Raw genomic sequence first — 57,671 nt, 5'->3', positions numbered from 1 at the left:
TAGTATAATTTTTGAAGAGCAAGTATTGATATGATTACAAACATTGCTATGATATTTGTTTTTACAATAATAGGCCAGTTTAGAAGAAAGCTACTACACAAGTCGCATATAACTCCAAGCCATGCAAATATTATAAACAAATCACCATATCCTACAAATATCTGCTGTTTATAATTTTTATATATTTGAGGTAACCAATATAAAAAGTGGACTATTAGACTTATAGTTCCAGCAGCCTCAAAAATAAAATATGATTTTGAGCTTATAGCTAATATAGTAATAAAGAAAAGCATTACAAAGATAATATTAAGGTTCTTTGATTGGTGTTTATTGTTAAAAGAAATCTGTATCTGTTGGATAGTTATACCTATAAGATAAACGACAACTATAGTTAAATATTGCCAATTTAAATTAAAACCAATAGCTTGGATTAAATTGCATAGAACTACTATTAACATTCCAAACTGAGTAAGTAGACTAATATTGTTTAAAGCATGTTTTTCTCTAAAATTATGTATTATCTGAGGTACGAACTGTATCAAATAAATAAGGAATGAGATATTTAAAGTTATTTTACCTAGTGTTTGCATGTTAGTGACTAGGACTCCTATTTGAAAAATTAGCTGTCATAACAACATGATTTGTATCTTCAGCAACACTATAGAATGATTCTTTTATAAATTTTATTACCTCGATAAAATCACCTCTAAGATAAGAGCAGAAATGTTTATGTTTGTAGTTTAGGTTACTAGATTTTAGTTTATTGATTATCTTATATATTTTATCCATATATTCTGTGTTTTTTAGTGGCATAATAGCAAATTGAGCAGCTGTATCAAACTTAGTCTTTATATTGATTTCTTGGCATTCTTGGCTTGGGTGGCAAAGTTTATCATCTTCCTCGCCTGGGCAACCAATTGAAAATATAGTGCTCATAGCAATATGCCCATCAAATACTTCTAAGCATTTAGTGTATACATTTGAAATATAATTAAAAACATTATCAATGTTACCTATCACGGTTGTGCTAACATCATCAGTAGATGTTTTAACTTGATATGGTTTAATTTCTTTTAAAGCATTGATAATTACATCTGTATAATTATCCGTCATTGGATATATTGAAAATTGACAACCAATAAACATATGTATGAGAAGTTTATTATGATAGGCATAGTTTAAATAAAGTTAGTAACAAATGAAATGTTAGAATTTAATTTCTTTGTACTGAAACTTCTGTAGCAGTAATAATGATATGATAGGGAACATAATTATAGCATTTAATATAAATACTAGATCCCAAGAGAGTAGTATTGCACTTAGTAAATATAAAATAGTTCCTATAAAAGCAATTAATATAAATATTAAGCTAAATCCATCAGCACGTTTTTGTTTGTAGTTTTTATAAATTTGAGGGAACCAATATAAAATATTTGTAGCAAAACCTATATGACTAATGATGTTATATAATTTGGTATTGTTTGATCCCATTGCAAGCATAGCTAGGGCAAATAAAGCAATAAAACTCAAATTTATAACTTCAGGCATCTTCTTGTGATAAAAAGATATTTGAAGCTGTTGTGTACATACCCCGATTAGATAGATCATAGCAACTGCAGCATATTGCCAATCATATCCAAAGCCAATAGTTTCGACAATATCGCATAGTAATGTAATAAATATACCAAATTGTGTTAAAAGACTAATGTTCGAGAGGTTTTGCTTATTTCTGAAGTTATGTATTATCTGTGGCACAAATTGAATACAATATATCAAGAAAGAAGCATTAAGAACAATCTGTCCTAAGAATTCCTTACTGATAATCAACTCCACATGATAAAACTTAAGTAGATCATATCATTTATTAAAATTAGGACAATAGTTTTAAGTATTACTTCGAATCTTTATTAGAGAAAAGGTGCAAATATACTCCGTAGCCTTGTTTTTTCATATCTTCTTTAGGAATAAATTTAAGTGCTGCTGAGTTCATACAATATCTTTTACCCGTAGGTGCTGGACCATCGTTAAACACATGTCCTAGATGAGAGTTTCCATATTTTGATAGAACTTCTGTACGACTCATAAACCAGCTATTATCTTTTTTTATTTTGATAAATTTTTTATCAATGGGCTTTGTAAAACTTGGCCAACCTGTACCAGATTTATATTTGTCAGTAGAGCTAAAGAGTGGTTCTCCAGAGACAATATCTACATATATTCCTTGCTTATGATTATCCCAGTATTTGTTGTGAAAAGCTCTTTCTGTACCACCTTTTTGAGTTACGTAGTATTCTTGCTTAGTTAGCTTTGTTAAAGCTTCTTGTTTATTGAAATCCTGCCAAGAAGCAGTAGCACAGTATGCTAACGTAGGAATTATTAAAAATATACATAGAAATAGTCTTTTCATAAATATTCCTTAAGAGTTTAGTTCAGCTAAAGCTTTTTTAACTCCTTCTGCATAACTAGAATCTATCTTAGCAAAGTGCTCCAACTGTCTTTCTATGATAAAATCAGGCACACCATCCATGGCTTCAGCAATATTGCTATAAAGACGCTGTTTTTGACCTTCATCAAATAACTTATAAAGCTCTCTTGGCTGAGCATAGTCATCATTACCAACCCTGTGATCGTAGTAATCTGCATCACCATTAATTTTTAATGGTGGCTCTTTATAACTTGCATCCTCAGCAGGGCCGTTGAAACTATTTGGCTCATAATATGCATCTGGATTTTTAGCAAAATTATCAAAAAATCTCATAGATCCATCTTTATGATAATGATGTACTGGACATTTAGGTGCATTTACAGGTAATGCTTCATAATGAGTGCCCAAACGATAACGATGAGCATCAGCATAAGAAAATATACGTGCTTGCAAGACTTTGTCTGGAGAAAACCCAATGCCAGGTACGATATTTGATGGGCTAAATGCAGCTTGCTCAATCTCAGCAAAATAATTATCTGGGTTACAGTTTAACTCTAAAACTCCCACATCCATTATAGGGTAATCGCCATGTGGCCAAACTTTTGTTAAATCAAATGGGTTGAACTTAGCTTTTTCAGCTTCTTCTTCAGCCATTATTTGAACCTGCACATTCCATTTAGGGAACTCGCCTCTTTCAATAGCGCCAAATAATGATTCTTGATGTCCTTCACGTGTTTTACCAATAACTTCCGCAGCTTCTGCATTAGTGTAGTGCTCATGACCTTGTTGAGTTTTAAAATGCCACTTCACCCAATAACGCTTATCGTCTGAGCTTATCAAACTTAGAGTGTGGGATGAGTAGCCATTCATATGCATAGGAGTTTTTGGACAGCCTCTATCAGAAAATAGTATCGTAACTTGATGTAAACTCTCAGGAGATTGCGACCAAAAATCCCACATTGCAGTAGCACTGCGTAGATTTGTTTTGGGATGGCGTTTTTGTGTATGGATAAAATCTGGGAATTTACGCGGATCTCTTATAAAGAAAACAGGTGTGTTATTACCAACTAAATCCCAATTGCCTTCTTCAGTATAGAATTTTAGTGCAAAGCCACGAACATCACGCTCATTATCAGCAGCCCCAAGTTCTCCAGCAACTGTAGAAAAGCGCAGTAAAACTTGTGTTTCTTTACCATTCTCAAGAAACTTTGCTCTACTATATTTAGCTATTTCTGGATTGGTAACTTTAAATGTTCCATAAGCTCCCCAACCTTTAGCATGTACCACACGTTCGGGGATACGTTCACGATTTTGATGCGCTAACTTCTCAATAAGTTGATAGTCTTGTAATAAAACTGGACCACGCTCACCAGCAGTTAGTGAGTTTTGATTATTTGCTACGGGACAACCTGCAGTAGTTGTCATAGTTGATTTTTTGCTCATATTAATCACCTTTACTTATATATGATTTAATAAATTATCCTTCATGAATTTCATTGTATAGAGATGTTTTTAGAAAATAAATATAAGCATGATATATCTTATTTATGTAAACAATATATTTTTATTATGAGATGGTTTATAAAACCAGTTCAAAGGTGGCTATAAAAATTAATTGCTCTTGAAAACATGGATTATACATATAAATATTTGTATGATGGTAGTGTGTCAGACACATATTAACTAGAGGTATAGGAATGAATAGTTTTTGTAAAGTGTTAGGTATTAGTACATTCATGGTGCTTATGTCAGGGTGTTCTTTATTTGAGAAAAAACCGTATGATCGTGGTCATGATGGTGAGTTAATTGTACATCTAAAGGACGTTAAAACTCATAAAGAAGTCGGAACGATTACAATATCACCATATATCCATGATGGTAAAGAGGATGGTATGTTAATAACACCGCATCTATACAACTTGCCTGGGCCAAACACTCATGGCATGCATATCCATATTAATCCAAGTTGTGATAACAATGGTCAAGCAGCAGGGGGACATTGGGATCCTCAACATAATGACAAACATCTTGGACCATACAATGACAATGGCCATAAAGGAGATTTACCTGTATTAGTTATTGATGCTGATGGAACATCTACAAAACCCGTTGTTGCGCCGAAGTTAGATTCTCTAGAGGAGTTGGTTGGACATAGTTTGATGATTCACGAAGGTTCTGACAACTATTCTGATAATCCTAAGCCTCTAGGAGGGGGCGGTGATAGAATGTGGTGTGGAACTATAGGCGATTAGCTACTCTTATGACAAGTAATCTAAAATGCCTTTTTTAAGAAAGTAGTAGGTCTTATTAATTTAGTAGTTTTCTTTTTTGATAGATAAAAGTATACGCAGCAAGGAATGAGCATTGCAGGTACGCCAAAGTAAAATGCACCTCTTAATTCATCATTAAATAATGTTAAGATTAAGCATAAAACTTGTATCCATATCCCAAATAATGAAATATATGGAAATAGAGGAGCTTTAAATAGCATTTTATCAGTAGCTTTTTTTCTTATAAGCTGTTTTCTAAAGTTATATTGCGACCAGCAGATACAGATCCAGCAAATTGTAGCTGTAAATCCAGACATTGCTAACAAGTTAGTAAAAGCAGCTGATGCTGATAATTTAAAAGAGAGTATTAAAAATACCCATATTGCTGCAATACTTACATAAACAGAATAATGAGGAATAGAAGCTGAGTTTAGCTTTCTAAATATGCTTGGAGCCATTCTTGATTTAGATAAACCATATAATGAACGAACAGCCGCATAGAAGCCACTATTTGCACAAGAAAAAGCAGCTATTAAAACTACAAAGGCAAATACAGCAGCAAATTTATCTAAGTGATAGTGTTGCAGAGCAGCAGCAAAGACTGAGTCTGTTAAATCCATTTTCTGCCAAGGAAAAATTAGTGCTAATAGAAAAACAGGTATTACATATAAGCCAACTATTCTTATAGCAACATGTTTTGCTATTCTTGGCATCTGTTTTTCAGCATTATTTGATTCACCCGCCGCTAGACCTATAATTTCTGAGCCTTGGAAGTTCACTAATAGCATTACCATAGTTGTTATTAAGATAAGTTTTCCTTTAGGGAAAAAACCTTCTTCTCCAACTATATAAGTAGTGCCTATAGCAGTATTAGTATCATTTTGTATAACATTAAAAAATATCAATATTGCCACGACACTAAATAGAGCAAGAGCAATGATTTTTATTAATGACAGCCAAAACTCAATCTCACCAAAAATTTTAACCTTTGTTAGGTTGATAACTGTTATAAATAAACCAAACAATGTTGCCCACATAAAAGTAGGAACTGATGGTAGAAATGTATGCATAATTATCCCACCAGCAATACATTCCGATGGGATATAGATTATCCAGTTAAGCCAGTATGACCATCCCATGCCACAAGCTATAGATGGGGATACATATTTAGCAGTATAGTAAATAAAAGATCCAGAGTTTGGGGAGTTAGCTGTTAGCTCTGCTAAGCACAAAGTAACTGCATAAACTATAATACCTGCTAATATATAAGCTAAAATAGCTGCTGGACCAACCTCTGAGAGAACATATCCTGTACCTAAAAAGAAACAAGAACCAATGATACCGCCAAGAGCAATTAGCTCTATATGGCGAGGTTTTAGAGTTTTAGCTAACGCCATACTACTACCTCCAAAATTGTTACACAAAGTACCTGAAAATACAGATTATTATTTTTTTAGTTTATTAAGTTTTTAGTACTTTGAATTTTGCTGATAGCTAGTTACTATCGGTAGTTCATAGCACTAAACTCATACAAAAATACTTAGATATGATTTCTGTATTCTCATGTACTTCATGTATGAGGTGAGCGAATTATATGCCTGTTTTTTACTTTGTCAATTAAAATTTACACTTGGAGAAAACTTGAATTAATAGTGCTTTTATTTAATAATGTTACCTAGCTTAAAATACTATAAACATCGGAGTTAAAATGTCTAATTTAAATGAGGTTGGTAAAGTTTATGAGCGTCCTTGGGGAACTTATCAAACAATTAATTTTACAGATAAAAGTCAAACTAAAATAATCACTGTAAAACCTAAAGGTCAGCTTTCGCTACAAAAGCATTTTAAAAGAGCTGAGCATTGGGTAGTTGTAACGGGTAAACCTACTATAACAGTTGATGAAAATGTAAAAGAATATAATGTTGGTGAACATATTTTTATTCCTAAAGAATCTGTGCATAGATTAGAGAATTTTACAGATAGTGATATTCAAATTATCGAAGTACAGGTCGGTGATTATCTTGGTGAAGATGACATTGTTCGTTTAGAAGATATTTATAAACGTGATTAATTTTTAAATATTATCCTAAAAAGTCTACCTATTATTTCTCTATCATCTAAAATACTAGTTATAAAGATTTTTGAATAATCCGGAGAAATAATGTCTATAAAGTCAAAAGCTGCTGTTGCTTATAAAGCGGGAGCACCACTTTCAGTAGAAATGGTAAACGTTGCATTACCTAAAGATAATGAAGTTTTAGTTGAGATTAAAGCTACGGGGATTTGTCATACAGATGCCTTTACATTATCTGGCAGAGATCCAGAAGGACTTTTTCCTGCTATATTAGGACATGAGGGAGCAGGTGTGGTTGTAGAAGTTGGTAAAAATGTAAAGTCAGTTAAAAAGGGTGATCATGTTATAGCTCTCTATACACCAGAATGTAGAGAATGTAATTTTTGTCTAAATCCAAAAACCAACCTATGTCAATCAATAAGAGAAACTCAAGGTAAGGGTTTAATGCCAGATGGTAGTTCTAGGTTTACAACACAAGATGGTAGAGATATTTTCCATTATATGGGTTGCTCAACTTTCTCAAACTATACTGTTTTACCGGAGATAGCGGTTGCTAAAATTCGTAAAGATGCACCTTTGGATAAGGTTTGTTATATTGGTTGTGGTGTGACAACTGGAGTCGGTGCAGTTGTTAAGACAGCAAATGTTGAGGCAGGCTCAAGTGTAGTCGTATTTGGTCTTGGTGGGATTGGTCTAAATGTGATCCAAGGAGCTAAGCTGGTTGGGGCAGGACAGATTGTTGGAGTTGACCTTAATAATGATAAAAAAGAGTTAGCTGAAAAGTATGGCATGACAGATTTCGTTAACCCTAATGAAATTGACGAGGATATAGTTCAGCATCTTATTAGATTAACAGGTGGTGGAGCGGACTATAGTTTTGAGTGTATTGGTAATACTGAGGTTATGCGTCAAGCTTTAGAATGTGTGCATAAAGGTTGGGGTGAAAGTGTGATAATAGGTGTTGCTGGAGCTGGTGAAGAGATTTCTACTCGACCGTTTCAGTTAGTTACAGGACGTACCTGGAAAGGTTCAGCTTTTGGTGGTATGAGAGGTAGAACAGATGTACCTATGATAGTTGACTGGTATATGGATGGTCGTATTGACATTGATAATCTTATTACATCAAATATTAAGATAGAAGATATTAATAAAGGTTTTGAAGAAATGCACAATAATATTAGAACAGTTGTTACTTTCTAAAATCAAAAAATCTTTATTTTTCTAAAATATAATCGCCACTAATATTATATTTATTCAGATATTTTGTGCTTCCTGTTACATAGAGAGCATATTTATCTGACTTATCAGGACTAGTTATTTTGATTGTGTAATTGGTATCTTTAGGGGCTAAAAACTGTATAAAGTTAATATACTTACGACTATTTGACTCAGCGATTAAATTCCCATTAGAACTATATAATTGTATATCAAAATAATTAAACAATTGTTCTGGAATGACCAGAATAGTAACAACTTGCTTTTCATCATTATTAATAACATAGTCATCACTATAATTCTCTTTTAGATTACCTAAAGTTACAAAAGAAGTGTCAAGATCTTTTTTACTAGCAGCATACTCTGCTTTATAAAGTTCATATAGATCAAATGATCTTTTTGAATCACTATCAAAAGGTACATCTATCTTTGTTACAATATGTCCATCTTTGTCAGTATAGTTGCCTTGTTCATCTCTAGAGTAGCCATGAGCTCCAATTGGACCTAGAGGCCCAAGAGCACCTACCGGTCCAAAAGGTCCAACAGTTCCTAATACTCCCCATAATCCTAGTGCGCGGACATGAACAGCAAAATTATTTAGTTCAAAAAGATCACCGTAATAGTAGCTATTTTCAGTGTATGGGCCTAAGAATCCAAGCGGGCCATCTTCGGAGAGAGGACCGTAAAATGATTTAAAATAATCTGTGAAATAAGGATATGTGCTAGGATCAAAAGATTTTAGCTTTTGCACGGGTCCATCTTTACCAAGAGGTCCTGCTGACCCAATAGGACCATATTTCCCTAAAGGACCATTTTCATATAAATAAATGATATTTGTAATATCAACCGTAGGTTGTATAGAAGAGGTGTTATCATTAAGGTTCTCAATGCTTGATGCAGTTACATATTTAATATTTGAATAATCATCTTGCCAATTGCTATTTACATCAGATGCGTTAGCTAATGTATAGCAAAGCGTTAAAGCTATGGTAGGTAACAAAAATCTTAGTTTTTTCATAATATAAAGTAAAATTTTTACAAACTATATTAGAGATTAACCTGTATGAAAAATTAAGGCAATAAGTATTATTTAGAATTGTAAACTTTAATAGCTTTATCAAGAAGCTCTAAAGCTCTTCTTAGTGAGTTTTCTTCAAGGATATATGCTATCCTGATTTCATCTTTACCAAGGCCTTTAGTAGCATAAAAATCAGCTGCTGGAGATACCATAACTGTCTCTTTATTATCCTCAAAATCAGTAAGTAACCAAAGAGCAAACTTCTCAGCATCATCAATCGGAAGTTTAGCTACTACATAAAAAGCACCAGTAGGCTTCTCACAAACAACACCATCAATATTTGATAGAATTTCAAAAGTTACATCTCTTCTTTTTTGGTATTCTTTATTTACTTCTTGTAAGTATTCTTGTGATACTTCATATAGTGCAGCAGAACCAATTTGCTCAAGAGTTGGTACACATAGTCTAGCTTGGCATAGCTTTGTAACTTCTCTGATAAAATCTTTATTTTTTGAACAAAGAGAACCGATTCTAGCTCCACATGCACTATATCTTTTTGATACAGAGTCAACGATTATTACTCTATCTTCTACGCCTTTGATATTGCCAAATGAAGTACAAGTAAGACCATCATAAGTAAACTCACGGTATACTTCGTCACTAATGATAAATAGATCTTTCTCTTTAGCAACTTCTGCTAGAGTTTCTAGTTCTTCTTTTGTATATACAACACCAGTAGGATTACCTGGGTTTGAAATCATAATTGCACGAGTTTTATCGGTTACACATGCTATGATTTCTTCTTTTGATGGTAGATGAAAACCTTCTTCAGCTTTTGTGGTAATTGGTTTTATAGCAACATCAACAGCTGTGGTGAAACCATTATAGTTTGTGTAGAAAGGCTCTGGAACTAATATCTCCTCACCAGCATTACAAGTAGCAATTGCTGCAAATATAAGTGCCTCTGAGCCGCCATTTGTAATTAGAATTTCATCTTCTGCAAAATCCATATCAAATCTTTTGTAGTATTTTGAAATAGCTTTGATTAGGCTTGGTTCACCATTAGCTACAGAGTATGCAATAGTTTCTTCATCAAAAGCTCTGATTGCATCCATAAATTCGCTAGGAGTTTTGATATCAGGTTGTCCAATATTCAAGTGAAATACTTTTTTACCTTCTTTTTGAGCTTGGATTGAATATGGTACTAATTTACGTACAGGAGAAGCTTGCATCGCCTGTACTCTTTTTGATAATTGCATTTTAAAATCCTTTTAGGTTTGAAATTAATCTAAGAATTGCATAGCGATTATAATATATTTTCTAGGTTGATAAAATATGTTTTGTTACTATTAACGGAGTTAGTATGATAAATAATAATAGTTGTATAACTACTAAAGAATAGATATATTAATCTAGGTGTAATATCAATTATTTACAAGATCTATGCTACTACATTTATCAATAAAAAACTTTGCAATTATAAAATCTACAGAGATTGATTTTAAAGAAGGAATGACTGTACTTACAGGTGAAACTGGAGCGGGTAAATCTATATTACTTGATGCTCTTAGTTTTGTATTAGGTGCGAGACTTGAAAAGACTTTCTTACAGGATGACAAGGTTACAGAGGTATCGGCCACTTTTTGCATTAAGGATAATGCAAGAGCTAAGAGATTGTTAGATGAGCTTTTTATTGATTGTGAAAATAATGAGTGTACCTTTAGAAGAGTTGTAAATAAATCTAAACAAAGCCGACTTTTTATAAATGGCAGTGTTGTCAAAGCGTCAGATGTCAAAAAGGTATCTGATAAACTGATAAATATTTATAGTCAAAACTCACATCAAGATTTATTAGATCCAAAATCGCAATTAAGTCTCCTTGATAGTTTTGCAAATAATGATGAGCTTCTAAAAAAAGTATCTAACTCTTTTTATCAGTTACAAAAAATAAATACTGAAATTGTGCAATTACAAGAGCATATTGATAGTCAAAACAGTCAGAAAGAGCTTTTAGAATATAAGCTAGATGAATTAGTAACTCTAGAACTTGCAGAGAATGAATTTGAAGAGCTTTCTCAAAGACAAAAGAGTTTATCTAGTGTTGATGAGATTAGCTATAGTTTGAATTATATTTCTAATCTTATGTACGATGATGAAACTAATATCACGGCTATGCTTACAGAGCTAGAAAAGGAAGCCTCAAAACTAGATGATATAGTTTTTAAGAACTTACAAGAATTGATATCTCAAACCAAAGTTTATGCTCAAGAGGGTTACGATGAAGCTCAAATCCAGCTTGAATCATTAGAGCAAGATCCAGAGGAGCTTGCAAAAGTAGATCATAGAATGAGTGAAATATATGATCTTGCGCGTAAGCACAAAGTCGAACCAAGCTATTTGTATCAGTACATAGATGAGTTACAAGTGGAGCTGGAAGGTTTTAGTCAAGATAGTACAAAATTAGCAAAACTTACAGAGCAAAGGCAGGTTTTAGATAGTGAATATAATGAACTTGCAACAAAGCTTAGTAAGGCTCGTAAGCTAGCAGCTAAAGAATTTTCGAAACAGGTTGAGAAAAATATCCGATCTTTGAATATTCCAAAGGGTAGTTTTGTCGCGCAAGTTTTAGATAGTGAAACAAAAGCATCTAAAGGAACCGATGAGTGTCAATTTATGATTAATTTTAACCTAGGTGAGCAATTAGCACCTGTCAAAAGAGTTGCTTCTGGTGGCGAACTTAGTAGGATAGGACTATCAATCCAGGCTGTATCAGCTGAGAAGAGATCTTATCCAACCTTGGTTTTTGATGAAGTCGATGTTGGAATATCTGGCGCCACAGCAGAGATAGTTGGTAAGCTTCTCAGAAAATTATCAGAAAAATTACAAGTGCTATGTATCACACATCAACCACAAGTAGCAGCACAAGGACAAATACATTTACATGTATCTAAGAAATATCTTAAAGATTCTACAGAGTCAAAAATTATAGAGCTTAATCAAGAGCAGCGAGTTCAAGAGATAGCTAAGATAGTTGGTGGTGTTGATATTTCAGAGAAAGCTCTTTCTCATGCTAGGGAATTGTTAGGTTTGTATTAAATACTTTATGAACTACTTTTTTAAAAGAACTTGAGTAAGGATTTAAGAGTTGTTGAAGAATGTTTTGTTTGAAAGGTGTAGCCTTGTGAATATGATGAGAGGAAAGTTGAGAAAATTAACTAGTAAAGGTATTTTCACAAGCTTTTGGTGTATTTCTAGTAGCAATATCTGAAGCATTTGCATTATGTAGGCAAGTCCACTTAAAAATTGCACCATTAATTACACCAACTAATCGAAGTGTATCATTGGAATTTGTAAATATATTAGAGTTTCTCTCATGCATGTTTATTTCAATGGTTGCTCCAGATATGCTGCTATTTATCACAGAAATTCCTGGAGGGGTATTATATGTCATAGTAGAAGGGTCTTGAGAATTGCTAATATAATCTTCTATCTGCGCTTTAACACCACCAGTTACATTTATAGCCTCTGTCATAATAGTTCTTTCTTTATAGTTTGAATAAATGGGCGTTGCTATAGCAGCGAGTATTGCAATTACTCCTATAACAACTATTAATTCAACTAAAGTAAAGCCTTTGGTGTTTCTCATATATGGTATATAAAGCTTTTAATATGCTATTATAATCATTATATATGAAAAACACTAGAAGATAAATTACTGAATATTAGATATAAAAAAAGTCACTTAAGTGACTTTTTTAGTTTTAATAAGGTATATATATGGATTTATTAGCCAGTACAGTTTGAAGGTTTAACTGATGAACTAACGCTAGATCCAGATACGTCACATGTCCAAGTTATTGCTCCTGATACTACAGAAGGAGACATTATGATATCAGCATCTGATCCAACTACACTGTCAACAGGTAACTTAATTGTACCATCAGCATCAACGCTAGCACCTGATGGTATGGAGCTTGGAGCTGTAATACCACTAGGAGTACTACCTACAGATGTGTTAGAGTTAGATATTTGCTCAGCAACTTCCATTTTAACACCACCTAGTTTAGCTAACTCACTGCCTAATTTAGCACGAGTAGTATAATTAGAATACATAGGGATAGCTACAGCTGCTAAGATAGCGATAATAGCAATCACAACCATTAACTCAACTAGTGAGAAACCTTTTTGCATTTGTTTTTTCATTGTTATTTCCTTTTTCTTTTGGTTTTATATTTTATAACACTTTAAAGCTTTAAAACTTATGCTTCCAGCTTTTAAGTACTTCCATTATATTTGGAAAAAACTGCTATTCAAGTATTTTTTTAAAAAAAAGATAAATTATTTTTTTGGAAAATGATACAAAAATGGTAACAGTTTTGGTGCGGTAATGTATATATTAGTATGGTTAAATAATGGTATTTTGATATACTTTCCGAATATTAAGATACTAAGTAAATGAGGTCTCTGATTATGCCTAACAGTGTAGTGAAAAAGAATTGGTATGCTTTTAAAAAATCATTTAAAAGTCCTAGAATAACAGAAGTTAATATACCAAGACTTATACAGTTAAAGTATACATTTGTACCTATATTGTTAATAATTGTATTTTTGTACTTTAATATTGATGCTTATGTTGAGAAGTATGTACAAAATGGATTTTTTTCAGGCTACTGGTATTATCTTGATAAGATCACTCATTTTGGATTAGCTTTATATTTATTAATTCCTTTGGGATTGTTTGCTATAGTTAGGTTATTTATTGATACAGACTCTTTATTAGAATCAACGAGAGATAGAATTAATGCCTTAACAGCTGCAACACTTTTTCTTATAGCAACTGTTGCAATTAGTGGTATTATTGGTCAAATACTGAAGTTTATGATTGGTAGGGCTAGACCAAAATTTTTCTTAGAATATGGGTCGCAATACTTTGAGCATTTTCATAAACCTGGTTATGATTTTGCTAGTATGCCATCTGGTCACTCTATTACCGTTGCAGCATTCTATGTTGGCTTGATATATTTATTGCCAAGGTTCAGAGTATTGTGGGTGTTTTTAGCGCTGTTAATTGCTTTTAGTCGGGTTGCTTTAGGGTCGCATTATCCTAGTGATGTGATTTTCGGTTTGGCTGTTGGAGCATATACTACAATTTTTATCTATTATTGGATGAGGAATAGAAATTTTCTAAAACCAACAAATACAAAGAAATTATCCTAAAAAATTCCCAAACATAATTGAAGTTTGATATCATATAACTATCTTTACATTTGTAAATTTTAAGCAATCAAATCATGACTTTAATCGATGGTAAAAAACTTTCAAAAGATTTGAAAGATAGGCTGGCCGAGCAACTTCAAGAATACAAAGAGCAAACGGGTATAGTTCCCAAGCTAGTAGCTATAATTGTAGGTGATGACCCAGCTAGCAAGACTTATGTTGGTTCCAAGGAAAAGGCTTGTGCAAAAGTTGGTATAAATTCTGATGTAATTACACTACCGGAAACTACTACTGAACAAGAACTACTTGATCTAATAAACACTTTAAATAATGACTCTAGTGTACATGCTATCTTAGTGCAACTTCCATTGCCAACACATATAAATAAGCAAAAAGTTATTTATGCTATTAGACCTGAAAAAGATGTTGATGGCTTTCATCCTGTAAATATAGGTAGATTACAGCTTCGTGACAAAAAAGCTCTTGAGTCATGTACTCCTAAAGGTATATTGACTATGTTAAAAGAGTACGATGTACAAACAGAGGGTGCTCATGCAGTAGTTGTAGGGGCTAGTAATATAGTAGGTAAACCAGTATCTCAGTTACTTTTAAATGCAAAAGCGACTGTTACAACTTGCCATAGGTTTACAAAAGATCTTAAATCTCACACCATTAAAGCAGATATACTTGTAGTAGCTGTAGGTAAACCAAACTTTATTACAGCTGATATGGTTAAAGAAGGTGCTGTGATAATCGATGTAGGTATCAACCATGTAGATGGTAAGATTACAGGTGATGTTGATTTTGATACTGTGAAAGAAAAGGCTTCTGCTATTACTCCAGTACCAGGAGGTGTTGGACCTATGACAATTACAGAGCTTTTGTATAATACTTTTCAGTGTGCTAGAGAGCTGAATAGGTAATTATTAAACAAATATAGTTTACATTTATTGTAAGATCCTGAAGCAATTTTAGGATACTGATTTATTTTAGAAAGGAAATGAAATGGCAAGCTTAAAATATGAAGATGCTGGTGTAAATATCGAAGCTGGAAATCAAGCTGTAGATAGAATGAAAGATCATGTTAAAAAAACTTTTACAAAAGAAGTTTTAACAGGTTTAGGAAGCTTTGGTTCACTTTACTCACTTAAGAGTGTGATAAATAATTATGATGATCCTGTGTTAGTGCAGTCTATAGATGGTGTTGGTACCAAGACAAAAGTCGCTGTTATGTGTGGTAAGTTTGAGAATCTCGGCTATGATCTTTTCTCAGCTGCAACAAATGATATCGTTGTGATGGGTGCTAAGCCAATTACATTTTTGGACTATGTGGCTCACGATAAGCTTGATCCAGCTATTATGGAAGAGCTAGTAAAAGGTATGAGTAAAGCTTGTGCTGAATCTGGTGTATCTCTAGTTGGTGGTGAAACTGCCGAAATGCCTGGCGTATACCAAGCTGGTGAGATTGATATGGTTGGTGTAATCACTGGCGTGGTTGATAAAAACAAAGTTATCAATGGTGAGAATATCAAAGAGGGTGATGTAGTATTTGGTCTTAGTTCATCAGGTTTGCATACAAATGGTTACTCATTTGCGCGTAAATTATTTTTTGATGTTGCTGGTAACAAGCATACTGATACATATCCGGAGCTAGATGATAAGACTATCGGCGATGTTTTACTTGAACCACATATTAACTATACAAATATTATCCATGACTTCTTAGATAATGGTGTTGATATCAAAGGTATGGCACATATTACAGGTGGTGGGTTTATTGAAAATGTTCCAAGAGTGCTACCTAAAGGCTTAGGTGCAGATATCTCTAAAGATAGCTTTGAAACTCCTGCTGTCTTTAGAGTTATGCAAAGAATTGGCGAGATTAGTGAGTTTGAAATGTATCGCTCATTTAATATGGGTATTGGTATGGCAATCATTGCTAGTCAAGATCAGTTTGAAAAAATGCAACAGCTTGCTCAAAAACATACAAATACTAAGCTATATCAAATAGGTAAGATTACAAATACAGGTAAGGTGGAAATCATCTAATGATTGATAAACAAATCATCATCAATAATATAAAAAACACTCTAAAATCAACAAATCTTGATATCAAAGATAAGTACACAGGCAAAGTCAGAGATATGTACTTTACTGATGATAAAAGTATCTTGATATCAACAGATAGACAGTCAGCATTTGATAGATCGCTTGGATTTATTCCATTTAAGGGTCAGATTTTAGCGCAGTCATCTATTTGGTGGTTTAAAGAAACTGCTCATATTGTTAAGAATCATTTCATAGCTTCTCCTGATGCTAATGTCGTAATTGCTAGAAAGGCAAAAGTTCTACCAATTGAGTTTGTAGTTAGAGGATATATAACTGGCTCAACTTCAACATCTCTTTGGACTCATTATAAAAGTGGTAGTCGTGATTATTGCGGTAATATCTTGCCAGAAGGTTTAAAGAAAAACCAAAAGCTACCAAAAAATATTTTAACACCTACAACAAAAGAGCAGGATCATGATAGACCGATCTCTGCTGAAGATATTGTCAAAGAGGGCTGGCTAACACAAGAGCAATGGGATTTCGCTTCACAAAAGGCATTAGAATTATTTGAGTTTGGTCAAAAGAAAGCATTAGAACATGGCTTGATTCTTGCTGATACTAAATATGAATTTGGTGTTGATGAACAAACTGGTGAGATTATCCTAATAGATGAGATCCATACTCCTGATAGCTCAAGGTTTTGGCTTAAAGATAGCTACGCTGAGAGATTTGAAAATGGCGAAGAACCGGAAAATATTGATAAAGAATTCTTTAGATTATGGTTTGCAAAAAACTGTGACCCATATAATGATGAAATTCTACCACAAGCACCACAAGAGCTAATCGTAGAGCTATCACAAAAATATATAACTCTCTTTGAAATGATAACAGGACAAAAGTTTGAAGTGCCTGCAGATATCGAGAACATCAACCAAAGAATTAAAAATAATGTTACAAAGTATCTAAATAAGGAAAAAACAATGAATATTCTTCTAGTTGGTTCTGGAAGTAGAGAGCATGCGATCGCAGAGGCTGTTAAAAGAAGCGAGATTAATAATAAATTATTTTGTATAAGTGGAGCGGTTAATCCTGGTATTGATAAAATAGCACAAGGTTATAAAGTTGCAGACATTTGTAATACTCAGGAAGTTTTAGAATATGCAAAATCTCAAAATATTGATATAGCTATCATAGGTCCTGAAGCACCGCTAGAAGTAGGTTTAGCTGATGAGTTAAAAGATGACGGCATTGGTGTCGTTGGTCCAACTAAAGAACTTGCTCAACTTGAAACATCTAAAGGTTTTACAAGAGATTTAATTAGAGATTATGATATTGGAGCTAATCCATTTTTTAGAAAATTTAATTCTATGGATGGAGTGAAAGAGACTCTTAAAAAGTATGAAAGACAATTTGTGATTAAGGCAGATGGTCTGTGTGGAGGCAAAGGTGTTCTAGTATGGGGAGATCATCTTCATAGTATGGATGAAGCTATTAAGCATTGCCAATCACTAGTTGACTTGGATAAAGAGTTCGTAGTTGAGGAAAAGTTGGTTGGGCAAGAGTTTTCTCTAATATCATTTACAGATGGTGAGAATTTTATACATATGCCAGCTGTTCAAGACCATAAAAGAGCTCATGAGGGTGATAAAGGGCCTAATACTGGTGGTATGGGTACTTATTCAGATGCTAATCATAGTCTACCTTTTTTATCAGATAGTGATATTGTTAGAGCTAAAGAAATTAATGAAAAAGTTGCTCATGCATTAAAAGATAAGTTTGGTCAGCCGTATCAAGGTATTCTTTATGGCGGTTTTATGGCTACAAGAAATGACACAAAAGTTATTGAGTATAATGCTCGTTTTGGTGATCCGGAAGCTATGAATTTGCTCACTCTTTTGGAAACAGACTTTATTGAAATTGCTCAAGCGATTACTCAAGGAACTCTTGATCAAGTAGAAGCAAAATTTAAAAATAAAGCTAGCGTGTGTAAATATTTAGTACCGCTTGGATATCCGAACCAATCAGTAAAAAATTTTGAGATAGATATTTCACAGTGTTCTGATAATGTTGAGCTTTTCTTAGGAGCTGTAGATTTTAGAGATGGTAAACTTATAGGTACTGGTTCTAGAGCCATAGCAGTACTTGGGTTGGGTGATACTATTGCAGAAGCAGAGCAAAAAGCTGAAAATGCTGTGAAAAATATTTATGGTAAACTTTATCATCGCCCTGATATAGGTACAAAAGAGCTTATCAATGAGCGTATTAAGTTCATGAATATGCTTAGAGGCGATAAATATCAGGAGCTATAAATTAAATGTCTGAATTAAAGCTTGTAGTTTTAGGGTCAACTCGTGGTACTAACATGCAAGCTATTATTGATGCCATAGATTTTAATCAAATTGATGCAAGTATTGAGCTTGTTATATCTAATAGAAAATCAGCGTATATCTTACAAAGAGCGCAAGAGCATAATATCTTTAATAAGTTTGTTAGTGCAAAAGGTCTTACTAGAGAACGATACGATGAATTACTTGTCAATGAGATACAAAAGTACAATCCTGATATAGTATTGTTAATTGGTTTTATGCGTATATTAAGCCCTGTATTTATCAAAGCATTTAAAGGTAAAATTTTAAATATACATCCATCGCTATTGCCAAAACATGCAGGGTTGATGGATTTAGATGTACATCAATCAGTTATAGATGCCGGAGACGATAAGTCAGGCTGTACGATTCATCAAGTCACAGAAGAGGTTGATGGTGGAGATATTGTTTTGCAGCTTGAGTGTGATGTAACGGGAAATGATACTGCGGAGAGTTTAAAAAAGAAGGTGCAAGCATTAGAAAGTAAGGCTTGGATCGAAGTTATTAAGAATTGGAAAGATTGATAACTTAAGCATTTGGAGGAAATTATGAGTGTAGATGTTGGTGTAATAATGGGCTCTAAATCTGATTGGAGTACAATGAAAGAGTGTTGTGATATTTTAGAGCAATTAGGTATTAAATACGAATGTGAGGTTGTATCAGCTCATAGAACTCCAGATAAAATGTTTAGCTATGCTGAAACAGCAAAAGATAGAGGCATAAAAGTTATCATTGCTGGAGCCGGTGGGGCAGCACATTTACCTGGTATGGTTGCTGCAAAAACTGATCTGCCAGTATTAGGAGTACCTGTTAAATCAAGTGTATTAAGTGGTAAAGATAGTTTATTGTCAATAGTACAAATGCCAGCAGGTATTCCAGTGGCTACTTTTGCAATCGGTGTTGCTGGTAGTAAGAATGCTGCTCTTTTTGCTGCAAGTATTTTACAACATATAGATTCTAAAATTGGTCAAGCTTTAGCTAAATTTAGAGCAGATCAAACACAAACAGTGTTGGATAATCCTAACCCGAGAGAGCAATAAAATGAAAATTGGTATTATTGGGGCTGGACAGTTAGCTAGAATGCTAAGTATAGCAGGGACACCGCTTGGCTTCGAATTTCATTGTCTAGGTAAGGCTGGTGACTGTGCGCAAGAAGTTGTGAAAACAGTTACAGATATCGATCTTGAGAAGGTTAATGATGTTGTAAACTGGGCGAAGCAGTTTGATGTGATAACTTTTGAAAATGAGAATATCTCTGATGAGCTAATAAAAACTATTAATCATGAGGTTAATGTTTATCCATCGGCTAAAGCTATAGCTATTTCTCAAGACAGACTTCTTGAAAAATCTTTTATGCAGGATCATGGTATTGCTACTGCTAAATTTGTAAATATTGATAGTTTAGAGAAGCTTGAAGAGGCTGTAAAAAAGCATGGGCTACCAGCTATAGTTAAGACTCGTAGATTTGGTTATGATGGTAAAGGTCAATTTGTGATAAAAACACAAGATGATATTACAAAGGCTTGGGATACTTTAAAAAATGCTCCAGATGAACTTATCTATGAGGCATTTGTTAATTTTGATTATGAGGTTTCACAAATTTGCACAGCTGATATTAAAGGCAATATAGCATTTTATCCATTAGCAACAAATATTCATAAGCAAGGTATAATTGTTGAATCTGAAGCACCTTTTGAAAATCAAACTCTAACCGAAAAAGCGCAACAAATAGCAAAAAAACTGATCAAAGAGTTTGAGTACGTAGGAACTTTAGCGATTGAGTTCTTCGTAAAAGGAGATGATCTGATTGTTAATGAAATAGCTCCCCGAGTTCATAATAGTGGACATTGGACTATTGATGGATCTGTTACTTCACAGTTTGAAAACCATGTGCGTGCTATAGCTGGGTTGATTTTGGGAGATACAACTAGCCAAAAAACTATTATGCTAAATTGTATTGGTGGTATGCCATCTACAAAAGATTTATCTGCTTTAGACAGAATAAAAATACATAACTATAATAAAGAGCCTCGTAAAGGGCGTAAGATAGGACATTTGAATTTGAATTTGAATGATGAAACTGATGAGTATCAGTTATTGCAAGCTAAGAAGTTAATTGCTCTTTCTGAGGAGTTGTAAGAATAGTTTGTGAAATTAAATTAACGATGCTTTAAAGTTTGACAATTGACAATTGATAGCTTAAAATTTGCCTTAAATTTATTTTTCAAGGGCGTGAAAAAATGAGAAAGTATAAATTATTAACAGTTGCATTAGCAGGTTTAGTATTGGCTAGCTGTATAAATGAACAAGATAAGGGAGTAATAAAATCCTCTACAGCAGGAGCTACTATCGATGGTACAGATTTGCGTACTATATCAGGATGGACTGGTGGAACTACAGGTAATGCTGCAAATATTGGTGGATTTAATGTATTAATTAGTAATAATGGTACTATCGTAAAGAGTACTTGTCCAGCTGGAATGGTTTCATTTATAGGCGAAAAAACTTGTAATAATGCTGCCGATGGTTGTGAATATCGTTATCTTCAGGTTGTCTATGGATCAGGTGGATCTGGATATCCATTGGGGTGGTCTAGTAATACTATTCCTGTAGGTAATGGAGAATCTAGAGGTTTTGTTTTTAGTAATGCACCTATTGGTGGGGGTGACTATGTTACAAATATGAGATGTGTTCCTATTAGTCAAGTAGGCTACTGGTCATAATCCTTTAAATGACTTGAGAAGCATTCTTTATCCAATTAATATCATCTTTATTTATCGCTACTAAATCAAAGCGAGATTCATGACCCTCATATTTAAGATTTTGCTGTAAAAAGATATTTGTTGTATTTATAAGCTTTTGTTGTTTGCTATATTTGAACATTTTTTCAGCTTTGGCAAAATTAGTTTTTCTGCGATATTTGACCTCGACAAATATTAGAATATCTTTATCTAATACAATAATATCAATCTCACCATAAGGTAAAGCTTTGAAACTCTGAAAGAGGATTTTCAAACCTTGAGATTTTAAAAATTTGCAAGCTTGTTCTTAGGATTCTGAAGACGAATTTGACGGAGTGACACAATACTTTTTTAGTGTATTGTTGCCTAAAGAGTAGTTTTTAGAGGTATCCATAAGTGTTTGTACTTAAATCTCTACAACTAAAATCTCATCAATTGACAATTGATAGCTTAAACTATGCCTGTATTAATTTTTGAATAAGGTAAAATAATGAAAAAATATAAATTTTTAACGGTTGTATTAGCAGGTTTAGTGTTGGCTAGTTGTATTAATGAGAAAAGTGATAATCCACAATCTGGCTCAGCATCTCTAGTTGGTAGATTTACAGCAGTACAAGCTCTTGTAGGAAACAATGCACCTGCAAATGGAGGGTCTGTTGCGCCTAGTACAATTATAGTAAATGCTATAGGTACATCTATCAAGTTTAGTTGTCCTGCTGGTGAAGTAGGCTTAGTACCTATGCCTACAGTAGGAGGCGTTAATGCCAAAACTTGTAGTAATTCAGCTGGTTATGATTATGATGCTGTAGGTCTTCAATATAATAGTGCTCTTGGAATGGGCATGTGGGCTGGAGCTAGAACTACAGTAAATCCAAATGAAGAAGCAGGGGCGCAGAATAGTGTGAATTTGGGGGGTGACGGCTATCAGGTTTTCTATACATATACCTCAAAATCAAGTTGGCTTTTGGTCATAGGCTCTAAACTGTAAAAGCATCTTTTATCCAATTAATATCCTCTTCATTTATAGCAATTAAATCGAAGCGACATTGATAATTTTCAAATTCCAGATTTTGTTGTAAGAAAATGTTTGCTGTATTTATAAGTTTTTGCTGTTTGCTGAATGTAAGCACTTCTTCTGCTTTAGCAAAATTAGTTTTTTTGCGATATTTCACCTCAACAAATATTAGAATATTTTTATCTAATGCAATAATATCAATTTCACCATAAGGTAAGGCTTTGAAATTCTGAAAGAGAATTTGCAAACCTTGAAATTTTAAAAATCTGCAGGCTTGCTCCTCTGCTTTGTTACCTATTTTAGTTGTTTGCATATTTTGAGGTGTTGTTTATTTAATTCCACTATGTCTAAGAAGAGCCTCCTCATTTGGCTTACGACCCATAAATGCAACAAAATTATCCATAGCATCACGAGAAGAACCTTTTGAGATAATGTTTTCTAATAAATTCTGCCCAGTTTTATTGCTTAATATGCCTTCTTGCTCAAAGCGAGAAAACACATCTGATGATAATATTTCAGCCCATTTGTAGCTATAGTATCCGGCTGCATAACCGCCAGCAAAAATATGTGAAAAACCATTTTGGAATTTATTATAGCTAGGGACTGTTAATAAGTTGATTTTAGCTCTAACATCATCAAGTTCTTTTTGGACCTCAGCAGCAGTTGTTAGCTTTTTATAGTGGATATTCATATCAAATATACCAAACTCAAGTTGTCTAGCCATCATTAACGCTGAGTGGAAATGCCTTGTGCCAATCAGCTTATCTATTTGTTCTTGTGTCAGGTCTTTACCATCACGAGAACCAGAAATTAACTCTAATCCCTCTCTACTCCAACAGAAATTCTCCATAAATTGGCTTGGAAGCTCAATTGCATCCCATTCAACACCATTTGTCCCAGAAATTGAAGGGATACTAACTTGTGATAGTATGTGGTGCAGAGCATGACCAAATTCATGAAAAAGTGTTACAACATCGTTATGTGTTAGATTAGCTCCATCTTTTGCAGGTGGTAGGAAGTTGCAGTTCACATAAGCTACAGGCTTTTGAGCTTTGCCCTGAGAGTTTATAAAAGCTGTTCTTGAACCATCCATCCAAGCACCACCGCGTTTGTTATCTCTAGCAAAGAAATCACAAATTATACTACCAACATATCTATCATCTTTATAAAAATCAAAAGTTTGTTGCTCATCTATATATTTTGGATATTCTGTGTTTTCTCTAATTTCTAAATTGTATATTTCACTTAAGATTTTAAATAAACCTTGTTGAACTTTTTCAAGAGGGAAGTACTCTCTTAGCTCTTCTTCTGTAAAATCGAATTTAGCTTTCTTTAGCTTCTCAGAATAGTATGCTGTGTCCCAAGGTTGTAAAGCATCTATTAGACCTGCATCTTCAGCAAATCTTCTTAGTTCATCAATATCTTTTTTTGCTTGCGGTTGAGATTTTTCTAGAAGGTTGTTTAGTAGTTCTAAAACTTGTTCTGGTGTTTCTGCCATTTTTGTAAATAGAGAATTTTCTGCATAATTTTTAAATCCTAATATTTCTGACTTTTCAATACGCAGTTTTAGAATCTTTTCGATAGTTTCATCGTTGTCAAATTCTTTATTGTCAGCTTCTTTAGATGCTTTTGTGCAGTATGCTTTGTAAAATTTTTCTCTAAGCTCTCTATTATCAGCTTGTTGCATTACCGCAAGATAGGTCGGTATGTCTATACCTAGAGCGTATTTTTCAGAAAGCTCTTTTTGTTTAGCCTTGGCTTGTGCAGTCTCAATAGTATTTTTAGATAATCCTTCTAGCTCTTTTTCATTATTGGTTGTATAAATCCAATCCATAGTTGCGTCAAGGACATTATTTTCAAATTTGGATGTCAATTGAGCTAGCTCTTGAGATATTTCTTGTAGCCTTTTTCTTTTTGCGCCATCTAAATTTACACCAGACTGCTCAAAACCGATTATAGCTTTACGTACAGCTTGCTCTTGCTCGTTATTTAGGTCTTGCTGTTGTACTTGTTTGTAAGTGTTGTATAAGTCTTTATTTTGTCCTACTTTTGTATAAAATTCGGTTAGCTTGGCTATTGCATATTCATAACTTTCTCTAAGTTCCTTTGTATTACAAACTGCATTCATGTGTGAGATTGATGAAAAAGCTTGTGTGATTTTTTCATCATCTTCTTCTAACTTAAGTAGAGTCCGCCAAGTTGGATTTTGCTCTTTTAGAGCTTCTTGTAAATTTTCATCTGCTACTTTTAGTAAAAAATCTATAGCAGGCTTTACTTCTTCAACTTTAAATTGTGCAAAATTAGGAAGTTGAGTGTTTTGTGTTATTGAATTCATAATCACCTTAAAATGTTTCTTTAGATATATTGCATATAAGTTATAATTTTATATATGATAGCAAGATTATATTAATCAAGGTTTTTATTATGATGAGTTTGCAAGAGGAAAGAATAACTGCTCCAGTCTTTTTCAAAGAATATGCTGATGGTAAATTTACACTCAATGTTGGAGAATATAATCATCCTCTTATTTTATCCGCTACTGATATATTAGAGTATCAAAAAAATATTGATAGTTTAGAAGATATAGATGAATCGCATCTTAAGTTAGCTCTTGCTAGTGATCCAGAGATTATATTGATAGGCACTGGAGCTAAACAGATTATTCCATCAATTGAAATAATCAATATGGTAGCAAAAGCAGGTAAAAGTATTGATTTTATGGCTAGTAATGTAGCTTGTAAAACCTATAATTTATTGGTAAATGAAAATAGAAATGTAAGCTGTATAATTATATAAGATTTATGTTATTTTTATTTTTGTCAGTGTTATAATGTAAGCGATGTTATTTATAAATCGCAAAAGGAGAATTAATATGAAAAAGATGATTAAATTAGGTCTTATTTCTTTATCAGTTGCTGGGTTAGCTAGTTGTTCCACTCTAGGCTTAGGTGGTAATGATGATACTTCTCAAGATCAGGCTGCTCCAACAGAAACTGTGAGTGGTGAGACAACAGCAGCAACAGATTCAACAGTAGTATCTGACCCTACAGCAAAGATAAGTTTGAAAAAAAATGATCAGGATCAGATAATAGCTACTATCTATACTAACTATAACAATAATCCTCAAGGAAGTGTGAAATTACAATGGAATGCTCCAGAAGGATCTAAGTGTTATGATACAAGTTTTCCTATCACTAAATATGGTGAGAAAAATGATAAAACCTGGGCTTCTGTAGAGGTTAAGCAAGGTGATAAATACTGTAGTGGTAACTGGACAGCAGATGTTGTTTATGATGGTAATGTAATTGCATCTGATTCTATAACAGTATAAATTTATTCTATTTCTTTAGTAAAGAAAGAATAGATAGTTGATTTAAAGATTTTGGCTATAGAAGGGTTCTTATGAATAAGAAAAATATATTAATGTTTATTTCACTGCTTGCTGTATTAACTCTTAATTCATGTACATCGAGTAAAGCTAAACAGATAGAAGAGTTACAGCAAACACAAAAGCAGTTAAATGATCAGGCTTCAGAGAGTCTTGCAAATATAGATAGTCTAAAAACAAAAATTGCTAAATATAGATTGCAAGCCGATGATTTACAAAAAACATCAGATTCTCTAGCTAAAGATATAGATGATCTAAAACAAGCTTATAGTAACTTTAAAGATCCAAATAATGATAGCGCTATAGCAGTTAGTAAAGAGTTGACTCAAAAAACACTTCAAAAAGTGAAGTTGGATGAAAAGATAAATCAGTATAGGTCTCAAGCTAACGGTTATCAAGCTCAAATAAATGACTTAAAAGCAACTTCCCAAACACAAGCAAATAAAGCAGCTGAAATTTCAGAGCAAATTAGTCAGTTAAAATCAACTGATAAGTAGTAGATTTGTTTTTTTATTCTTTTAATATTCTTTACTTAATGTCTCTCTAAATGTTAGAATATAGTCCAGTACTATAGGGGCATAGTTTCATGAAAAAAAATATTTCAAAATGTTTCGTTATTTTTGTATGTTTGACTGGTTTTTTATTAACTGGTTGTATGGCAAAAACTGAAAAATTAGCTGAGTTGGAAAAAACTCAGCAGCAGATGCAACAAGAGATTGATGCTATTAAAAAAGAAGCTGATGAGGCTAAGCAGAGGGCTGCACAGTATGAAAAGCTTTCTGATAAATATCAGACTCTTGTACAGAATAAAAATCAAGAATTGAATAAGCTTCAAGATACATATACAGAAATTGATAAAAAAGATGGTACTCAAGTCAAGGCTGTGAAAGAAGTATTGAAAGATAAGCTTATAGAATCAGCACAAGATTCTATACATTTAGAAAAAAGGTTAAAGCGCTATACGGATCAAGCAAAAGTTTATAAAGAAAAATCTCAGCAATTGGAAGAACAAGCAAAGCAAACTGAAGAGTCTGTTCAGAAAACTAGTCAAGAGATTAAACAAATTAAAAAAGAAATAGTAGACGAGAAAAAATCGCAAGAAACTAAAAAAAACGGATAGGATGATGAAAAAAATATTTTTGTTAACAGTATTGGCAGCTGGATTGGGTAGTTGTAGCACTTACAATTCTTTTATTGATAAGTTATATGGTTCTGATGATTCTATAAAAATAAATCCAGATGATAATCTGGATAATCCTGATCAAGATGGTGAAGTTGTTTCTAAAGATAAGCCAACAGCATCAGTTAATCTGAAGTATAAAGCAGATACTCATGAAATAGATGCTAAGTTGATAACGAACTGGAATGGTGCTCCTCAAGGTACTATTTATTTGACATGGAAGGCTCCTAAGCAAACTAATTGTTATAGTACATCTTTCCCTATAACTAAATTCAAAGAGACACAAGACTATACTGTTGATACACAAAGTGTTCTTAATGATGATAAGGTTTGTAAAGGAAAATGGACAGCTGTCATAGTTGATAAGTCTGACAATTCAGAATTAGCAAATGGTTCTGTAACAATTAAATAAAAGTTTTCTTAAAAATTTGTTTCTTAGAGAATAAAGTTTATATTTTTGCTAAACTATCAAAAAACTTATGATAATTTGAGCAAATGAAACACATAATTAAAAATATTACATATGCTGATTGCATTTTTTATTTTTTAGCATTATCTATATTTTTTGTATTCTTAATGCCATTTATGCATTATACGTCTTTAAACTTAGTAGATGTTTCTTCAGGTGGGCAGGCTAAATATTTAAATGATACTATGTCAGCAAATATATACTTGTTTAAAGATAGGTATTATATATTTTATTATACTCTATGTATCGCAAGTGTCGCTATATTATCTGATAAAAGACTTGTAGCTAATATTATAGATTTGTATAAGAGCTTTAGTAAATTAGTTCAAGCTGCCATTGTAGCTTTTTTTATTTTTGGAATTGTTTCTTCGGCATTTGCGATATCTCCCTCGATAGCATTTAAGGGAGTTAGTGTAACTTTTTTACAGTTATTTTGTGTATTATTTATAGCAAGCTATATTAGAGAAAATCAAAAAAGTATTAGATTTTTTTATATAGTTATTTTGCTGTCTTTAATATTCTTTGGTGGTTCTTTATTTCTACAGCTTTCATTAGCTAATTATTCTATCTATGGTTCTGTAATCGCAGGTAATATTCAAAAAGTTCTGCTATATATGTATAACTGCTTAAATCCTCGTTTTTTAGATAATTATTTTAGTTGGTTCATCCCATTATTATTATTGCCGTGGTTTGTTAATTTACGGCCTATTTATAAGGTTGGATCTTTTATTGCATTAACTATGGTCTGGTTTGTTCTAGTTAACCATGCTTTTAGGACAGTATTTGCAGAGTATTTAATTATTTTACCTTTACTTTTTGTTTTTGCTCGTAGATATTTTAATCTAGTATTTGTAGTACTTCTATCGACGCTAATTTGTGGTTATTTGTTTAGTATGTTTTATACTGATTTCATAATGGCATCTGTGAATTCAGGAGTAGCATCAACAGATGATATTTTAAGATCGGGGGATAGCGGTAGATCCTTAATTTGGAAAGAGGCGTTTTGGGTAGGAATTAATCATCCATTAACAGGTATCGGTCAATGGAATTATTTGGCAGTTACAAAGCGTCCTGATGGATATCCCCATAACCTATTACTTGAAATATGGTCTCAATGGGGAATACCTGCGTTTATAGCAGCCTTGGTAATTATTGTTACTACAGTTAGAAATTTATTCAAGAGAAGAATAGAAATATGTGCTAATCCTTATCATTGTATATTTATAATGATGTTAACCGCTGGCATGATAGATGGTATGTTAAATGCTATGTTTAAAACATCACTAGGTTTGTTTGGCTGTATTTTTGCTTTTGGATTTTGCTTATCCATATTTGTCAAAAAACCTATGCAAGAGCCGAAAGTTTCTGTTGTTAGCTATTCAATCTTAAGTTTAATAATACTAGCTAGTTTATTTTGTATCATAATTCTGCCTATTATTTTTCCTCCTTGGTGGTTTTAATCAAAAGATTAAAGATTTAAAATATATTTTTTATTATTGATTTTAATAATTTGATTAGAAGAGATTTTGATCTTATATAAGGTGAAAATTGATCAAACGCTAAATAATAGAAGTTTCTTATCGTTTATGAAAAATTAGAAAGCTATTTCTCCTCCCATGGTACAGCATAATCACATTCAGTATTTGGACATGCCTTTTGCTCACCATCTTTTTTAGTGGTTTTGTGAAGTAGTATTGGTGAGTTACATTTTGGACAAGGTTCTTTTATTGGTGGATACCAGTAAGCATTTTTACACTTAGGAAAACCAGAGCAAGCATAAAAGACTTTACCTTTACGTGATTTTTTCTCAACGATAGGGTTTGAGTTGCATTTAGGGCAAGTTACTCCAGTATCTTTTGGCTTTTCTAATGGTTCCATGTGCTTACATTTTGGATAGTTAGAGCACCCTATAAACTTACCATAACGTCCTTGTTTAATATGTAGATCGGATTCACATTTTGGACACTTTCTATCTTCAACAATAGTAGGTTCTTCTTTTTCTACCTCTTTACCATCAGCATCTATACGTCTAGTATATTTACAAGTAGGGTAGTTTGTACAACCAATAAATCTACCATTTTTGCCAAGACGAGAAGAGAGTTTGCTACCACACTCTGGGCAATCTTCATCAAGCTCTTCTGTAACTACATCTTTACGTGAAACATCTTCAGCAATTTTATTGATTCTTTCAATAAATGGTTTCCAGAAGTTATTTAGAACTGTTAAGTAATCATTTTTGTCATGAGCAATTTCATCAAGCTCTTTCTCCAAACCAGCAGTATACGAATACTCAACATATTTTTTAAAGTATTCTGTTAAGAATTTGTTTACCACACGACCTTTATCTGTTGGAATGAAACGGCGCTTCTCGACATCAACATATTCTCTTTGTTGTAGCGTAGAAATAATTGTCGCATAAGTAGAAGGTCTACCTATACCATATTTTTCAAGAGCTTTAACTAGTGATGCTTCTGTGAAACGTGGAGGTGGCTCAGTTGAGTGAGCTTTCGTAATTACATCATTTAATTTTACTTTTTCACCTTTTTCAAATTTAGGCAAAGTTTGTTCATCATCTGAATCTTTTTCATCTTCGTCTTTTTCGACATTGTAGATTTTTAAGAACCCAGCATCTACGATAACAGTCCCTGTTACTCTAAATTTGTGTTTAGTATTTTCAGTTATTAAGTCTACAGATGTACTATTTAAGGTTGCATGTTTCATCTGACATGCAATAGTTCTATTATATATTAGACTATATAATTTAAACTCATCAGCTGTTAAATGCTGTTTGATAGCCTCAGGAGTTCTCGCAGCTGCTGTTACACGAATTGCTTCATGAGCCTCTTGAGCATTTTGTGATTTTTTACCAAAAACTCTAGGTTTAGCTGGCAACATATCTTTGTCATATTTTGACTCAATAAAGCTTCTAATATCATTAAGAGCATCGTTAGAAAGATTAGTGGAGTCTGTTCTCATATATGAGATAAGACCAACAGATTCACCATTACCTAAATCCATACCTTCATAAAGCTTCTGGGCTGTAGACATTGTTCTACGCGCTGTGAAACCTAGTTTTTTAGATGCTTCTTGTTGAAGTGTAGAAGTTATAAAAGGAGGGTATGGGTTTCTTCGAGATGTTTTCTCAGTTATTCCATCAACAATTAGGAATCCATTGGCATCTTTTAGAATTGTAGCTTTTGCATCTTCAGCATCTTTTTCTTTTGTAAAAGTGAATTGCTCAACTTTTGTATTATCGAACTCTAGTAAGCTTGCAAATACTTTTTTCTTTTTAAGAGCTTCTGCGGTCAAACTCCAGTAATCTTTTTTTACAAAGTTTTCACGCTCTATCTCACGCTCAACAATCATTCTTAAGGCCGGGCTTTGTACTCTACCAGCTGATAAACCACTTGTGATTTTACGCCATAACAAAGGAGATAAATTGAAACCAACTAAAAAGTCTAAAGCTTGACGAGCTTTTTGAGCATTTACTAAATCCATTGAAAGTTGCTTTGGATTTGCTATAGCAGTTGTTACGGCAGATTTTGTAATCTCATTAAAAGTAACACGATAAACATTCTTATCTTTTAGTAGGCGAGCATTTTTAAGTACTTCTTGTACATGCCATGAAATAGCCTCTCCTTCTCTATCTGGATCGGTAGCAAGGTATATATTTTCTGCATTCTTTGCTGCTTTTTTGATTGCGTCAATATGCTTTTTGCTTCTATCACTAGTTATGAATTTGATCTTGAAATTGTCTTCTACATCAATAGATGTATCTTTTGAAGGGATCTCGCGTACATGACCAAACGAAGCAAGTATCTCGAAATCATTACCAAGATACTTTTTTATAGTTTTTGTTTTTGCAGGAGACTCTACGATTACTAAATTTTTTGCCATTTTTAACCTTAGAAATATATTTATTATAAAAAGAGCATTTTTGAAACACTCATCGAGTTGAGTTAATAAAATATAAGAAAATAGCTCGCTTATCAATAGTTAATATATAAAAGTTGGTTTTATAGAGAAAGAATATAGACTATAATCTCGTATGTATTTTATATAATAAAATAAGTTATAGATTTCAAAGGTTTAAAAAAATGAGTCAAAAAAATGCAAAAGTAATTTCTTTACTACAACAAAAAGGTGGTTCTGGTAAAACAACTACAGCTATTAATATAGCATGTGGATTAAAGGAGCTTGGATTTAAAGTTGCTATAGTAGATATGGATAAGGATAAACCTGATGCATATATGTGGATGACAAAAAATAATGACTCAAATGATTTTGTTTATAATTTAGATGAAAAAGTTGTCAGAGAAAAGGTCACAGAGCTTAAAAGTAGCCATGATTATATAGTTATAGACACGCCTCCTAACTTTCAAACGGCAGCCTTAAAATCAGCGCTACTGTCTGATCTAGTAGTGATACCATGTTCACCAAGTGGCATGGATTTATCAGGACTTATTGAAGCCAAAGATTTAGCTTTAACAGCAGATAAGCCTTATAAATTTTTTGCAAATAGGGTGCAAATGCAATCTAATATGTCAAAAAGCCTACTTGAATTCTTTGAAGAGGATGGGAACTACTTTAGAGCTTTTGTTTCACAAAGTGTTAAGTTCATTGAGGCAGAGGCAGAAGGTCTATATATTGGAGAGTACGCAAAAAAAAGTAAAGTGCATCTTCAAGTACAAAAATTAGCTAGACAAATAAAAGAATTTTTTGGAGATAGGTAATGGCTAAAAAAGTATCTTTGATGAATAGAAAGGTTAACCCTAAAATTAATGATACCGTAGGCCAAGAGAAAAAAGATATTCTTAGAGCCATGCAATTACAGGAGTTAAATGAGCAAGCTAGTAAAACAGGCCAGCTTTTTGAATTACCTTTGAGTATAGTTCAGCCAGATAAAAACCAACCAAGAAAAACTTTTAGAAATATTGATGCGCTAGCACAAAGCGTAAAGGAAAATGGTGTAATTCAACCAATTATTGTTACAGCTAAAAAAAATGATGGTACTCACTATATAATAGCTGGTGAGAGAAGGTATTTAGCAAGTAAAGAAGCTGGATTAACGACTATACCTTGTATTGTTCGCCAAGAAGAATCTGATGCAAATATTGTGCTTTTACAACTTCTAGAGAATGATCAAAGAGAAAATGTTTCTCCATTTGAAGAGGCTGATGCATTAAGGGATTTGATAGAAAACAAAAATGTCAAAAAATCTGATATAGCAAAAGTTCTGGGTAGAGATAATAGTTGGATTTCAATGCGTTTGAAAATAGCAGATGCTGATGAGCAGATTCGTGAATTATCTGATAAAGGTATAATTGAAGATGTACGTACGCTTTATGAGTTAAAAAAATTTGCTGAAGAGATTCCTCAGGGGGCTCAAGAATTTGTTCAAAAAGCATTGGATAATAAAATTTCTGGCTCATATCGTAGTGCTATTACCAGGTATAGAGATAATTGGAAGCGTAAGTCTGAGATTCTGGATAGCGAAAAAATGGATGTGATAAGTATCAAAGATATAGCTAAAGATGGAAATTTATTGAAGATAAAAGGAGCTCGTTCTGGTTCAAAAGCTTATACATATACTTTTGAGATTTCAGATCAGTTTAAGAAGATATTATTTGATGCATTAATAAAATAATAAAAAGTATATAAATGAAAATAGCTATTTTACAAACAGACCACATTCCAGAGCACCGTAGAGGAGTTGCTGGTGGGAACTACCCAGATATGTTTGCTAACCTTTTCTTTAAATTATCTGTAGTCGTTGATCTTGATATTTTTGATGTTACTGAGCAAGAGTATCCAGATGATTATGATGTATATGATGGTTTTATTATTACAGGTAGTAAAGCCACAGCTTTTGACAATTTAGCTTGGATTGTTAAATTAAAAGAAGAGATAGTTAAATTACATAATAAAAATAAAAAGATCATTGGTATTTGTTTTGGGCATCAAATTTTAGCTCAAGCTTTAGGGGGTAAGGTAGCTCGAGGACCAGATGGTTTTGCTGTTGGGGTGAGGAATGTTGAAGTACTTCATCAAGCACCATGGATGACTCCATTTCATCATTATTTGAGTCTCTTGTTTTATCACCAAGATATGGTAGTTGATTTACCAAAAGGGGCAGAGCTTATAAGTACTAGCGATTACTGCAAAGTACAAATGTTTTGTATAAATAATCATGTGTTAGGAATACAAGCTCATCCTGAAATGTTAAAAGTGCATAATCATGCTCTTATAAAAGAGTATCAAAATGATATGAAAAATGAGTTTCAGCATGCTTTAGAAAGTTTGCGAATTAGAGATAATAGTCTAATAATAGCTCATTGGATGGCTAATTTCTTTGAATATAAGGATTGAAAATGAAACATGTTAATAGACTTGTAGTATTTGGAGATAGCCTTCTAGATGGAGGAAATCTTATCCAAACACTAGATATACCTGGAGAGCCTTATTTAGGTGGCAGATTTTCTAATGGTTTAGTCTCTACTGAATACTTGTCTGAAATGTTAGCTAAAGAGCAGAAACAAGAACAAGTTAAACACAAAAACTATGCTATAGGTGGAGCTTTCACTCATGGACCAAATCCATCATCGTTGTTGAAGCATCATTCATATTCAGTATCAGATCAATTGGTTAGATTTGAAAATGAAGAAGGTAGATTCGCTGATGATGATCTTGTAGTTATAAATGGTGGTGCTAATAACTTTATGTTTATGGTTTATAATGAGATACCATATATAAATCTAATGGCAAAGTTTAGGGTAGCTCGTGATCTTAATAAGATAGTTAGAAAAGCTATAAAAATGGGCGCTAAAAATATAATAGTGTGGAATATCCCAGATGTAACAAGGGCTCCAGCTTATAAAGATTATCTTTCTAATTGGGTAGGTAAATTCTTTAAGTCATATTTGCAAATGAACATAGGTTTACAAAATGGACTATTAAGAAATCGTATTTCTGAGCAGCAATTGTTATTTCCTAAAGTTGATATTAAACTTTTTGACTTTTATACTTTGCTAAATGATTGTATCGACAACCCTGTTAAATATGGTTTCAAAAATGTTACAGATGTATGCGTTGATAGCTATGGTGGTGCAGATTCTCTTGGCAATATTCAGTATGATATAGAGGTTACTGGTGACCCTGATACATATTTATGTTGGGATTACTGTCATCCAACATCAAAAGCTAATCAGGTAGTTGCAAATAGGATGTTTGAACTTTGGAAACATAATGTATGAGGCACTATTTAAGCATATCTCTATAAGCGCCAGGCCATGAATTTTCTATTTTCACAGCACCTACTGCTTTTTCATAAAATTCTGCAGGTCCTACAGCACCTATGATTGCATAAGCATATCCTTTTAGCTTCATATCTACTAAGCAAGCTTTTAAAAGAGCTTTACCAACACCTAATCCTCTAGTAGATTCACAAACACCTGTAGGACCAAAAAAATTAAGGACAGTCGCATCATAGCAGGCAAAACCAATTAACTTATTCTCTTTAGTTGCAATAAATATGGATTTTGGACTATTCATAAATGCTACTTCTGCTTCATTAGCCCATGCTTGTGCAAAATTACCCTTTATCCAGTTAAGAATTACAGATTTTTCAGGAGCTATCGGTTTACGAATGATTACTTTTTCTTCTTTTAGTTTGTCTATGCAATTTAGGTTGGTGTCTAATTCATATAATTTAACTAACATATCAAAGTGTGACATTGCAGGCTCTTTATTGAGTATTATTAATAATAATTCTAATGTTTTATTTTAAATTAGGAAGCAAAATAACTTTTAATCTTTTTATTCTATTTAGAAATAGTTTATATTTAAGTTCAGATTCTTTTTTAAAAGTTGATATATGAAAAAAGTTTTGAACCTTAAGAGTCCCTGGTTATGGGTTCCTTCCATCTTTTTTATGGAAGGATTGCCAGGAAGTATGATAATGCTTGTACTCGCTATAATGTATAAAAATTTTGGTGTTTCGAATACTGATATTACCATTTATACTGGTGCTATGGTTTTACCATGGGTTATAAAGCCATTGTGGGCATCTTTGATTGATGCTGTTTTTACTACAAGATGGTGGATATATGCTATGGAAATAGCTATAGGTATTTTATTAATCGTTATGGCTCTTTCTTTAAAGAGTCACAGTTTTTTTGTTTTTAGTCTTTGTATCGGCTGGGTGATTGCATTTTTGTCATCAAGTCATGATATTGCTGCAGATGGTTTTTATATTCAGAATTTAACACCTGAACAACAATCATTTTTTGTTGGTCTACAATCAGCTACTTATAACTTAGGTAAGATTTTTGCTACTGGATTTATTCTAATGCTATGTGGTGTGCTTTATAGCAGTTCAAAAAGTTATGTTTTTAGTTGGAGTGTTTGTTTAGTTCTCTGTGGAGTGATCTGTATAGTTGTTGGATATTATCATAGATTTATGCTGCCAAGATCAATTAAAACAAAAAAGACAACTTTCAAGCAAGCTGCTATTAATTTTATTGATGTATATACTAGCTTTTTGAAAGTTAAGAACTTATGGTTAGGGGTTAGCTTTATTTTTTTATTTAAGTTTTCTGAAAGTATGATTGGTGCAATATTACCACTGTTTTTGATTGATTCTACAGTTAATGGTGGGCTTGGTCTTAGTAATACATTTACAGGTCTTGCTTATGGTACTATCTCTCCTTTAGCTATTATTTTGGGTGGTCTGATTGGTGGGTACTATATATATCGTAAAGGTTTTGCTGCAACTGTATATATAATGTTCTTCTTGGTGAATATGCCTCATATTCTGTATATTATTTTGGCAGAATTTCATATTTCTAATCATTTTGCTGTATTGGCGTGTATTCTCGTTGAACAATTTAGCTTTAGTGTCGGGCTTACAGCTAGTATATTGTTTGGTTATTTTATGGTTAAAGATAGTCAACATAAAACTGCTCACTATGCTTTCTTTACTGGCGTTTTGCTTTTAGGAAGAATGATCCCTGTTATGATAAGTGGTCCTTTGCAGGAGCTGATTGGTTATACAAATTTCTTTATTATAGTTTTGATCTCAGCATTACCTCTGCTATTTCTACTTAAAAGAGTCAAGGCTATGGTTGGAAATTATGGTAAGACAGAAGTTCGTGAGTTAAAATTTAGTTAGTTTTTAAACCCTGTTGCTATCACGTAGAATTCTCTCGATTTTGGTCGTGAAGACTTGGGTTTAAATTGAGTGACTTTGCTAAAAGACTCTCTTACTTGCTTTAGGAAATCATCAGAGCCTTCTCCTTGAAAAACCTTAGCTATAAAAACACCTTCTTTTTTTAGGTTTGAGTTTGCAAAATCTAAAGCAAGTTCTAAGAGGTAAATTGATCTAGCTTGGTCAGAAGTTTTATTACCACTTAAGTTTGGTGCCATATCAGATATAATACAGTCAATTTTCTCATTATTTACCAGTTCGTTTAATTTCTCATACGTTTCATCACTTGTAAAATCTCCTTGAATAAAATCTACACCAGCAATAGGAGTCATATCAAGCAGATCTAAAGCAATAAGCTTACCATTTTTGCTAATATATTTAATAACTTGTTCAGACCAGCCACCAGGCGCAGCTCCAAGATCTATCACAAACATGTTTGGTTTGAAGATTTTATATTTCTCATGTATCTCAAGAATTTTAAAGCTTGCTCTACTACGATAGCCAAGCTTATTTGCTTGGATTACATAATAGTCTGAAGTATGATCTTGCATCCATTTTTTTGTATTGGAGGTTTTTGACATTTTGTTCTGAATAGTCTTTTTTGTTTATTGTATGAATATTTTAGTTATAAATAAAGTTTTTTGCATAAGGTCATGTGACTTAATCTTGAGGTTATAGATCTTATAAAATAAGCACTTTACAGGTATACTAATCATAATACTAGATTTATGAATGAAAACTCTCTTATGTATAAAAAATTTTTGACATTCTCTTTAGTGGCTTTGTTGTTAGGGGCGTGTACAGTTAAAGAAGAGATTGAAGATAATATTGAGCACTATCATAAGCTAACTAGAATTCATAATGTTAAAGATTTAGATTATGCTAGCTATACAAATGATATAGAAGGTGTTAGGTTTTTAGTGGCAAATCATCCCGATCAGGTTATACATCTTGAAGGTAAAGATTTTGATAAAAGATATGATAAACTGCTTAATTACCTTAAAAACAGTGGTTATACTGTTATGGTGGCTGAAAAGCTGCCTTTAACAGCGACAGTGATAGCTGAGCTTGATAAACCTTTACCTGATCTTAAATATGTTGGTATTACAATGGAGCAAAATACCAGAATGGAAGATACAATATACAGTATTTCTTATGGAGATAATAAGTTTAAGGCTAGACAGCTATATAATAACTATAAGAAAAGTTTATGATTTCTTTTTAGTAAAAAGAGAAGCTAATATCAATAAAATAACTCCACATGTAATCGCAGAATCTGCAATATTAAACGCAGGCCAGTGATAGTTGCCAATATGAAAGTCTAAGAAATCGATTACATATCCTTGAAAAGCTCTATCGTAGAAATTTCCTAATGCTCCACCTAAAATCAATGAGAATGATAATAAGTTTATTTTAGCATTGGCAGGTTGTTTGATAATTAGGTATGTCAATATAATGGCTGCAACTAATGATACTATTGAGAACATTATCATTTGCCATGAAGTTTGGGAATTACTAAGTAAACTAAATGCTGCTCCATGATTATACAAAAGCGTTAAGTTGAAAAAACCGGTTATTTTCATAGGTTGAGCAAATTCTAAAGTTGTATTTGCTAAATGCTTTGTATATAAGTCAGCAACTATAATTAGTATGGCTAGGGCAAAGTATTTTAGCTTTGGCGCAAAAGATGATTTAGGCGAACTCACGAGACTCTCCAGTTTCTGTAGTTATATTTTCAACACAACGATGACATATTGTTGGATGCTCTTCATTCTGTCCAACTGTAGGGCTACGATGCCAGCATCTTTCACATTTTGTTTCTTCAATTTTGCTGATTTCTATAAATAACCCAGAAATATTTGCTTCTGTTGCATTGTTAGTTTTTTCTTCTAGAAGTTTTAAGTTGGCTTTTGAAGATATTAATAAGAATCTAAGCTCATTACCTAGTTTCTCAATTAGTTTATAGTTATCTTCATCTGCATAGAGAGTTATTTCAGCTTCAAGAGATGCTTTGATAAGATCTTCATTTCGTTTAATCTCTAAGACTCTATTAACTTCTGAACGGATTTCTTGAATTTTTGTCCAAAAATCTAGATCTAGTTCATCTTTTGAATCAAAAGATTTAAGTTCTGTATACCATTCACAAAGTTGGATTGGTAAATCTGTAGTTTTTGGAGTAGCTTCCCAAATCTCATCAGCGGTATATGACAGTATTGGGGCTATCCATCTAACAAGCGCATGCACGATGTGGTAAATTGCAGTTTGAGCTGATTTACGCGGATGTCCATCTGTTTTAGCGGTATACTGTCTATCTTTGATAATATCAAGATAGAAACTACCCATTTCAACAGAACAGAAGTGATGGATTAGCTGAGCTACTGTATGAGTTTGATATTTCTCATAAGCATCAATAATTTTATCTTGAAAATCTTTTGCTTTTGCAATTGCCCATTGATCAAGCTTAACTAATTTATCAAACTCAATAATATCTGTTTCTGGGTTAAAGCCATTTAGATTTGATAATAAGAATCTAGCTGTATTACGTAATCTACGATAAGTGTCAGCAGTTCTTTTTAAAATTTGATCAGATACAGCCATTTCGCTTTTATAATCAGTTGAAGCAGTCCATAAACGCAGAATATCAGCACCAAGAGTATTATAAATATCTTGAGGAGATGTTACATTGCCTAGTGATTTTGACATTTTACGGCCATGCTCATCAACTACAAATCCATGAGTAAAGACTTCTTTATATGGTTGGCTACCCTTAGCAGACATACCAACTAGTAGAGATGTTTGGAACCAGCCTCTATGCTGGTCAGAACCTTCTAGGTAAAGATCAGCTGGATATGCAAGTTGCTTGTCGATATCAAGGATACACATACTAGATGAGCCAGAGTCAAACCATACATCTAGAGTATCTTTTACTCGTTTATATTGATCAGTTTCTGATATAAAGTTACTATCTTCAGAATTAAACCAAGCTTCGATACCGCCTTTTTCAATTTTCTCAGCTACTTTATGTAGTATTTCAATAGTATTTGGGTGTAGCTCCTCGGTATCTTTGTTGATAAATAACGGTAATGGCACCCCCCAAGTTCTTTGGCGAGAAATACACCAATCAGGTCTGTCTTGAACCATGCCTTCTATACGAGCTTCGCCCCAACTAGGAGCCCAGCTAGTTTCTTTGATCGCTTGTAGAGCTTTATCACGAAGTCCTTGTTTCTCCATGCTAATAAACCATTGAGGAGTAGCTCTAAAAATTAGAGGTGTTTTGTGTCTCCAGCAATGAGGATAACTATGTTTAATTTTGTCAAAGTTCATTAAGCGTTTCTTTTCACCTAAAAGCTCAACGATTCTGTCATTTGCTTTGAAAACAAATTCACCTGCGAAAAGTTTTGTATTCTCACCATAGCAACCGTTTCCTTTAACAAAAATTTCCATAGATAAACCATGCTCTTTACCTAGGGCGAAATCTTCTACACCATGAGTAGGAGCCGTATGTACCATACCAGTACCAGAATCATCAGTTACATGATCTCCATGTAAAATTGGCACATGGCGATTATAGAAGGGGTGATCTGCAAAGATACCAACTAACTTATCGCCAGCAATGGTTGCAATTACTTTAGCATTTTCTAGAGCATATCTTTTTAGTGTAGGCTCAACTAAATTTTCTGCAAGAATTATATAAAAATCCTCTATTTTAACTAAGCTATAGTTTAGCTCATTATGTACAGCAATAGCTTGGTTTGCAGGTAGTGTCCAAGGAGTTGTAGTCCAGATAACCGCAAATGCTTCATGATTTAGTGATTCAAGTCCAAAAGCTTTTGCTAGTTTATCTTGATCTTTGATTTTGAATTTTACATCAATTGCTGGAGATACTTTATCCATGTATTCAACTTCTGCTTCAGCTAGTGCAGATCCACATGCGGTACACCAATGTACTGGTTTAAAGCCTTTACTTAAGTGACCATTATCTATTATTTTTGCAAGGGTTCTAATCATATTTGCTTCATAGTCGAAGTTCATTGTTAGATATGGTTGTTCCCATTGTCCTAACACACCAAGTCTTTTGAAGTCTTTCTTCTGAATTTCTACTTGTTTTTTTGCATATTTACGGCACTCTTTTCTAAAAGCATCTTCTGATATTTTTTGACCAGCTTTACCGTGTTTTTTCTCGACTTGTAATTCAATTGGTAAACCGTGACAGTCCCATGTTGGGATATATGGAGCATCATATCCACTTAGTGTTTTTGATTTAACTATTATATCTTTGAGGATTTTGTTTACAGCGTGACCCACATGGATACTTCCATTCGCATACGGAGGGCCATCATGAAGTACAAACTTATCTCTACCTGCAAAATGCTCTCTAATTTTTTTATAAATACCTTGCTTTTCCCATTTGTTAAGAATCATTGGCTCTTTGTTTGCTAAGTTTCCTTTCATTGAGAAGGATGTCTTTGGGAGATTTAATGTGTCTTTATAGTCACTCATTTGGTTTCCTTAGGTATTTAAAATATTTATATTGAGAAATCTAAACTACTTAAGCTCAAATTATAAAGTACAAAGGTAATTATGTTAATAGATAAATTATATAAATAGGTGGATATTAAACTAACTTTCTTGATAGCTCTTTTTATATAGAATAATCATAGTTAAATAAATAGCTATAGACAGGTAGAGAGAGTTTTCATGAAATTCTTTAAATGTTAGAGCACCAATAAAAGAGCCTAGTAAAAAAGATAATATTAATATTACATATAGTTTAAATTTCCAGGCTGCAATTTTTTTATTCTTGATCTTATAAGCTATAAGTAATCCTAGATCTGTTGTAGTTCCTGTCATATGAGTAGTTCTAATAATTGCAGAACCATAGTAAGTCGTCATAGCATTTTGTAATCCCATGCTCATGGCAAGTAGATATTCACAGTACCTTATATGATATTTAAGTAACAAAATAGCAATAGCCACTAAAGTTAGTTGTAATCCTAGATTGGTGGGGTAACTATAGTCTTGATTGTAATGAGGTTTTTTTATTATTAAACCACTGATTATAGCGCCTCCTAAGAAAAATATAACTAATAGAAGCATTCTTAGAAATATTAAATATTCTTGATCGGCTAGAAAAACACCAGCAGAAGTTAGATTTCCTGTTACATAACCTACAGAATTTTGTAAAAAACTTATTAGAGCAATAGCGTTAATATAGCCCCCATTAAAAGGTAATAAGATAGCTGCTATATAAATCCATGAGGTTGGCTGAGATATATAATTTTTCATTTTAGAATATAGTTATTTGAAATATTCTATCAAGACTTGAAGGATACTCCTTTCTTTAAAAAACTAAAATAGTTTATGATAAATTAAGAAATTAATTTTTTTGCAGTTTCTGTATCTTGAGTTATTTGAGATTTAAGTTCATCAAAAGAGTTGAACTTCTTTTCAGAGCGAATGAAAGATATGATCTCTGTAGTTATATGTTTACCATAGATTTCTTTATCAAAATTAAAAATGTGAGTTTCTAGTAAATTGTTTTTTCCATCAATAGTTGGTCTGGTGCCTGCATTGGTTACACCATAGTATGTATTGTCATCTAAGTAGACTTTAGATAGATATACTCCTTTTAATACGGAATTTTTAGGTAATTTTTGGTTTGCTGTATGAAAGCCAATTTTTCTGCCATTTTTTTGTCCATGAATTACTCTAGAATTAAATCGTAATGTTTGTCCAATCAGTTTGCAAGCCTGGGTTAAATCATGATCTGTGATAGCTTGACGTATTTGGCTACTACTTACACGATGATTATCAATATTTAGTGTAGAAACTTTATCAACCGTGAAATCGTGTATAGTTGAGAATTTTTTAAGAAGGTTATAATCCCCCACACGCTTTTTGCCAAATTTAAAATCATCACCTACAATTATGTGTTTTACATTTAGTTTTTTTACCAAAAACTCTTCAATGAAGTCTTGAGCCTCAATATTTGCAAATTTTTGATCAAATTTGTGGCAAATTATATTTTTGATACCAAACTTGTTTAGGTTTATGACCTTATTTCTAAAATCATATATTCTAAGAGGAGCTTTTTCTTTCAAGAAAAATTCCTTTGGTAAAGGTTCAAAAAAAAGGATATAAGGTGACAAATTATTAGTTTTAGCGATATTTAGCAGTTTACTAATTATTGCTTGATGTCCTGAGTGTACTCCATCAAATGAGCCTATTGCTACAGCTTTGGGAGTATTATCTATTGTTTTATTTAAATTTGTAATAATTTTCATTATATAAATAAAGAAGGTTTAATCTAATATTTCTTGGGAGTATAATAGCGTATAGTATTCATTTTTTGTTGAAAAAAAGCAACTACTGTTAGATACTTATCAGTTAGATGTTTTTTATTGTATTTTTAAACTAAATATTTTAAGTGGTTAGTCATGGAAAGACGCGGAAAAAAAATAAGAAAGTTACGTAATAAAAATGGAAAGGTTTTTGCAATAGAAACCAATCTTACAGGTAGGCAGCTACTAAACAACAGGGTGTTGAACAAAGATGTTGCCTTTAGTGTTGAGGAGAGATTAGCATTTAATCTTTTGGGGTATCTGCCAGAGAAAGTTGAAAGCCTTGAAGAGCAAGCTATTAGAGTTAGACGTCAGTTTGATGCAAAACCTAATTCTCTGGAAAAATATGTTTTCTTAAATAGACTTCATGATTTAAACACTACGCTTTTTTATCATTTCGTGCGTGAGAATTTAGAAGAAGTGATGCCTATTATATATACTCCTACGGTTGGTGAAGCTGTACAGAAATATAGTAGCCAATTTAGAAAGCAAAATGGTTTGTTTATATCTGTGAACCATAAAAGGCATATCGCTAAGATGCTAGAAAGATACGAATATAACAGTATAGATTTAGTTCTTGTAACTGATGGTGAAGCTGTACTTGGTATTGGTGATCAGGGTATTGGTGGTATGAACATTAGTATTGGTAAGATCATGGTTTATGTCGCTGCTAGTGGTATAGATCCAGCAAGAGTTTTACCTGTTCAGTTAGATATGGGAACAAACAATGATGCATTGATAAATGCTCCTGGGTATCTTGGTGTACGTTTGCCAAGAATTTCTGGTGAAACTTATGATGAATTTATCGAAGAGTTTGTGACTCAAGTTAAAGCAAGGTTTCCTAATGTCTTTTTACACTGGGAAGATATGGGACGTGATAATGCAACCCGTATTTTACAGCATTACAAAGATAGACTTTGTACATTTAATGATGATATTGAAGGTACTGGTATTGTTGCAGCAGCTAACTGTATCGCAGGCGTTAAAACTGCGAGTACAATTAAAATTAATGCCGGCGAATTAACTGCAGAGGAAGCTATAAGCACTATTTGTGACATTAAAATAGTAATTTATGGTGCAGGCAGTGCAGGCTGTGGTATTGCTAGGCAGCTTGCAGATGTAATTGCTGATAGAGCAGGTGTATCAATTGAAAGAGCTAGAGAAAGTATCTATCTGGTTGATAGATATGGTTTAGTGTGTGATAAGCTTAAGACTAAACGAATTACTCCAGAGCAAAAGCCTTTTGTGAAAACTAGTGAAGAGATCAATAACTGGAACGTTGAAGATTTTGACTATATAACTCTTGAAGAAGCTGTTAAAAATGCGAAATGTGATATTTTGATAGGAACTTCTGGACAACCAGGTTCATTTACGGAAGAGATTGTTAGAACTATGGCTGAAAATAATAGTTATCCTATTATTATGCCTTTATCAAACCCTACATCTCTATGTGAGGCTTTACCTGAAGATATAATCAAGTGGACAGATGGAAAAGCTTTAATAGCAGCTGGCAGTCCATTCCCAGATGTTATGTACAATGGTCGTGAATATCGTATTTCTCAAGGGAATAACGCGTTTATTTTCCCTGGTCTAGGGTTAGGCTCAGTTGCAGTTCATGCTAAAACTTTGACTGACGGTATGATTAGAGCAGCATGTTATCGTTTGAGTGAATTATCACCGATGGTTATCAATGAAGATATTACTCAGCCACTACTTGCTAAGATAACGGACTTAGTTGAAGTAAGTAGAGAAATCACAAAAGCTGTAGCAAAACAAGCTATATTTGAAGGTGTTCATGGGGTGGATATAGATCTAGAAGATCTAGATGAAGAAGAGCTTGATGCAGAGATTGAAAAATTGATTAATCTTTCTTCTTGGACTCCTACATATGCACCATATATGCCTATCTAGTTATTTATTAAATTATTCATTCTTTTTCATATCTAATTATAAATAAAATTACTACTTTGCTCCGTATAATTTTATTGAAAGTAAACTAAGTATTGTGCTAAACTCAGGAAGTCATTTGTTGCTGATTTTAGAAGGTGCTTGTCTGTGGTGCGTAAATTAAAGAAAACTTGTATTGTTTTAGGTAGTGTTTTAGCCTGTTGTGGCTATGCATATTCTGATGATTCTCCTGAGGTTGTTTCTCAAGGCGGACCACTTGGCGCAACAAGTATTGGTGACCAAAATATTGGAAGTAGTAAAACAAATTCTAAGTCAAGTTCTCAAACACAGACAACTAATAGTAATCAAGGGAATGAACAAGCTGCTAATGAAAGAGAGTTACTTTTAAAACTACAAGAGCAGGTTCAACAATTACAAGGTCAGTTACAGCAGATAAAAGCACAGAAAGGTGGCCTGCAAAATACTTCTAACGGTAGTTCGCAATTTACAACATATAGTTCAAAAGTAGATGGTAACAAAAGTCCTCGCTCAATTGCAGCAGCAGCTGGCGCAGGAGGTGATTTAAGTCAAGCTCTAGTTGGAGGTGAAAGTGCCTCTGATATTATGGAAAATGTCAATGCAAGTGACTCAATTGTAAATCTTGGTGATGCACCTGTTGGTGGTGTGTTTAATCAAAATGGAGGTATTGACGTTGGTGGTGCGCCTGCTATTACAACAGGAGGCCAGATTACATACTTAGGTGCCTACTCTGGTAACAACAGTAATCCTATTGGACAGATTTCATCAAACTTATTTGCTTCTACATTATTAGGCCAAAGAGAGAAGTTTGATGACTACTCGGTATTTTTTGGTGGTCTTATTGAGGCTGATGCCCAGGCGTGGTTTGGTAATAGTTTGCCAAGAGCTCCTGTTGATGGAAAAACTCCTCCAAATTCAAATGCTAATGGTCAAAATATATACCTAACTGGTGCAAACTTATACTTCCTGTCAAATCTTGGTCACTATGTAACAGCGCAATTTGATTTTGATACTGATGAGTCAGGATCTTTTGGGCTTGGGAATGCTTTTGTAATTTTTGGTAACTTAGATACTTCACCATTCTTCGTATCTGCTGGTAGAAGTAAGCTTTCTGTCGGTACATATGCCGGTGGTGGTACTTGGACATCTGGTATAACTAAATTCTTATCACCTGGTAATGTTACAAATGTAGCTGTTAACTATAAAGATCAAGTCTGGAACGCGAACATTGCTGTATTTGGTTCTAATGATAAGCGAGCGAATTTCTCTACGGGTCTTTTCTATGCTGATAGTTGGACTCAAAATTTAGTTGGAGCTTTTAACGTTGGTTATGTATTTAATATAGCTGGTGCAGGCAATTCATCTATAGGTTCAGCTCTAGATAATCTGACGGGACATTCAGAAGATAATGTCGGTGCCTTTAACGTTGATGGTAACTTGACTTATACAATTGGTGGCGGTTTCCTTAACTTAGGTGCAGGATGGGCGACCACCAGTAAGAAGGAAGACTTTAATGGCACTGGTGAGGGAGTTTTATCTGGTGCATGGTATGGCGCAGCCAACTATTCATTAGTTTTAGGAGGCAGAAGTACAAACTTTGGTGTTACTTATGGTCAGTCATATAACGCTAAAAATATACCAATGGTAACAGCAAATGCTTCTCCTAGTTTTGGTAAGAGTGCTGTTGGTATTAAAGAACAGCTTGTTTTCTCTGCTCAGAGGGCTTATTTTGATGATAATGTACTGTTCGGTCCAGAATGGGCTTACCAGAAGCTGTATACTGGACAGTATATGAATACACTTACTTTAGATATGTCGGTATATATCTAGTAAATATTTCATGTTTAAAAGAGTTATTACCCTAATAATATCTTTTATTTTCTTTGGTGTTAGTTTCTCAGCTAGCAAAACCTCTAGTGTTAAAAAGTCAGAAGTAGATAGACTTACAAGTCAAATTGAACTTCTTCAAGCACAGATACAAGAGCTTGATAATAAACAAAATAACGATGATATAGTAACTGAGTTTGGCTCTCATCAAGAGGCACAGTTTAGAGAAGATATAAGCGCAGATCATGAAAATGATAAAATCCGTGAGCAATATTTACAAGAGCAGATAGCATTAGGGGATTCTAATGATGATAAAGGTGTCGATGTTGCGAATCAGGTTAAGATCACTACTCAAGGTGAGGTTACCTATGTGGGATCATTTTCTAGTAATAATACTGTACCTATAGGTCAGTTACCAAGTAACCTTTTTGCATCAAGTATTTTACGCCAAAGAGGTTTTTTTAATGACTACTCAATTTTCTTTGGTGGGTTTATACAGGCGGATGCACAAATCTGGAGAGGTTCAGATATTACTATGAATAATGGTAGTACATTTGATGGTAGTGGTGAGAATGTATATCTGACTAGTGCAACTTTATATTTCTTAGCTAATTTAGGTCATTATGTAACAGCCAACCTTGATTTTGTTGCAGACCAATATAATAACTATGATTTACAAGATGCTTTTGTAATATTTGGTAATCTTGATACAACTCCAGTGTTTGTTTCTGTCGGTAAATATAGACCATCTGTTGGTTCGTATGGTGGTGGTGGACCATGGACAAATAGTATTACAGCAAATATGTTTCGCCCACTTAGGGTGACAAATGCGGCTGTTAATTATAAAGGAGATACTGCCAATGCTAACTTTACGCTTTTAGATTCAAAAAATCATGCGACTTTCTCATTAGCTTATTTTGATGCTGTTAATTTTCAGGATATTGCTCAAGTTGGTTTTAACATAGGATATATGCACGATATTCGTGGTGCTAGTGGAAGGTTTAATTTTATCAATAAAAGGGTTGGTGAATTTAATGTAGATACAGCATGGAGCTTTAATGATATCCCATTTTTACCAGGCAGTTTAAACCTAGGTGGCGGTTGGGCTACTACAACTACACAAAGCACACAGTTTAATGGTTATAGTAATGCCTTTGCAGGTGCTTTTACTGTTCAGGCAGCATATGCGTTTAAGTTATTTGGAAGTGGACAGAATATTAACGTCAGTTATGGACATTCATATAATGCTGATAATATACCAATGCCATTATCTGCTGAAGGGAGTTATTTTAAAGCAGAGTCGGGTATCAAAAATCAGGTTTTGATATCAACACAGAGAGCATTTTTTGATGATAATGTTTTATTAGGGCCAGAGTATTCTTGGCAAAGTCTTTATAATGGTCAATATATGAATACTTTCACACTTGATCTTTCAGTTTATATTTAATTTTTAATTTTACAGGAGTAGGGAAGTGGATTTTGTAATTCTTAAAGGCTTAGAAATAGATAAATTCTTAAATGATGTGATTGATCTTAGAATTAAGGTCTTCAGAGAATATCCTTATTTATATGATGGTAATCTTGAATACGAAAGAGAGTATTTTAAAGATTTTATAAAAGATTCAACAGCTAGAGTGATTTTGGTTAAAGACGCTGATAAAGTAGTAGCAGTGGCTACATCTATCGCATTATCAAATGCTCACTTATGTGATGATACTCATAAACCGTTTGTTGAAAAAGGCTATGATGTTGAGAGATTTTATTATTATGGTGAAATTATGATAGATCAGGACTATCGTAATCAAGGTATATCAAAGCAAATTTATCAACTTAGAGAGAAAGAGGCTAAGTCTTTGGGGTTTGATAAATTATGTTTTGCTACTATTATTAAAGATTCTGATAATATTCCAGCGGACTACTTTGATCCTAATAAAATGTGGAAATCAATGGGATTTGTAGAGCGCTTAGATATGCGGGTAGAATGTAGTTGGCCAAAGATACAAGCTGATGGCTCAACTAAAGAGCAGACTAGTGGCTTAAATTTCTGGATTAAAGAGTTTTGATAAGCATACTTACCTTATTTTATCAATTGTTTTGTAAATATAGCCTTAAGATGAACAGCAAAAAGACTATTGACCGACTTATATAATTGAGGGTTAATTCTGTGCATATAGGAGGTTCAAAACCTATATTTCATCTATCGCTTTATAAAATCTCTCAAATAGAGTAACATTAGCATAATATTTTAATTATAAGATTTAAGAATAATAATGTCTTTTTTAGTTGCAATAGTCGGTAGAGCAAATGTTGGGAAATCAACGCTCTTTAATGTACTGACAAACTCTCGTGATGCCCTAGTTTTTGACTTTGAAGGTGTTACTCGTGACCGTCAATATGGTCAGGCAAAATATGATGGTTTAGACTATCTTGTTGTTGATACCGGTGGTATATCTGATCAAGATGCTGGTTTTGACGAGTTCATGGCAAAGCAATCTGAAATGGCTATAGATGAAGCTAATTTGGTCTTTTTTGTAGTAGATGGTAGATCAGGTATTACATCAGGTGATGAGTATGTTGCTAATCTTTTACGTCAACGAGATAAAAGAGTTATTGTTGTCGTTAATAAGGTTGATGGTGTTGATGAAGAAGGTGCAATGGCAGACTTCTATAGTTTTGGCTTTGATAAGGTCTTTGCTATATCGGCAGCACATCGTAGAAACACTCAAAAGCTTGTAGATAAGTTTTTAAAAAAACCTTTGAATGAGTATTATCAAGACTATACACAGTCAGGCGAGCATAAAGAGCAAGCTCGTCATGGTATCCATTACTCTCTAATTGGTCGTCCGAATGTTGGTAAATCAACTCTTACAAATAGAATGTTGGGTGAAGATAGAGTGGTCGTATTTGATATGCCTGGTACGACTATTGATAGTGTTAGTATTCCTTTTGAGCGCCATGGTAAGAAGTATACTATTGTTGATACAGCAGGTGTACGTAAGAGAGGTAAAGTAAAACAAACTCTTGAGAAGTTCTCAGTTGTTAAAACTCTTCAAGCTATTCAAGATTCAAATGTTGTTGTAGCTGTAGTGGATGCTCGAACTGGTATATCAGATCAAGATTTGAGCTTGATACATTTTGCTATCAAAAATGGTAGAGCCTTAGTTTTAGCCGTCAATAAATGGGATGGCATGAGTGAAGAAGATAAAAATCAAGTTAAACAAGATCTAAAGAGGAAGCTATTTTTCTTACAAGATTATGTAGATATCCATTTTATTTCAGCACTACATGGTACAAATGTAGGACATATTTTTGAATCAATAGATACTGCTTATGAATGTGCAAATAAAAAAGTAACTACAGCAGATGCTACACGACTGATGCAATTAGCCGTTGAGGCACATACTCCTCCGATGGTTGGTAAATTTAGAATTAAGCTAAAATATGCACATGTTGGAGGACATAATCCTCCTGTAATTGTGATTCATGGAAATCAAGTAAACAAATTACCAAATTCATACAAAAGATATTTGGAAAACTTCTTTAGAGAAGCTTTAGAGTTTAGAGGAACACCTATAGCATTTGAGTTCAAGCAATCAGAAAATCCATTTGCAGATAGAAAAAATAAGAGAGCAAAAGATGAAGGCAGTAAGAGTAAGAAAGCTAGATAAGATTGCTGATGAAATAACTATCAATATTAGTGGAGCAAAAAATGCCTTGCTTCATTTAATTTTTGCGAGTCTAATTCCTGACTCAAAAACAAAGTTTACAAATGTTCCTACAACTCTTTTGGATTACAAAGGCGCTAAAGAAATATTAGAAAGTGTAGGTGCTAAGGTTGTAGAAAAAGGTGAAAATGTCAGTATTGATACATCTGGTATTACTACAGATATGCTCGAGTTATGTGGAGATATGACTTCAAAGACTCGTTGTTCATTAATGCTTTTAGGTTCTATGTTGAAGAGAAAGGGGCGCGTTAAAATAGGTTTCCCTGGAGGATGTAGTTTTAGTGAAAAAAGGCCTTTTGATATACATTTGACAGGTTTGGAAGCTTTGGGTGCAGAAGTAAAGTTAGCTGATGATCATATAGAGGTTTCTTATAAAGAAGAAAAAAATGCTGAGTTTAGAATGGCTTTTCCATCTGTTGGTGCAACTATGAACCTTGTAATGTATGCTGTGATAGGAAATTCACAAGTTATACTTGAAAATGTTGCTCTTGAACCAGAAGTGGTTTCTTTGATTGATTATCTAAATAAATGTGGTGCTAATATAGACTTTGATCTTGAAAGTCGTAAGATCAAAATTCTTGGAGTAGCAAGATTATCAGGTTGTGAATTTGAAATAATATATGATCGCATTCAAGCTATGACATATGCTGCTATGGCATATTTGTATAAAACAAATGTAACAATTACAAATATTAATACTCAAGATACTTATAATATCAAAAAACCTCTTGAGAAATTGACTAATGCAGGTGCTAAGTGGGAATACGATAAGGATGCTCAGCAAATCAAATTCTTCGGTAAAAATAGTAATATTAAAGGAGTTGATATAATAGCAGCACCTTTTCCACATTTTCCAACAGATCTGCAGCCTATCTATGCAGTGATGTTACTTATGGCAAATAGCTCTAGTACGATTCAAGATACTGTTTATCCAGAACGCATTAATTATGTTTATCAAATTCGTAAGATGGGGTTTGATGTCTCTATTGATAATAATTTGATCAAGATAAAACCAATCAAAAATTTGAGTAATATTCGCGCTGCCATAATGAGTGTTAAAGACTTGCGTGCTGGTATGGCTTGTTTGATGGCTGGATCCTTGTTAGATGATTCATCAATTATAAATAATGCCCATCAGATATTTAGAGGGTATAATAACCTTATAGAGAATATGTCGCACTTCATGAAAATAGAAGTTTTGGAAGATAACGCTTAGGTACAAATGTCAAAATATATATCTTTAGAAAAATACAATACTTATCGAATTAAGTCTTATGCAAAGCATGTTTATTTTCCTAGTAGCGAAGAAGGACTGTTAGAAATTATAAATAATCATCAAAAGATATTTTTTCTTGGTAATGGTAGTAACATTATTTTTGCAAAAGAGTATTATGAAGATGAAATAGCGTTTGTGGTTTTTTGTGAAAAGTTTAATGCTTTTTCTATAGCTGGTAATTGTGTAAAAATCCAAGCAGGGGCTTTGCTTCAGGATTTAGCATTAGCAACTTATAAAGCAGGGCTAAGTGGAGTAGAGACCTTTTATGATGTGCCAGCAAGTGTTGGTGGAGCTTTAATTATGAATGCTGGTGCTTATGGTGATGAAATATACACCTTTGTAAAGAGTGTTAGGGTTCTTGAGTTAGGGTCAGGACAGATAAAAGAGTATCAGAAAAGCGACATAGAATATGGCTATAGATATTCTATGTTTAAATATGATAATAATGCATGCATAATTTCCGCAGAATTTGAGTTTGAGAAAAAAACTCATCAAGAAATAAAATCAAAGCTGGATGATATCTATTCACGTAGGCTAGCAAATTTACCACAACAACCAACTGCAGGAAGTGTTTTTAAAAGACCACAAGCAAATATGCCAGTTGGGGTAATGGTGGAAGAGCTAGGTTTGAAAGGAAAAAAAATTGGCGATGCTCAAATTTCACCAAAACACGGCGGGATTATAGTCAATTGTGGTAGCGCTAAAGGGACTGATATTATTGGTTTAATAAATTTAGTTAAAGCTGAAGTATTGAAACACTATAATATAGAGTTGCATGAAGAACAAATTATTATCTAGATGTTTAGTTAAAGAGCTTTTTTATATGTTTAATATCTAATATACTTTGCTTAGGTAAAAATTTTCTATTAAGTTATGAGAAAAAAAGTTTTATTTTCTTTTGTTATTTTTTTTATAGTTTTAAATAGTGTTGTTGCTGATACTAGAACTGTTGTAGATAATCAAAATATACATGCTGATAGCAGTAATCCATTAAGAGAGTATGCGAAAAAAACAGTTAGTAATAATGATTCAGCGTTAAAAACAACTAAGACTAAAGATGAATTAGACCTTCCTAGTGATAGTAAACTTGATAATGCTCCCTCTGCTGGTGATTATGGAACTAATCTAAGTAGTTTAGTAGATACATCTGATGATAGTTATGAAAAGCTTCTAGCACATGCCGAAGAAATATTAGGAGATGATGTTCACTCAGAAACTAGGAAGAAAATAGATCTTTTGACAAGTGATTTAGAAGAAAAAATAGCAAAAGAAAATCAAAGCAAACAACATGAGTCGATGAAAAAAACATCTGAAAAGGCTAATCAGATAATTAAAGATGAACATGATATAAAGAATGATTTTAAAAAGCCTCATGATTACTATCAGGGTAAATCAGCTAAAGACTATATTGATCAAGACGTAAAAAATTATAATGATGCTTATGAGATCGAGAATTATCATGATTTATTAGAAAATATTAAAGATCCTGAGCAAATAGAAAAAACATTTGATGAGATAGACGATGATGATAATAAATATCAGTATAAACTCAAAGATGGTTATCCTATCGAACAAATTACAACAGTTGGGCTTTTAGAAGGGCAAGAAAAGCGTCTTAAAAAATGTTTGATAATGAAAACCTATGGTGGAGGTACATGGCGTACATATTGCCAGCCACTTAAAAAACCAACACAATGTCCTAGTTATGATTGGGACCAGCTAGATACAATGGCTATTATGTATTGTTAATTAATTATCTGACTTATCTATTTTTCTTAAAATCAGCAATCTGCTGTTTTAGTTCATCAAGACTTACTCTATTTGGATTAGCTCGAGGCTTAATATCATCTTGATTTTGTTTTACAGCATAACCATATAGAGCTTCAATCTCTAGTTGTAAATTTTGTTTGAAGTATTTTATAAAAGATTTCCATTTGTTTTTACCAGTTAACCCCGTACTCATTTTTGTATCAGATAGTGGTTCATTTAATGCTCTGATATCATCAAATAAGGTGTTTGTGTTTTCATAGGTAAATGTTATTAGATCTGATTCAATAGCGGGGGTTTTATACTTACTTGCTTGAAGAGTATTTCCCCAAGTTAGCAAATCTATCATATCATTGGTATGTTTAGTTTTACTGACATTAGCAAAAGCATCTTTCATTGTAGCAAATGATTTATCACCAAATGTTGAAAAGAGCAAGATTCCTTGATCATGAAGAAGATCATAATAGTTATCAAGCTCTTGAGCTAAATTATCAGTTAAGTGAATAATAGAGTTAGAAATAACAATGTCAAACAATTCACAATTATCAGTACTTGTATGAATTTTAGTCATAGGGAACCTAATTCTTAATATTTCCAAATACTTATCATCTATATATCCAGTTACTAATATATTTTCAGGATTAAGTTTAATAAAATCTAGTCTTTTTAGGAGTCGTTGAGCAATTTCATTTTTTATAAATGAATGCTTATAAAGTTTTCTATTAGAAAGATGCTTTAAGAAAAGTCTGTAATTAAACATATTAAAAAGATTTATTTGTTTGTTGCATGAGATTGTAATAGTTTTTTGAGCGCTAGGAAAGATATTGCTTTGTTAAAATTTATTTATATAGGCATTTTCATCGCTGACGCAGATATCAAAAATTTAGTTATGTTACTAGATTAGTAACATATTTAAACTATAAAAAATGACACTTTGTATATTTACAGTTATAATGAAAGTACTAGTAATTGGCTACGATAGTAAAGAAAATAGGTGATATTATGTTTTCCAATGACTATACAGTTGCTCTTATAGGTGAAGTACCAGAAAGTATAAGGCAACAGCTAGATTGTCAAATTGCGAGTTTTCCTAATATGCAGGAAAATGAAATTCATTTATCATATAATGGTATAGATGCTGTAATTGTCACAGCGGATGATGAAAAATCACTTGTAAGAATAGTGTCTGATATAAGATCTAACGTTGATACGTATTTGCTGCCAGTCTTCTGTATTGATAATGAGTATGAAAAATATGTTGATAAAAAATATACTGACTTTAAATCATTAAAAGAATATATAAGCTTGACCAAACATGAATTCATGCCTTTAGAATCTCAAGAACATCTAAAAACTAGGGCTCAAAGAGAGTGGCGCTTTAGACTCTTAACTTACTTATTTACTAGGAAGATACATAACCAATCATTGAATGTTTTTATTGATAAAGAAACATTTAGATATCCTCTAATTGAAATTTTCAGCGAAGAAAAAAACCACTCCTTAGACTGGCTTACTGAATTAGAATCAAGTAATTTTATTGAAGTCAAAAATCAAAGCTACAAAGAAGTATTGAAAGAAGGTAGTTTAGAGGAAATAAAAATTTGCGATTATCAAATAACTGATCAAGCTGAACATTTTATTAGGACAAATGTTGATTATGCCTTATCTGTTTTTGATAATATTAATTATGTTATTCCTGATTTTTTCTATACTTTATTAGAGTGGAACTCTAATATGCAATATAGAAATAAAGAGTTTTATTTTTCATTAATACATATTACTTTCTTAAAAGATTGGGATGTCAAACAAATAGATGATTTAGCGAAAGGTGTAAAAAATATCTTGCGTAAGACAGACCTTCTAACTCGTGTTTCTGAGAAAGACATTTGGATTTGGCTACCAAACACATCTAAAGAAAACTCTATAATAGTATTGGATAGAATTAAAAATATAAAGATTTCTAAAAATATATATGATGAAGATATTCATGCTAGTGATATTGCTAAAATAAAGTCATTTTTCTCTATTGACCTAGGGAAAATTGATAATGCAGAACAAAAAATTAAAGAAATTTCTTTTAATTAAAAATATTCGGATGGAAATTAATTATCTAAAAATTTTGTGAATATTTCTGAGAGGGGTTGTGGTCTTGAAAAATAGAAGCCTTGAATGAAAGCTCCACCAAACTCATGTATTTTATCTAATTGTTGCTTAGTCTCAACGCCTTCAACTACAATATCTAAGTTAATTTGCTTAGCAACATCGAACAATGCCTTAAACACACTAACTACAGCTATATTATTTTGTTTTTCTAAACCATCAGTTAAAGATTTATCTATTTTTAAAGTATCAAAATCATAAGCAACAACTCTATTTAGGGATGAGTACTCTACACCAAAGTCATCAACTGCTAAGCGTATATTATGTTTATGGAGTTTTTTAATCGCCTCTCCTAAATCAGTTTCTGAAAACTTCATAAAAGCAGATTCTGTTATTTCTAGTTCAATAATTATTTTATCTGATATTTCTTTTTTCTTTTGTTGAATTAAATCACAAAGTTTAAGCATATAGTCAGGAAAGTTTTTGACCATAGGTGATATATTTATAGAAACAACAAGTTCTTCTTTTATATCTTTGATGTTTTGCATATCTTCAAAAACTTTATTAAAGACTATTGTATTTAATCTTTCTGCAAACCCATTTTTTTCTATTAGATGAATTACTTGATCAATTCTAAGATCATTTAGGTGATCTTGAGGTCTTATTAGGGCTTCTATTCTGGCACAGCGATTATTGTTTTTAATATCTATAATAGGTTGATAGACAATATTAAAACTTTCTTCTTTTAATATCTTATTTGTTAGAACATTTAAGTTATTACTTCTAATATATCTTGTTCTAACGTCATCATCAAAAATACAAATTGATGGTTTTTCTTTTTTAGCTTCATAAAGAGCATAATCAGCATGATTCATCAAACTACTATGAGAATCTTTTGTGTTATATATTGCACCACCTATACAAGTTGTACAGTTCAAATTCATGTTATTGATAATATATGGTTTTTCACAAGTTTCTATTATTCTTTCTGCTATTTTTCTTATACTCTCGACACAAGTATCTTTACAGAGTAAGACAAACTCATCACCACCAAGCCTAGCAAGAATATCCTTTTCTTTTGTTCTAGTCTTACTATATACTCTGGAAGCAAATTCCTTTAAGATTTTATCTCCTACTTTATGACCATAAAGATCATTAATTTTTTTGAAGTTATCAATATCCATAATTAGTACAGCAAAACTTTCCTGAGAGTTTGCATAATTACTAAGTTCTTTATCTAATTGATTTTCAAAAAAACGTCTACTATAACAGTTTGTCAGGCTATCTTTGTTTGCAAGTCTTTCTATTTCATTGTACTGCTCATTTGAGGAGATAATAGCTCCTATTGAACTAACTACAAGCTGTAGAAAGTCTGCTATTTTTTTCATGTTATAATAATTACTATTAATTATGCCAAGGCAGCCGACTACTTTCTTATCATCTCCAAATATTGGAACAATAATATAATTATTAATATCTAAATCTTCTTCGAATAAACCTTTTAAGCTCTTTTTAAATGCTTTATTATCCTTGCCTATTACTCCTTCATATAAAGCTTTTTTTAGTAGCTCTGGAATTGTACTCGGATCTATACTGGTATCTTGAATCTTTTTATCTTTTGAGTTCAAATAAAAAGTTTTTCTTAGCTCTGATCTATCGTCTAATATGGTTATAAAGCCAAATTTACTATTTGAAAAACTAAGAGTATGTTCGATTGCCTCTTGAAAAGTTTTTTTAAGATCTTTTCCTTTCATATATTTATTCTGTATTTCAGAATTTCTTAAGATGTAATTTTCAAGACCTACTTTTTCTGTAACATCCCAACATACACCAACAAGTTTTTTAGACTGATTATTTCCTTTTTGTAGGTAGTTTGCAAATAACTGTATAAATTTAGTTTTGTCAGAAGTATTAATCCTAAAAATAGTTCCAAATGATTTCTTTTGTTGACAGCTTTGCTTAATCTCATTATCAAATGCTTTTCTATCTTCTGGGTGAATCTTTTCTAACCAAAAATCATAACTACTGTCAAATTCTTTAAACTCTGTTTCATATAAAGATAGCATCTCTCTATCCC

The 57,671-nt window shown here is 32.8% G+C and carries 56 protein-coding genes (2 of these 56 cut by a window edge); 34 read left to right on the top strand and 22 right to left on the bottom strand.

The genetic code is table 11. The features are described 5' to 3' along the window. The 5 genes from QI37_RS04540 to QI37_RS04520 all read right to left on the bottom strand — a co-directional run. Window positions 1-590 carry the 5' portion of a PQ-loop repeat-containing protein gene (locus tag QI37_RS04540; protein ID WP_040008951.1) on the bottom strand. Its footprint begins 22 nt before the window's first position, so only the first 590 of its 612 coding nucleotides appear in the window; the start codon lies at window positions 588-590; its stop codon lies beyond the left edge, outside the window. Between the two features lies 1 nt (window position 591). Continuing rightward, on the bottom strand, window positions 592-1,113 hold the full coding sequence (locus tag QI37_RS04535) for a YkoF family thiamine/hydroxymethylpyrimidine-binding protein (protein ID WP_158409067.1): 522 nt from the start codon (window positions 1,111-1,113) through the stop codon (window positions 592-594). 93 nt (window positions 1,114-1,206) lie between these two features. Next, window positions 1,207-1,833: a PQ-loop repeat-containing protein gene (locus QI37_RS04530; protein WP_235261402.1), complete on the bottom strand. Its 627-nt coding sequence runs from the start codon at window positions 1,831-1,833 to the stop codon at window positions 1,207-1,209. A gap of 58 nt (window positions 1,834-1,891) precedes the next feature. After that, window positions 1,892-2,407 carry a peptide-methionine (R)-S-oxide reductase MsrB gene (gene msrB, locus QI37_RS04525; RefSeq protein ID WP_040008947.1) on the bottom strand — a complete coding sequence of 172 codons (516 nt, stop codon included), beginning with the start codon at window positions 2,405-2,407 and terminating at the stop codon, window positions 1,892-1,894. A 9-nt stretch (window positions 2,408-2,416) separates the two neighbouring features. Next, on the bottom strand, window positions 2,417-3,868 hold the full coding sequence (locus tag QI37_RS04520) for a catalase (RefSeq protein WP_040008944.1): 1,452 nt from the start codon (window positions 3,866-3,868) through the stop codon (window positions 2,417-2,419). 254 nt (window positions 3,869-4,122) lie between these two features. On the opposite strand from QI37_RS04520, the gene QI37_RS04515 reads away from it, so the two are divergent. Further along, a complete protein-coding gene (locus tag QI37_RS04515; protein WP_040008942.1) occupies window positions 4,123-4,677 on the top strand; it encodes a superoxide dismutase family protein in 555 nt (184 codons plus the stop codon). A gap of 20 nt (window positions 4,678-4,697) precedes the next feature. Here the strand turns inward: QI37_RS04515 and QI37_RS04510 are convergent, their stop codons facing one another. Next, window positions 4,698-6,092, bottom strand: a complete 1,395-nt coding sequence (locus QI37_RS04510) for an amino acid permease (protein WP_040008939.1) — start codon at window positions 6,090-6,092, stop codon at window positions 4,698-4,700. A 311-nt stretch (window positions 6,093-6,403) separates the two neighbouring features. Here QI37_RS04510 and QI37_RS04505 point away from each other — a divergent pair, with 311 nt between their 5' ends. Beyond that, a complete protein-coding gene (locus QI37_RS04505) occupies window positions 6,404-6,766 on the top strand; it encodes a phosphomannose isomerase type II C-terminal cupin domain (RefSeq protein WP_040008937.1) in 363 nt (120 codons plus the stop codon). 90 nt (window positions 6,767-6,856) lie between these two features. Next, the gene (locus tag QI37_RS04500) at window positions 6,857-7,969 is read left to right on the top strand and encodes an S-(hydroxymethyl)glutathione dehydrogenase/class III alcohol dehydrogenase (RefSeq protein WP_040008935.1); all 1,113 of its coding nucleotides are present in this window, start codon (window positions 6,857-6,859) and stop codon (window positions 7,967-7,969) included. A gap of 13 nt (window positions 7,970-7,982) precedes the next feature. Here QI37_RS04500 and QI37_RS04495 read toward each other — a convergent pair whose 3' ends face one another. Next, window positions 7,983-9,002 carry a collagen-like domain-containing protein gene (locus tag QI37_RS04495; RefSeq protein WP_040008934.1) on the bottom strand — a complete coding sequence of 340 codons (1,020 nt, stop codon included), beginning with the start codon at window positions 9,000-9,002 and terminating at the stop codon, window positions 7,983-7,985. Window positions 9,003-9,070: 68 nt separating this feature from the next. After that, on the bottom strand, window positions 9,071-10,261 hold the full coding sequence (locus tag QI37_RS04490) for a pyridoxal phosphate-dependent aminotransferase (protein WP_040008932.1): 1,191 nt from the start codon (window positions 10,259-10,261) through the stop codon (window positions 9,071-9,073). Window positions 10,262-10,445: 184 nt separating this feature from the next. Here QI37_RS04490 and recN point away from each other — a divergent pair, with 184 nt between their 5' ends. After that, window positions 10,446-12,098, top strand: a complete 1,653-nt coding sequence (gene recN / locus QI37_RS04485) for a DNA repair protein RecN (protein WP_040008931.1) — start codon at window positions 10,446-10,448, stop codon at window positions 12,096-12,098. A gap of 115 nt (window positions 12,099-12,213) precedes the next feature. Here the strand turns inward: recN and QI37_RS04480 are convergent, their stop codons facing one another. Beyond that, window positions 12,214-12,648, bottom strand: coding sequence for a pilin (locus QI37_RS04480; protein ID WP_040008929.1), 435 nt, complete (start codon window positions 12,646-12,648; stop codon window positions 12,214-12,216). Between the two features lie 140 nt (window positions 12,649-12,788). Further along, window positions 12,789-13,205: a pilin gene (locus tag QI37_RS04475; protein WP_040008928.1), complete on the bottom strand. Its 417-nt coding sequence runs from the start codon at window positions 13,203-13,205 to the stop codon at window positions 12,789-12,791. 267 nt (window positions 13,206-13,472) lie between these two features. On the opposite strand from QI37_RS04475, the gene QI37_RS04470 reads away from it, so the two are divergent. The 8 genes from QI37_RS04470 (at window position 13,473) to QI37_RS04435 (ending at window position 21,357) form a co-directional block, all read left to right on the top strand. Then, window positions 13,473-14,219, top strand: a complete 747-nt coding sequence (locus QI37_RS04470; protein ID WP_040008926.1) for a phosphatase PAP2 family protein — start codon at window positions 13,473-13,475, stop codon at window positions 14,217-14,219. Between the two features lie 74 nt (window positions 14,220-14,293). Next, window positions 14,294-15,142 (top strand): bifunctional methylenetetrahydrofolate dehydrogenase/methenyltetrahydrofolate cyclohydrolase FolD, encoded by an 849-nt coding sequence (folD, locus tag QI37_RS04465; RefSeq protein ID WP_040008922.1) that lies wholly within the window; start codon window positions 14,294-14,296, stop codon window positions 15,140-15,142. Window positions 15,143-15,224: 82 nt separating this feature from the next. Beyond that, window positions 15,225-16,268: a phosphoribosylformylglycinamidine cyclo-ligase gene (gene purM / locus QI37_RS04460; protein ID WP_040008919.1), complete on the top strand. Its 1,044-nt coding sequence runs from the start codon at window positions 15,225-15,227 to the stop codon at window positions 16,266-16,268. Next, window positions 16,268-18,577 (top strand): phosphoribosylaminoimidazolesuccinocarboxamide synthase, encoded by a 2,310-nt coding sequence (locus tag QI37_RS04455; RefSeq protein ID WP_040008917.1) that lies wholly within the window; start codon window positions 16,268-16,270, stop codon window positions 18,575-18,577. The genes purM and QI37_RS04455 overlap by 1 nt, the downstream gene beginning before the upstream one ends. A gap of 5 nt (window positions 18,578-18,582) precedes the next feature. After that, window positions 18,583-19,158, top strand: coding sequence for a phosphoribosylglycinamide formyltransferase (gene purN / locus QI37_RS04450; protein ID WP_040008915.1), 576 nt, complete (start codon window positions 18,583-18,585; stop codon window positions 19,156-19,158). A gap of 24 nt (window positions 19,159-19,182) precedes the next feature. After that, the gene (purE, locus tag QI37_RS04445; RefSeq protein ID WP_040008913.1) at window positions 19,183-19,674 is read left to right on the top strand and encodes a 5-(carboxyamino)imidazole ribonucleotide mutase; all 492 of its coding nucleotides are present in this window, start codon (window positions 19,183-19,185) and stop codon (window positions 19,672-19,674) included. A 1-nt stretch (window position 19,675) separates the two neighbouring features. Continuing rightward, window positions 19,676-20,773 carry a 5-(carboxyamino)imidazole ribonucleotide synthase gene (locus QI37_RS04440; RefSeq protein WP_040008910.1) on the top strand — a complete coding sequence of 366 codons (1,098 nt, stop codon included), beginning with the start codon at window positions 19,676-19,678 and terminating at the stop codon, window positions 20,771-20,773. Between the two features lie 101 nt (window positions 20,774-20,874). Then, on the top strand, window positions 20,875-21,357 hold the full coding sequence (locus tag QI37_RS04435) for a hypothetical protein (protein WP_040008907.1): 483 nt from the start codon (window positions 20,875-20,877) through the stop codon (window positions 21,355-21,357). Between the two features lie 4 nt (window positions 21,358-21,361). Here the strand turns inward: QI37_RS04435 and QI37_RS04430 are convergent, their stop codons facing one another. Beyond that, a complete protein-coding gene (locus tag QI37_RS04430) occupies window positions 21,362-21,649 on the bottom strand; it encodes a YraN family protein (RefSeq protein WP_235261400.1) in 288 nt (95 codons plus the stop codon). A gap of 216 nt (window positions 21,650-21,865) precedes the next feature. Here QI37_RS04430 and QI37_RS04425 point away from each other — a divergent pair, with 216 nt between their 5' ends. Beyond that, window positions 21,866-22,363, top strand: a complete 498-nt coding sequence (locus QI37_RS04425) for a hypothetical protein (RefSeq protein ID WP_040008904.1) — start codon at window positions 21,866-21,868, stop codon at window positions 22,361-22,363. Here the strand turns inward: QI37_RS04425 and QI37_RS04420 are convergent. Both QI37_RS04420 and QI37_RS04415 read right to left on the bottom strand, forming a co-directional pair. Then, window positions 22,353-22,703, bottom strand: coding sequence for a YraN family protein (locus QI37_RS04420; protein WP_040008901.1), 351 nt, complete (start codon window positions 22,701-22,703; stop codon window positions 22,353-22,355). The two genes, QI37_RS04425 and QI37_RS04420, sit on opposite strands and share 11 nt — an antisense overlap. Before the next feature lie 15 nt (window positions 22,704-22,718). Further along, complete coding sequence (locus QI37_RS04415) at window positions 22,719-24,725, bottom strand: M3 family metallopeptidase (protein WP_040008898.1); 2,007 nt, start codon at window positions 24,723-24,725, stop codon at window positions 22,719-22,721. An 89-nt stretch (window positions 24,726-24,814) separates the two neighbouring features. Here QI37_RS04415 and QI37_RS04410 point away from each other — a divergent pair, with 89 nt between their 5' ends. The 6 genes from QI37_RS04410 (at window position 24,815) to QI37_RS04385 (ending at window position 28,887) form a co-directional block, all read left to right on the top strand. Next, window positions 24,815-25,186, top strand: coding sequence for an Mth938-like domain-containing protein (locus QI37_RS04410; protein WP_040008896.1), 372 nt, complete (start codon window positions 24,815-24,817; stop codon window positions 25,184-25,186). 76 nt (window positions 25,187-25,262) lie between these two features. Beyond that, the gene (locus QI37_RS04405; RefSeq protein ID WP_040008893.1) at window positions 25,263-25,721 is read left to right on the top strand and encodes a TUL4 family lipoprotein; all 459 of its coding nucleotides are present in this window, start codon (window positions 25,263-25,265) and stop codon (window positions 25,719-25,721) included. 71 nt (window positions 25,722-25,792) lie between these two features. Continuing rightward, the gene (locus QI37_RS04400) at window positions 25,793-26,275 is read left to right on the top strand and encodes a hypothetical protein (RefSeq protein ID WP_052399153.1); all 483 of its coding nucleotides are present in this window, start codon (window positions 25,793-25,795) and stop codon (window positions 26,273-26,275) included. Window positions 26,276-26,364: 89 nt separating this feature from the next. Continuing rightward, window positions 26,365-26,898, top strand: a complete 534-nt coding sequence (locus tag QI37_RS04395) for a hypothetical protein (protein WP_040008891.1) — start codon at window positions 26,365-26,367, stop codon at window positions 26,896-26,898. A gap of 4 nt (window positions 26,899-26,902) precedes the next feature. Continuing rightward, the gene (locus tag QI37_RS04390) at window positions 26,903-27,370 is read left to right on the top strand and encodes a TUL4 family lipoprotein (RefSeq protein ID WP_040010702.1); all 468 of its coding nucleotides are present in this window, start codon (window positions 26,903-26,905) and stop codon (window positions 27,368-27,370) included. An 83-nt stretch (window positions 27,371-27,453) separates the two neighbouring features. Continuing rightward, complete coding sequence (locus QI37_RS04385; RefSeq protein ID WP_040008889.1) at window positions 27,454-28,887, top strand: O-antigen ligase family protein; 1,434 nt, start codon at window positions 27,454-27,456, stop codon at window positions 28,885-28,887. Between the two features lie 142 nt (window positions 28,888-29,029). Here QI37_RS04385 and topA read toward each other — a convergent pair whose 3' ends face one another. After that, window positions 29,030-31,324 carry a type I DNA topoisomerase gene (gene topA / locus QI37_RS04380; RefSeq protein ID WP_040008887.1) on the bottom strand — a complete coding sequence of 765 codons (2,295 nt, stop codon included), beginning with the start codon at window positions 31,322-31,324 and terminating at the stop codon, window positions 29,030-29,032. Between the two features lie 200 nt (window positions 31,325-31,524). Between topA and QI37_RS04375 the strand changes: the two genes are divergently transcribed. From QI37_RS04375 to QI37_RS04360, 4 genes are read left to right on the top strand one after another with little or no spacing between them, the layout of a single operon-like run. Further along, window positions 31,525-32,160, top strand: a complete 636-nt coding sequence (locus tag QI37_RS04375; RefSeq protein ID WP_040008885.1) for a ParA family protein — start codon at window positions 31,525-31,527, stop codon at window positions 32,158-32,160. Beyond that, window positions 32,160-33,074 (top strand): ParB/RepB/Spo0J family partition protein, encoded by a 915-nt coding sequence (locus QI37_RS04370; protein WP_040008883.1) that lies wholly within the window; start codon window positions 32,160-32,162, stop codon window positions 33,072-33,074. Before QI37_RS04375 ends, QI37_RS04370 begins: the two co-directional genes overlap by 1 nt. A 14-nt stretch (window positions 33,075-33,088) precedes the next feature. After that, the gene (locus tag QI37_RS04365; RefSeq protein ID WP_040008882.1) at window positions 33,089-33,796 is read left to right on the top strand and encodes a glutamine amidotransferase-related protein; all 708 of its coding nucleotides are present in this window, start codon (window positions 33,089-33,091) and stop codon (window positions 33,794-33,796) included. A gap of 2 nt (window positions 33,797-33,798) precedes the next feature. Continuing rightward, the gene (locus QI37_RS04360) at window positions 33,799-34,680 is read left to right on the top strand and encodes an SGNH/GDSL hydrolase family protein (protein WP_040008881.1); all 882 of its coding nucleotides are present in this window, start codon (window positions 33,799-33,801) and stop codon (window positions 34,678-34,680) included. A 4-nt stretch (window positions 34,681-34,684) separates the two neighbouring features. Here the strand turns inward: QI37_RS04360 and QI37_RS04355 are convergent, their stop codons facing one another. After that, window positions 34,685-35,161 carry a GNAT family N-acetyltransferase gene (locus QI37_RS04355; RefSeq protein ID WP_040008880.1) on the bottom strand — a complete coding sequence of 159 codons (477 nt, stop codon included), beginning with the start codon at window positions 35,159-35,161 and terminating at the stop codon, window positions 34,685-34,687. A gap of 139 nt (window positions 35,162-35,300) precedes the next feature. Between QI37_RS04355 and QI37_RS04350 the strand changes: the two genes are divergently transcribed. Beyond that, the gene (locus QI37_RS04350) at window positions 35,301-36,596 is read left to right on the top strand and encodes an MFS transporter (protein ID WP_081946981.1); all 1,296 of its coding nucleotides are present in this window, start codon (window positions 35,301-35,303) and stop codon (window positions 36,594-36,596) included. On the opposite strand, the gene QI37_RS04345 is transcribed toward QI37_RS04350, so the two are convergent. After that, window positions 36,593-37,213: an RlmE family RNA methyltransferase gene (locus tag QI37_RS04345; RefSeq protein WP_040008878.1), complete on the bottom strand. Its 621-nt coding sequence runs from the start codon at window positions 37,211-37,213 to the stop codon at window positions 36,593-36,595. The genes QI37_RS04350 and QI37_RS04345 overlap by 4 nt on opposite strands. A 165-nt stretch (window positions 37,214-37,378) precedes the next feature. Here QI37_RS04345 and QI37_RS04340 point away from each other — a divergent pair, with 165 nt between their 5' ends. Then, a complete protein-coding gene (locus tag QI37_RS04340; RefSeq protein WP_040010700.1) occupies window positions 37,379-37,846 on the top strand; it encodes a hypothetical protein in 468 nt (155 codons plus the stop codon). Here QI37_RS04340 and lspA read toward each other — a convergent pair. The 4 genes from lspA to ribF form a co-directional block, all read right to left on the bottom strand. Further along, window positions 37,841-38,338: a signal peptidase II gene (gene lspA, locus QI37_RS04335; protein ID WP_040008877.1), complete on the bottom strand. Its 498-nt coding sequence runs from the start codon at window positions 38,336-38,338 to the stop codon at window positions 37,841-37,843. The two genes, QI37_RS04340 and lspA, sit on opposite strands and share 6 nt — an antisense overlap. Further along, window positions 38,325-41,132 (bottom strand): isoleucine--tRNA ligase, encoded by a 2,808-nt coding sequence (gene ileS / locus QI37_RS04330; protein ID WP_040008876.1) that lies wholly within the window; start codon window positions 41,130-41,132, stop codon window positions 38,325-38,327. The genes lspA and ileS overlap by 14 nt, the downstream gene beginning before the upstream one ends. A gap of 120 nt (window positions 41,133-41,252) precedes the next feature. Beyond that, a complete protein-coding gene (locus tag QI37_RS04325; RefSeq protein ID WP_040008875.1) occupies window positions 41,253-41,918 on the bottom strand; it encodes a YoaK family protein in 666 nt (221 codons plus the stop codon). 83 nt (window positions 41,919-42,001) lie between these two features. After that, window positions 42,002-42,916 carry a bifunctional riboflavin kinase/FAD synthetase gene (gene ribF, locus QI37_RS04320; RefSeq protein WP_040008874.1) on the bottom strand — a complete coding sequence of 305 codons (915 nt, stop codon included), beginning with the start codon at window positions 42,914-42,916 and terminating at the stop codon, window positions 42,002-42,004. A gap of 153 nt (window positions 42,917-43,069) precedes the next feature. On the opposite strand from ribF, the gene QI37_RS04315 reads away from it, so the two are divergent. The 8 genes from QI37_RS04315 to QI37_RS04280 all read left to right on the top strand — a co-directional run bounded on the left by QI37_RS04315 (window position 43,070) and on the right by QI37_RS04280 (window position 53,476). Beyond that, on the top strand, window positions 43,070-44,884 hold the full coding sequence (locus QI37_RS04315) for an NAD-dependent malic enzyme (RefSeq protein ID WP_040008873.1): 1,815 nt from the start codon (window positions 43,070-43,072) through the stop codon (window positions 44,882-44,884). Between the two features lie 144 nt (window positions 44,885-45,028). Next, window positions 45,029-46,729 carry a DUF3573 domain-containing protein gene (locus tag QI37_RS04310; RefSeq protein WP_040008871.1) on the top strand — a complete coding sequence of 567 codons (1,701 nt, stop codon included), beginning with the start codon at window positions 45,029-45,031 and terminating at the stop codon, window positions 46,727-46,729. 10 nt (window positions 46,730-46,739) lie between these two features. Next, window positions 46,740-48,173 carry a DUF3573 domain-containing protein gene (locus QI37_RS04305; protein WP_040008869.1) on the top strand — a complete coding sequence of 478 codons (1,434 nt, stop codon included), beginning with the start codon at window positions 46,740-46,742 and terminating at the stop codon, window positions 48,171-48,173. Between the two features lie 25 nt (window positions 48,174-48,198). Beyond that, window positions 48,199-48,789 carry a GNAT family N-acetyltransferase gene (locus tag QI37_RS04300; protein ID WP_040008867.1) on the top strand — a complete coding sequence of 197 codons (591 nt, stop codon included), beginning with the start codon at window positions 48,199-48,201 and terminating at the stop codon, window positions 48,787-48,789. A 207-nt stretch (window positions 48,790-48,996) separates the two neighbouring features. After that, a complete protein-coding gene (der, locus tag QI37_RS04295) occupies window positions 48,997-50,394 on the top strand; it encodes a ribosome biogenesis GTPase Der (RefSeq protein WP_040008865.1) in 1,398 nt (465 codons plus the stop codon). Beyond that, complete coding sequence (locus QI37_RS04290; RefSeq protein ID WP_040008863.1) at window positions 50,363-51,667, top strand: UDP-N-acetylglucosamine 1-carboxyvinyltransferase; 1,305 nt, start codon at window positions 50,363-50,365, stop codon at window positions 51,665-51,667. The genes der and QI37_RS04290 overlap by 32 nt, the downstream gene beginning before the upstream one ends. A gap of 6 nt (window positions 51,668-51,673) precedes the next feature. Continuing rightward, a complete protein-coding gene (gene murB, locus QI37_RS04285) occupies window positions 51,674-52,525 on the top strand; it encodes a UDP-N-acetylmuramate dehydrogenase (protein ID WP_040008861.1) in 852 nt (283 codons plus the stop codon). A 75-nt stretch (window positions 52,526-52,600) separates the two neighbouring features. Further along, complete coding sequence (locus tag QI37_RS04280; RefSeq protein WP_040008859.1) at window positions 52,601-53,476, top strand: hypothetical protein; 876 nt, start codon at window positions 52,601-52,603, stop codon at window positions 53,474-53,476. Between the two features lie 13 nt (window positions 53,477-53,489). Here QI37_RS04280 and QI37_RS04275 read toward each other — a convergent pair whose 3' ends face one another. Continuing rightward, window positions 53,490-54,254: a methyltransferase domain-containing protein gene (locus tag QI37_RS04275; protein WP_040008857.1), complete on the bottom strand. Its 765-nt coding sequence runs from the start codon at window positions 54,252-54,254 to the stop codon at window positions 53,490-53,492. Window positions 54,255-54,496: 242 nt separating this feature from the next. Between QI37_RS04275 and QI37_RS04270 the strand changes: the two genes are divergently transcribed. After that, complete coding sequence (locus tag QI37_RS04270) at window positions 54,497-55,579, top strand: hypothetical protein (RefSeq protein WP_040008855.1); 1,083 nt, start codon at window positions 54,497-54,499, stop codon at window positions 55,577-55,579. Window positions 55,580-55,596: 17 nt separating this feature from the next. Here QI37_RS04270 and QI37_RS04265 read toward each other — a convergent pair whose 3' ends face one another. Next, window positions 55,597-57,671, bottom strand: partial view of a bifunctional diguanylate cyclase/phosphodiesterase gene (locus QI37_RS04265; RefSeq protein ID WP_040008854.1) — the 3' portion only. The gene runs 457 nt beyond the window's last position; only the last 2,075 of its 2,532 coding nucleotides appear in the window; its start codon lies off the right edge, out of view — the gene reads right to left on this strand; the stop codon is at window positions 55,597-55,599.

Source organism: Candidatus Francisella endociliophora, assembly GCF_000764555.1.
GTDB lineage: Bacteria > Pseudomonadota > Gammaproteobacteria > Francisellales > Francisellaceae > Francisella > Francisella endociliophora.
This window is presented reverse-complemented; position numbering and strand designations above follow the sequence as displayed.

Coding starts and splice junctions, on each gene's coding strand:
- QI37_RS04535 (WP_158409067.1), bottom strand. CDS start 1,113: ATGACGGATAATTATACAGATGTAATTATCAATGCTTTAAAAGAAATT.
- msrB (WP_040008947.1), bottom strand. CDS start 2,407: ATGAAAAGACTATTTCTATGTATATTTTTAATAATTCCTACGTTAGCA.
- QI37_RS04520 (WP_040008944.1), bottom strand. CDS start 3,868: ATGAGCAAAAAATCAACTATGACAACTACTGCAGGTTGTCCCGTAGCA.
- QI37_RS04515 (WP_040008942.1), top strand. CDS start 4,123: ATGAATAGTTTTTGTAAAGTGTTAGGTATTAGTACATTCATGGTGCTT.
- QI37_RS04510 (WP_040008939.1), bottom strand. CDS start 6,092: ATGGCGTTAGCTAAAACTCTAAAACCTCGCCATATAGAGCTAATTGCT.
- QI37_RS04505 (WP_040008937.1), top strand. CDS start 6,404: ATGTCTAATTTAAATGAGGTTGGTAAAGTTTATGAGCGTCCTTGGGGA.
- QI37_RS04500 (WP_040008935.1), top strand. CDS start 6,857: ATGTCTATAAAGTCAAAAGCTGCTGTTGCTTATAAAGCGGGAGCACCA.
- QI37_RS04495 (WP_040008934.1), bottom strand. CDS start 9,002: ATGAAAAAACTAAGATTTTTGTTACCTACCATAGCTTTAACGCTTTGC.
- QI37_RS04490 (WP_040008932.1), bottom strand. CDS start 10,261: ATGCAATTATCAAAAAGAGTACAGGCGATGCAAGCTTCTCCTGTACGT.
- recN (WP_040008931.1), top strand. CDS start 10,446: ATGCTACTACATTTATCAATAAAAAACTTTGCAATTATAAAATCTACA.
- QI37_RS04480 (WP_040008929.1), bottom strand. CDS start 12,648: ATGAGAAACACCAAAGGCTTTACTTTAGTTGAATTAATAGTTGTTATA.
- QI37_RS04475 (WP_040008928.1), bottom strand. CDS start 13,205: ATGAAAAAACAAATGCAAAAAGGTTTCTCACTAGTTGAGTTAATGGTT.
- QI37_RS04470 (WP_040008926.1), top strand. CDS start 13,473: ATGCCTAACAGTGTAGTGAAAAAGAATTGGTATGCTTTTAAAAAATCA.
- folD (WP_040008922.1), top strand. CDS start 14,294: ATGACTTTAATCGATGGTAAAAAACTTTCAAAAGATTTGAAAGATAGG.
- purM (WP_040008919.1), top strand. CDS start 15,225: ATGGCAAGCTTAAAATATGAAGATGCTGGTGTAAATATCGAAGCTGGA.
- QI37_RS04455 (WP_040008917.1), top strand. CDS start 16,268: ATGATTGATAAACAAATCATCATCAATAATATAAAAAACACTCTAAAA.
- purN (WP_040008915.1), top strand. CDS start 18,583: ATGTCTGAATTAAAGCTTGTAGTTTTAGGGTCAACTCGTGGTACTAAC.
- purE (WP_040008913.1), top strand. CDS start 19,183: ATGAGTGTAGATGTTGGTGTAATAATGGGCTCTAAATCTGATTGGAGT.
- QI37_RS04440 (WP_040008910.1), top strand. CDS start 19,676: ATGAAAATTGGTATTATTGGGGCTGGACAGTTAGCTAGAATGCTAAGT.
- QI37_RS04435 (WP_040008907.1), top strand. CDS start 20,875: ATGAGAAAGTATAAATTATTAACAGTTGCATTAGCAGGTTTAGTATTG.
- QI37_RS04425 (WP_040008904.1), top strand. CDS start 21,866: ATGAAAAAATATAAATTTTTAACGGTTGTATTAGCAGGTTTAGTGTTG.
- QI37_RS04420 (WP_040008901.1), bottom strand. CDS start 22,703: ATGCAAACAACTAAAATAGGTAACAAAGCAGAGGAGCAAGCCTGCAGA.
- QI37_RS04415 (WP_040008898.1), bottom strand. CDS start 24,725: ATGAATTCAATAACACAAAACACTCAACTTCCTAATTTTGCACAATTT.
- QI37_RS04410 (WP_040008896.1), top strand. CDS start 24,815: ATGATGAGTTTGCAAGAGGAAAGAATAACTGCTCCAGTCTTTTTCAAA.
- QI37_RS04405 (WP_040008893.1), top strand. CDS start 25,263: ATGAAAAAGATGATTAAATTAGGTCTTATTTCTTTATCAGTTGCTGGG.
- QI37_RS04400 (WP_052399153.1), top strand. CDS start 25,793: ATGAATAAGAAAAATATATTAATGTTTATTTCACTGCTTGCTGTATTA.
- QI37_RS04395 (WP_040008891.1), top strand. CDS start 26,365: ATGAAAAAAAATATTTCAAAATGTTTCGTTATTTTTGTATGTTTGACT.
- QI37_RS04390 (WP_040010702.1), top strand. CDS start 26,903: ATGAAAAAAATATTTTTGTTAACAGTATTGGCAGCTGGATTGGGTAGT.
- QI37_RS04385 (WP_040008889.1), top strand. CDS start 27,454: ATGAAACACATAATTAAAAATATTACATATGCTGATTGCATTTTTTAT.
- topA (WP_040008887.1), bottom strand. CDS start 31,324: ATGGCAAAAAATTTAGTAATCGTAGAGTCTCCTGCAAAAACAAAAACT.
- QI37_RS04375 (WP_040008885.1), top strand. CDS start 31,525: ATGAGTCAAAAAAATGCAAAAGTAATTTCTTTACTACAACAAAAAGGT.
- QI37_RS04370 (WP_040008883.1), top strand. CDS start 32,160: ATGGCTAAAAAAGTATCTTTGATGAATAGAAAGGTTAACCCTAAAATT.
- QI37_RS04365 (WP_040008882.1), top strand. CDS start 33,089: ATGAAAATAGCTATTTTACAAACAGACCACATTCCAGAGCACCGTAGA.
- QI37_RS04360 (WP_040008881.1), top strand. CDS start 33,799: ATGAAACATGTTAATAGACTTGTAGTATTTGGAGATAGCCTTCTAGAT.
- QI37_RS04355 (WP_040008880.1), bottom strand. CDS start 35,161: ATGTCACACTTTGATATGTTAGTTAAATTATATGAATTAGACACCAAC.
- QI37_RS04350 (WP_081946981.1), top strand. CDS start 35,301: ATGAAAAAAGTTTTGAACCTTAAGAGTCCCTGGTTATGGGTTCCTTCC.
- QI37_RS04345 (WP_040008878.1), bottom strand. CDS start 37,213: ATGTCAAAAACCTCCAATACAAAAAAATGGATGCAAGATCATACTTCA.
- QI37_RS04340 (WP_040010700.1), top strand. CDS start 37,379: ATGTATAAAAAATTTTTGACATTCTCTTTAGTGGCTTTGTTGTTAGGG.
- ileS (WP_040008876.1), bottom strand. CDS start 41,132: ATGAGTGACTATAAAGACACATTAAATCTCCCAAAGACATCCTTCTCA.
- QI37_RS04325 (WP_040008875.1), bottom strand. CDS start 41,918: ATGAAAAATTATATATCTCAGCCAACCTCATGGATTTATATAGCAGCT.
- ribF (WP_040008874.1), bottom strand. CDS start 42,916: ATGAAAATTATTACAAATTTAAATAAAACAATAGATAATACTCCCAAA.
- QI37_RS04315 (WP_040008873.1), top strand. CDS start 43,070: ATGGAAAGACGCGGAAAAAAAATAAGAAAGTTACGTAATAAAAATGGA.
- QI37_RS04305 (WP_040008869.1), top strand. CDS start 46,740: ATGTTTAAAAGAGTTATTACCCTAATAATATCTTTTATTTTCTTTGGT.
- der (WP_040008865.1), top strand. CDS start 48,997: ATGTCTTTTTTAGTTGCAATAGTCGGTAGAGCAAATGTTGGGAAATCA.
- QI37_RS04290 (WP_040008863.1), top strand. CDS start 50,363: ATGAAGGCAGTAAGAGTAAGAAAGCTAGATAAGATTGCTGATGAAATA.
- murB (WP_040008861.1), top strand. CDS start 51,674: ATGTCAAAATATATATCTTTAGAAAAATACAATACTTATCGAATTAAG.
- QI37_RS04280 (WP_040008859.1), top strand. CDS start 52,601: ATGAGAAAAAAAGTTTTATTTTCTTTTGTTATTTTTTTTATAGTTTTA.
- QI37_RS04275 (WP_040008857.1), bottom strand. CDS start 54,254: ATGTTTAATTACAGACTTTTCTTAAAGCATCTTTCTAATAGAAAACTT.
- QI37_RS04270 (WP_040008855.1), top strand. CDS start 54,497: ATGTTTTCCAATGACTATACAGTTGCTCTTATAGGTGAAGTACCAGAA.